We start from the raw sequence: 54,760 nt of genomic DNA, 5'->3' as shown, positions 1-54,760 counted from the left end.
CGGTTTGGAAGCCGGATCTGAATCGCGAGATCTTCGATCAAGACGCGATCTTTCTGACTCTGTACGGGGGCGCCGACCGGCTGCAGCTCTACGATCTGGCGCGCGCGTTGAAAGACAAATTGCAGCTTCATCCCAGGGTGAAGTCCGTCGATGAAGTGAGCTCTCCCGGCGAGCAATTGAGCATCTTGCTGGATTACAAGAAGATCGGCCGGCAGGGCGTGTCGATCGCCAACTTCCTGAACCAGCTCAAAGGCGGCAACGCGAACGTCCCGTCCGGCTACGTCCGGCTCGGCGATCGGAAAGTGAGCGTCGTCACCAACTCATTCTACAAGTCCGCCGAGGAGCTCCGCAAATTCCCGGTCGTCTTGAAATCCGGCGAGACGCATCTGCTGTCGGAGGTGGCGAGCGTCTCGAGGACGACTGCTCTCCCGGTCAGGGAAAGCATGCTCTTCAACGGGCGCGAAGCCCTGGGGATCGGGGTCGTGCCTCAGAAGAAAGTGAACCTTCAGGCCTTCGGCGAGGATATCCGAAAGATAGTCGACGAGTTCAAGAACACCGAGGCGTTCAAAAAGAGCGGCGCAAAGATAGAGGAGGTCAGCTTTCAGCCTCGCTACGTGGAAGAACGGATTCATGAGATCGGACTCGATCTGCTGAAGGCGATCCTGCTGGTCGGCGGAACGCTGATGCTCATGCTCGGCGTTCGCGTCGGCTCGCTCGTCGCGATCCAGGTCCCGCTCGTCACGGCCATTGCCTTCGGCATCTTCTCCCAGTTGGGCGGCATCATCCATCAGATCTCCATCGCGGCGTTCATCCTGGCGATCGGCCTCCTGGTCGACAATGTCGTGGTGATCGTGGACGGGATCCAATCGAAGCTGGACCAGGGACTGGATCCCGTCGAGGCCGGCGAGAGGACCCGCAAGGAGTATCTCATCCCTCTGCTCGCCGGAACGCTGACGACCATCGCCGCCTTCCTCCCGATGCTGATCGCCGAGGGGAGCGTCGCCGATTTCACGCGGGACATCGGGGTGGTCTCCGCGCTCGGCCTGGGCGGGAGCTATCTTTTCTGCATCTTCATCACGCCCTTGCTCGCGGCGAAGATGCTCAAGAGGGGGAAAGCCCGCGAGTGGAGCTTCGTCGTTCCGCTCGGAGAATGGCTTGGGCGGCTGGTTCATTCCCATCCGCGGCTCATTTCCATCATCGCGCTCGCCGCCGTGTCGATCGCCATGCTCGGCTTCGGCTTCGTGAAGAAGCAGTTCTTCCCGAACGCGGATCGCGATCTGGTGATCATGGATGTGCAGCTCCCGGAGGGAACACACTATCAGACGACAAAGGAGATAACCCAGCGCCTCGACGAAGCGATCCGCAAGGATAAACGGGTCGTTTCGGTCGCCAGCGTCATCGGACGCGGCGTTCCACCCTTTTATTACAACCTTCCTCGCGAGCCCAACGCGCCCCACGTCGCCCAGATGATCGTGAGAACGCTCGACGCCAAGAGCGCGATCGCGTTCAAAAAAGAGAAGCAAGACGAACTGTCGGCCTTGGTTCCCTTCGGAACGCTGATCGCGCGGGAATTGAGCCAGGGGCCTCCGGTGAAAGCGCCTATCGAAGTCCGCGTATTCTCGGACGACCCTCTCAAGCTGCAGGAAGCGGCGCAAAACGTCTTCGCCGTGGTGCGCGAGGCGAAAGGGATCGCGAAAGTCCGATCCACGCTGGGCGTCGGCGCTCTCGACTATAAACTCGACGTCAACGACAGCGCCGCAGGCCTCTACGGCCTCACCAGGGCCGAAGTCTCAGCCGTCATCCTTTCACGGACCGCCGGAGTGCCGGCGACGACCTTTCGCGGCGGAACGGATCCGTACGCGATGACCTTGATCTCCAAGCAGAACGAGAACTCCACGTTTTCCGAGCTGGAGGAGAGCTATCTCGGCTCGACGCGGACCGACGATATCACGGTCAAGACGCTCGTTCACAGCGGTTTTCAGTTCGGCCCGTCCGTCCTGGAGCGCATGAATCGAACGCCCGTCGTCTACATCTATGGCGAGCTGGCGGACGGATATTCCGAGAACGACGTCGCCGCCGGCACGGCCAAGCAGTTGAAGACGCTCGACCGCGAAGAGGGGGTGCGAATCGAGCTCGGCGGCGCCATGGAGGAATCGAAGGACTCCCAGAAGAAGATCTTCGCCGTCCTCCCCACCGCCATGTTTCTCCTTCTCATCTCTCTTTTGTTCGAGTTCAACTCCTTCAGACGGATAGGGATCATCCTCCTCACGATCCCTCTGTGCGTGGTCGGAGCGGTGCCGGGCCTGCTCGTCACGGGGAGCACCTTCGGATTCATGACGCTCCTCGGCCTGTTCGCCCTGGCGGGAACCGTGATCCACAACGGCATCTTTCTCCTCGATTACATCGATCACCGGAGAAACGAGGGCGTCCCGCTCGACCAGGCGATCACGGAAGGGATACAGCGCCGGATGCGTCCGATCATCTTGACCGCGGCGGCGACCATCGTCGAGCTGCTGCCGATGACGATGAGCTCCTCCACCCTTTGGCCGCCGTTCGCCTGGGTGATCATCACCGGACTCTCGGTATCGACCCTCATGACCCTTCTCGTCATTCCATCGGTCTATAAACTTTCATTCCAGAAGGAAGCCCGGATATGAGAAAGCCCATCTTTTTACTCGCGCTGCTATTGGGCCACTGCGCCCTTCTCAAGACGCCGGCATACGCGGACGGCTCGGGGGTCTCCATCGCGCAGCTGTTGAACATGGCGGCGCAAGGACCCGAAGTCAAAGCCGCCCGGTCGTCGGCCGAGGAATTCCGAGCCAAAGAGGCGTCGGCGCGGCGGCAGACCTATATCCCCAAGCTGGTCGCTGGATTCGGCTACACGCGTCTGCTCACCGACCAGGCGCTGCGGCTTCCTCCTCTCGGGGGGACTGCGATTCCTCCGATAAAATTGGGGTCGGATTTACTGTCGGGCTCGGTGACATTGCAGCAAGCCTTTTTCGACCCCGCGAACATGCTCTACGACGTCCCGGCCTCCGAGCGCATGACGGCGGCGGCGAGTCTCAAAAGCTCGCGGCAGGTGAAAGAAACGCAGGCCAAGGCCGTCGATTATTATCTTCGCGCTCTAGAGCTCAGGGCGAGACGGCGGGCATTGGAAAAATACGCGGCGAACCTGAAGGACCGCTTGCGCGAGATCCGGCGCATCTATGAGCTCGGAGGAATGGGCGAAGCCGATCTGCTCAAGATCAAGCTCGGGATCGACGACGCGGCTCAAGGAATCCGGGACCTGCAAAAGGGGGAGGATCATCTCGCCGATTCGATCGCGAGCTTGACCGGGGAGAGCGCTCCCATCGTTCCGAACGACCTTCCCGAGGAGCTGCCTCGATCATCCGATTGCTCCGGGGATTCCCAGCCCGTCGACCGCGAGGACATCCGAGCGCTCGACAAGGAGATGGAGGCCCTTGGCCTGTCAAAGAAGGCTCGGAAGGCCGAGTATCTGCCCAAGGTCCATGGGTTCCTGCGGCACGGCTATACGAATCTCGACCTCGTCACGAAGTCCAATTATGACTTGGCCGGCGTTCAGCTCTCATGGTCTTTATTCGACGGCGGAGCAGGCCTGGCCGCAGCACGAGCGGCGGCGGCGCAGCGCCATGCCCTCGAGCAAAAGAGAGCCCTGACTATCTCCTTATCTCACGCCGATCTTTCCGAATCGAGGGCGGCGTTGGATATCAAGAGACAAGAGTACGAGGAGAGGCGACGAAGCATCTCCGAGGCCCGAACGGTCGCCGATTTGGAATTCAAGCGGCTCGGGAGCGGGAAGACGACCATCAACAATCTCATCGACGCGGAAGACATGCTGAAAGATCGCACGGAAAAGGCGAGCCTATCGATGGTCAATTGGTATCAAGCATGGTTCCGCTGTCAGAGCGCGTCGGGAAGCGACTTGGCGGCGCCTTAGAGTTGGATTGAAAATGGATACGCATGAATATAAGACGACCATCGAGGATCGCCATCTCGATCTCTTCGGCCACATCAATAATGCCGCCTACCTGGAGCTTTTTGAAGAAGCCCGCTGGGATTGGATCACGGGCAACGGCTTCGGACGAAAGGAAGTGCTCGAAAGCGGCATAGGGCCGACTTTGCTCGAGGTCAAACTGCGTTTCAAACGCGAGATCCGGGGCAAAGAACGCGTCGTGATCCGCTCAAAGACGCTCGAGTACCGCGGGAAGATCGGCCGCGTGGAGCAGGTCATGATGACGGCGGACGGCAGCGTCTCCTGCGTGGCGGAGTTCGTGATCGCGCTGCTTGACCTCAGGGAGCGGAAGCTGATCCGGCCGACGCCCGAATGGGCCAAAGCCATCGGACTGAGCCGCACGGGATAGGAGATCGAATATGAAACTCAACGGCCGCACCATCCTCATCACCGGCGGCTCCGCCGGTATCGGGCTCGCCTTCGCGCTCAAGTTCATCGAGCTCGGCAATGAGGTCATCGTGACCGGCCGGCGCCGGGCTGTGCTCGACGAGTTGAAGGCGAAGCACCCTAAGCTCCACACGCTTCAGTGCGACGTCTCCGATCCAGCACAGATCGCCGCGCTCGCGGCGCGCGTCAAGGCGGACTTCCCGGGGCTCGACGTTCTGATGAACAACGCCGGGATCATGCTCTACAAGAACCTCAAGATCCCGGCCGCCGATCTCGACGGGCTCATGACGGAGATGAACGTCAACGTGGGCGGCGTGATCCGCACGACGTCCGCTTTCATCGACCTCCTCACGGCGAACAAGGGGACCGTGATCAACGTGTCCTCCGCCCTCGCCTTCGTGCCGCTGCCGAGCGCGCCGATCTACTGCGCCGCCAAGGCGGCGGTCCACTCCTACACTCAGTCCCTTCGGTTCCAGTTAGAGGAAACCGGCGTCGAGGTCATCGAGCTCATGCCTCCGGCCGTGAAGACCGACATGACGGCGGGCCTTTCCGAGGGCGACGTCGCCATGCTCACCACGGACGAACTGGTGAAGCTATCTTTCGCGGCCCTCGAGGCAGGGGCCCTGGAGCTGCGCCCGGGGCAGTCGAACCAGCTGGCCTTCATGCGACGGCTCGCTCCCGATTTCATCAACCGGCAGCTTTGGAAGGCGGCCAAGAAGTCGGTGCCCGCATGAGCTTTTTGAAAGCAGATGCCGACAGCGCACAGGTTAAATTTCCTCCGCCATTGATTGCCTTGCTGAGTATTCTTTTCGGCACTTTACTCGATTGGTTTTGGCCCGCTCCAATAGTTTCCGAGAGCTTGAGATGGCCCTTGGGCGCACTTCTCATTCTAGGCGGAGTCGGCATCTTAGTTTCCTGTTCCCGGCTCTTCAAAAAGGCTCAAACAAATATCGCACCATCGAAGACAACATCCCATATCGTCACGACAGGAATTTATGGTCTTTCCAGGAATCCGATCTATCTTTCTTTTGTTGTCGTTGGAGTTGGAATCGCTTCCGCCGTCAATAGCTTATGGATAGTGCTTATGCAGATTCCTGTGGTGCTTCTGATCAGAAAATTCGTCATTGCGAAAGAAGAGAATTATCTCGAGTCAAAGTTTGGCGACGAATATCGCAACTACAAGCTAAAAGTCCGTAGATGGATATAATCGCCGGGGAATCGGTTCACCGATCTGAACCTACCCGCGATCTGAAAGCGCCGGAGCGAATCCCCGAAAAAGCGAGGCCAGGGCTTGACAATTCAGCCCTGGCCTCTTGACGCGTCAAATCTGGGGTGACCGAGGGGACTTGAACCCCCGACCTCCGCGTTCACAGCGCGGCGCTCTAACCAGCTGAGCTACGGCCACCAGAGGCGACATTATAGCACTGTACGCGGCCGCCCCGGCCTAGGCCCAAGGGCCTAGATGGGCCCAGGCCCCGCGCCCCATGTGCGCCTCTATGGCCGCCGCTATACTTTAGGCATGAAGAGAAACATGACGAAGACGAGCTGGACCGTCCTCACCATCGCGTTGGCCGCTCTTCTGTGCACCCCTCCGGCGAACGCGAAAACCAAGAAGGCCCCCAAGTCGAAGGCCAACCCCGAGGCCCAGCGCCTGATGTCCGCGGGCCTCGCGAACCTGGAAGCCGGCGAGACCTCCGCCGCGATCTCGACGTTCAACAAGGCCGTGCGCAAGGAAGGCTCGGTCTCGACCTACTTCCTGCTCGGCTGGGCCCACTACCAGCGCGGCTTCAAGCTCGGCTCGACCGAGGCCGCCGACCGCGACGACGCCCAGTCCGCGATCGACGCCTACGCGATGGCCCTGAGCCTCGACGCGTCGCTGAAGGAGCTGCCCGACGCCTCCCGCCTGTACTTCTCGATGGCCCTGTGCTACGAGGCCGTGCAGTCCTACGACAAGGCGCTCGACGCCTACAAGATGGCCTTCCGGGCCGCCCCGAGCAAGGTCCTGATTCCCATGAACGCCGCGCGCCTCAGACTGAAGATGGGCGACACCGCCAAGGCGGTCTCCAACATCGACCTGGCGATGACCAAGGCCATGAAGAACGGCCAGGCCAAGACTTTGCGCGAGGCCGTCCGCCGCGACCCCGCCTTCGCCCCGCTGATCGCCGACGGCGCCTCCCGCAAGGCCCTCGGCATCGGATCCGACGAGGACGGCACGATGGTCGCGGACATCGGCGCCCGCGGCGAGGAGATGCGCGACGCCGTCCGCGACACCGCTCCCAAACCCGCCGCCCCGGCGCAGGACGCCGAGGTCCTCGAGAAGATCGCCCAGGGCAACGTCGAGTTCAAGTTCCGCCGCTACCTGTCCGCGGTCTCCGCGTACAACGAGGCCCTGTCCCTCGACCAAGAGCGCCTCACCCTGGGCGCGCCGCAGATCGCGGGCGTTTATGAAAGAATCGGGACGGCCTACAACAAGCTCGGCCAGTCCGACGTCGCCATCCGCTCCCTGCAGAAGGCCCTGCAGCAGAACCCGATGAACCCGTCGGCGCACTACCAGATCGCCATGGCCTACGCGATGTCCGGCAAGACCGCCGTCGCGCTGCGCGCCCTCGACGAGTCCTTCAAGTCCTGCGCCGGCCCCAACGACCTGCGCCGCTTCGTGATGCAGGCCAAGACCGACACCGAGCTCGAGGCGGTGCGCGACCTCCCGGCCTTCCGCTCCACCGTCGCCAAGTACTCCGACCGCGTCGCCCTGCGCTAAGACATAACGGAGGGGACATGACTTTCGTCTGCCTCGTGCTGTCGGCGGTGATGCCGGCCTCGGCCGGAGAGCTCGAATACGCGTCCGCGTCCGCGTCCGCGATCGTCGAGAAAGCCCGCGGGGCGTGGTTCCGCAAGGTCGTCTCGCCCGAGGGCGCCGCGTTCGAGGGCCTCGAGGCCTGGGGCGTCCTGCCCAAGCCCGTCTTCGACCCCGCGCGCGAGCACCGCGCCGCCCCCGGAGAGGAGTCCTATAAATCCGGCCCGCTCGACCGCCCCGACGTCTACCTCGGCCTGCACGCCGAAGGGGCCGAGGTCGACGCCGGCCTGATCTGGGACCACGTCTACGGCGCGGACGGCCGCGACACCGGCGAGTTCGCCTACCGCGTGTACTGGCGCACGAGCAAGGGCGGCTGGCAGAACCCCGCCGTCGGCGCCCCCGACGACCTCTACCTGCGCCCCGGCGACCGCTTCGCCCTGACCTTGCGCGCCCTGCCCGACGGCTCCGCCCGGCTCTCCGTGCGCCGCGCCGGGCGGAACGGCGCCGCCGCCGGCTACCAGTTCCCGGTCCCCGGCCTGCTCGCTGCGGACGGCTCGCTGAAGCCCCTTTCCTTTAAGAGAGTCCATTCGATCGACCAGTTCCGCCTCGAGGGAGGACTGCGGCACGGCAACGAGGGACGCCCCGCGCTCGCGACGCGCACGACCTTGAACGGCGGCCGGTGGGAGGGCGCCCATCTCCTGAGGTCCGACGGCGCCCGCGCCGCCATGTCGGGAAGCCTCGCGACCGTCGCCCGGGGCGTCGACGCCTCGGGCCGCTACGGCGCGGTGTTCCCCGGCGCCGGAGTGGGCAAAAGCGGCGCCGAAGAGATGCGCATCCTGCCTCCTCGCTCTTAAGTTGCTATAATGACTTGTGGCTTACTCGAAGCGAGACGCGCCCAATTGCGATTGGTGCCCCTTTAAGAAGAACTGTTTCTACGAGCTCCTCGGCACGAAGGAGTCGAAGAAGGCCTGGCGGGAGATCCGCCTCGCGCACCCGCACAAGCGCGGCGAGGTGGTCTTCCACGAAGGCGCGATGCCCCAGGGCGTCTATGTCGTCTGCACGGGCAAGGTGAAGGTCTACAAGTCGAGCCGCACCGGCCAGCAGCTCACCACCCGCGTCGAGTCGCCCGGCGACCTGTTAGGCCATGTGACCTTGCTCTCCGACGAGGGCGCCTACACCGCAACCGGCGAGGCCCTCGAGCCCAGCATCGTGTCGATGATCGACAAGACCACCTTCTACAACTTCCTCGCCAAGTATCCGCCCGCCTCCCACGCCCTGCTCAAGGAGCTCGCCAAGGACGTGCGCCGGGGCGAGAACAAGGCGCGCGACATCGCCTTCAAGCCCGCGCGCGGCCGCCTGGCCGACACCTTGATCCGCATGATGGCGCCCAAGAAGCCCTACCCGATCGTCGCCGGCATCAAGCGCCGCGATCTCGCCGAGATGGCGGGCCTCACCATCGAGACCACGGTGCGCCTGCTCAAGGACTTCGAGGAGCGCGACGTCCTGCGCAAGAAGGAGAAGGATCTCCTGATCCTCTCCGAAGAGCGCCTCCGCGCGCTCGCCGGTTCTGCGTCCTAAGGCTCAGAGTTCCTCTGGGCCCGCGGCCCAGCCGATCTAGGACCTTTGACCTAGATCAATTGATAAACATCAAGCTTCCAGGTTGTCCCATCTCATCGGAAGTTACAATCATGCGCGTTATACTGTATGCATGATCAACCTGATTCTGACGCTCTCGCTCTCGACCTTCAACCCCGCCCCGGCGACCCAGACGGCCCAGTTCCGGCCCTGCGTGTGGCCCAACGTGTGCCGGGTCGCTCCCGCGACCCAAACCGCTCCGGCTCCCGTGACCGTCGCCCAGTTCCGGCCCTGCGTGTGGCCGAACGTGTGCAAGACCGAGACCGCCCCGGTGGTCGAAGTCGCCCAGTTCACCACCTGCGTGTACCCGCGCAAGTGCGGCAAGAAAGCCTGAGACTTTAAAGCCGACCTCGAACCGGCGCCGTGAGAAGACCCCGACCCCTCGGGGTCTTCTTCTTTTTATGACGCCGTTTGAACGGATCGTGTCGGCCCGATTGCGGGCACATTAATGACGAGCATCAAAAGACGGCATTGACCGTCCTCCTAGGGGGTTTTTCGGGGGCGGAGTACACTGTCTCCATGATCAACCTCATCCTGACGCTCTCGCTGTTCAACGCCGCTCCCGCGCCGAAGACGGCTCAGTTCCGTCCCTGCGTGTGGCCCAACACCTGCCGGGTCGCTCCCGCGCCCCAAACCGCCCCGGCCCCGGTCGTCGCCCAGTTCTCGACCTGCGTCTGGCCCAAGACCTGCGGGAAGAAGAAAGCCGCTCCGAGCCTCATCGCTCTGTAAGCCGACCTCGAACCGGCGCGACGTACGGGAGCCTCCGACCCCTCGGAGGCTCCCCTTCTTTGGCCGGCCGCGAGGAGGGAGGAACTCGCACCGGTGCGAGTTCCGGCGGCAATTCAGCGATTGCGTATCGGTTCATTTCACCTCCGGCGCGGAACTAAAATGGAGGGAAACGCAATTCCTGCTCCCCGCGGAAGGGCCCGAACCATTGAGCGCGATCAAGTGAGCGGGATCAAGTTCCAAAATTGACAGGCGTCCTCCAGGCCGGCGCGAGGCAAGAGTTACTCTGTCTTCAGAAGGAAGGAGGACACGAAAATGATGACTTTGATTCTAGCGACGTTCCTGACGGCGACGCCGGCCCCTCAGGCCACCGCCCAGTTCCGCCCTTGCGTGTGGCCGAACACGTGCAAGTCCGCCCCGGCCCCCGTCGTGGCCCAGTTCCAGCCCTGCGTGTGGCCCAAGACTTGCAAGAGCGTCCCGGCCCCCGTGATCGCGTCCGGCCCGGTGACGACGTGCGTGTGGCCGAACAAGTGCGGCTGAGCGGATCGCCAGCGAAGCGTGAGCCCCGACCTCATGGTCGGGGCTTTTTATTTCTTACGAGGAGCGCGGGCTCGTATCAGGTGTTGAAGAGGCGGTCGCCGGCATCGCCGAGGCCGGGGACGATGTAGCCCTTCGCGTTGAGGACGGAGTCCACCACCGCGGTGTACACCGGGACGTCGGGGTGGTCCTTGTGGATGCGGGCCACGCCGCGCCGGGAGGAGAGCAAGGTGAGCAGGGCGATGTTCTTCGCGCCGTGCGCCTTGAGGATGCGGATCGACTCGGAGGCGGAGCCGCCGGTGGCGAGCATCGGGTCGCACAGCACGACGAAGTGCCCCGAGATGTTCTTGGGCAGGCGGACGTAGTACTGGACGGGCTCGAGCGTCTTCTCGTCGCGGTAGAGGCCGATGTGGCCGATGGACGCCTTCGGCGCCAGCTCCAGCAGGCCCGGCGTCATGCCCAGGCCCGCGCGCAGGACCGCGACGAAGGTCAGCGGCTGGTCGAGGATCAGGGCCGGCGCGGTCTGAAGCGGCGTACGGACCGTCGTCTTGCGCGTGCGCACGCCCTTGAGCACCTCGCAGCCGATCAGCATGGCCACCTCGGCCATCAGGCGGCGGAAATCCTCGGGCTTGGTGTTCCTGTCGCGCAGGCGCGAGAGCTTGTCCTGGACGAGCGGATGATCGCTGACGAAAAGCTTCGGCATGGTTCCTCCGGTTACCGGATGACTTCGAGCACGACGGATTTCGGGCGGACGGCCTTGGGGGAGATCTTGAGGGCCTCGCGATACTCGCGCTCGCCCAGGTCGAGCTTGTTCCCGTCGGCGGCGTGGAGGACGGCGAGCGCCTCGCCCTTCGCGACGCGGTCGCCGACCTTCTTGAGCAGCTCGAGGCCGGCGCCGTAGTCGAGCTCCTGCTCCTTGAACGCGCGGCCCGCGCCCAGGAGGACGGCGGCGTGGCCGACCTTGCGCGCGTCGAGGGCGGCCACGAAGCCCGCCTTGGCGGCGAGCACCGGACGGGAGAGCTTGGCCTTCGGCAGGAGGGAGAGGTCGTCGATCACGGCGACGCTGCCGCCCTGGGCCTTCACGCAGTCGCGGAACAGGCGCAGGCCCGAGCCGTCGGCGATCTTCGAGCGCATGAGCGACGAGCCTTCGCTCGCGGACTTCGACAAGCCCGAGAGCTTGAGCATCCAGCCGCCGAGGGCGAGCAGGCACTCCAGGTAATCCGCGGCGGCCTCGTCGCCGCGGAGGATCTCCACGGCCTGGCGGACCTCGAGGGCGTTGCCGACGAAGCGTCCGAGGGGCTGCTCCATCGCGGTGAGCACGGCGACGGTCGGGATGCCGAGGCCCTTGGCGGTCTTGACCAGAGCCTTGGCGAGAGACCGGGCCGAGGCCGCGTCCGGGAAAATGGCGCCGGAGCCGACCTTCACGTCGAGCACCAAAGCGTCGAGCTCCTCGGCGGCCTTCTTGGGGAGGATGCTCGCCACGATCAGCGGGCGCGCGGGGACGGTGGCCGTCGCGTCGCGCAGCGCGTACAAGGTGCGGTCGGCGGGGGCGAGCGTGCCGGTCTGGCCGAACAGGCTGAAGCCGTGCTTGGCCACCTGGGCGCGGATCTCGGGAAGGTCGAGGCGGACGCGGAAGCCCTCGATGGACTCGAGCTTGTCGAGCGTCCCGCCGGTGTGGCCGAGGCCGCGTCCCGACATCATCGGGACGGCCAGGCCGCAGGCGGCCGCGAGGGGGGCGAGCGCCAGGGACACGCCGTCGCCGACGCCGCCGGTGGAGTGCTTGTCGGCCTTGGGCCGTTTGATCGCGCCGAGGCCGAGGGTCTCGCCGGAATCGGCCATCGCGCGGGTCAGCATGACCGTCTCCTTCTCGTCCATCCCCCGGCACAGCACCGCCATCAGCCACGCCGACAGCTGGTAATCGGGGACGAGCCCTTTCGCCGCGCCGCGGGCGACGAAGGCGAGCTCGCCGGGCGTGTGCCTCCCACCGTCGCGCTTCTTGGCGATGATGTCGAGGAACAGCATGGGCGCTACACGACCTTGATCAGGTCGGACAAGACGCCGCGCAGGGCGTCGGACACGCGGGCGCCGAGCGCCAGCACGTCGCCGTGGTTCTGGATCGCGCCGGGCAGGCCCGCCGCCATGTTCGACGTCCACACGAGCGCGGAGGTCGTCAGGCCCATCTGCCGCGCGGGGACCACCTCGGGCACGACCGACATCCCGACCACGTCGCCGCCGAGCGCGCGGAACGCCTTGATCTCGGCCGGCGTCTCGTAGGAAGGGCCGCCGACGGCGACGTACACGCCCTCGTGCACCGCCGCCTTGCGCTTGCGGCAGGCGGCCAGGATCGTCTTGTTGAGCTTGGCGTCGTAGGCCTGGGTCATGTCGGGGAACATCGTCCCGAACTCTTCCTCGTGGAACGCGCGAAGCGGGTTGCGGCCCATCAGGTTGATGTGGTCGGTGATGACGGTGAAGTGGCCGGGCTTGACCTTCTCGCGCATCGAGCCGACGGCCGCGGTCACGATCAAGGTCTTGAGGCCCAGGTACTCGAGGGCGCGGATGGGGAGCGCGATGTCCTCCATCGCGTGGCCCTCGTAGTAATGGAAGCGGCCCTGCATGACGACGACCGAGCGCCCGGCGGAGCGGCCCAGGATGAGCTTGCCCTCGTGGCCGGGGACCGTGGTGCGCGGGAAGCCCGGGATCTCGCGGTAGGGGATGGTCAAGGTCTTCTCGAGCGGAGGGACGGCCTTCGCCAGGCCAGAGCCGAGGACGAAGCCGACGTCGGGCGTGAAGCCGGGGGCCCGCTTCTTGATGAACGCCGCCGCCTTGCGGATCGCGCCGATGTAAAGATTGATCTTCATGCCGGCATTTTACCACATAGACGGCGCGCCGGGTTTTTGTAGAATAAATCCATGCCCACCTCGACCGCCGCCCCGACGGACCTGAAGTCCCTGACGAAGCACCTTCGCCACGACATCATCCGCATGATCGAGGCCGCCGGCAACGGACACCCCGGCGGCTCGCTGTCGATCATCGACATCTTGACCGTGCTGTACTGGAAGTTCCTCAAGCACGACCCGAAGCAGCCCGCCTGGGAGGGCCGCGACCGCTTCATCCTCTCGAAGGGGCACGCGTGCCCGGCGCTGTACGCGGTGATGGCGCACCGCGGCTATTTCCCGACCGCCGACCTGCTCAACCTGCGCAAGCTCGGCAGCCCGCTGCAGGGCCACCCGGACCGCCTGCGCATGCCCGGCATCGAGTTCTCGACGGGCTCGCTCGGCCAGGGCCTCTCCGTCGGCGTCGGCATGGCGCTCGCCGCCAAGGCCGACAAGAAGGACTGGAAGACCGTGGTCGTCCTCGGCGACGGCGAGATGCAGGAAGGCCAGTGCTGGGAGGCCTTCATGTCCGCGCCCAAGTTCAAGCTCGACAACCTCATCGCGATCGTGGACTTCAACAACGGCCAGATCGACGGCCCGGTCAAGGAGGTCATGGACATCGACCCCCTGACCGACAAGCTGCGCGCGTTCAACTGGGAGGTCCAGGCGATAGATGGTCATGATTTGGCGGCCATCGAAAATGCCCTTGCGCGTGCCTGGGCCGCCAAAGACGGCAAGCCCCAGGTCATCGTCGCCGACACGGTCAAGGGCAAGGGCGTCTCCTTCATGGAGCACAACATCGCCTGGCACGGGAACGCCCCGAAGAAGGAAGACGCCGACAAGGCTTGCATGGAGATCAAGAATGGCCGCTAAAGCGACGCGCGAATCCTTCGGCGAGACCATCCTCGAACTCGCCGCGACCAACGAGAACCTCGTCGTCCTGGACGCCGACCTCTCCAAGTCCACGATGACCCAGCCCTTCATGAAGAAGTACCCGCACCGGCACTTCGAGCTGGGCATCGCCGAGCAGAACATGATCGGCGTGGCCGCGGGCCTGGCGCTCTCCGGGAAGATCCCGGTCCTGACGAGCTTCGCCTGCTTCCTGATCGGCCGTGTCGAGTCCATCCGCGTCAGCGCCGCCTACAACCAGACCAACATGAAGCTCGTCGGCACGCACGCCGGCATCGGCATCGGCGAGGACGGCACCTCCCAGATGGGCCTCGAGGACGTGGCCGCGATGCGCGCGCTCCCGAACATGACCATACTCCAGCCGGCGGACCACGCGGAGACCCGGCAGGCCGTGCGCTGGATGATCGAGCACAAGGGGCCGGTGTACATCCGCCTCACCCGCCAGAAGATGCCCGACGTCCACGGCCCGGACTACAAGTGGCAGCCCAACAAGATCGATGTGGTGTACGAGCCGGTCAAGAAACCGGCGAAGTATCAGGCGACCATCATCGCCTCGGGCGGCCCCGTACCGCACGCGGTCGAGGCGGCCAAGCTCCTCGAGGCCAAGGGCTTCGCGGTGCGCGTCGCCAACGCGTCCACGCTCCTTCCCTTCGACGGCGAGACCGTCGCCCGGCTCGCCGCGGACTCCCAGCGCATCGTCGCGGTCGAGGACCACAACGTCCACGGCGGCCTCGGCTCCGCGGTGTGCGAGGCGATCGCCGAGCGGGGGATCTCCTGCCCGGTCGTCCGAGTCGGCCTGCGCTCCTTCGGCGAGTCCGCCACGCCCGAGCAGCTGTACGAGAAGTACGGCCTGACGGCGCCGAGCATCGCCGAGGCCTGCCTCAAGAACCCCGCGTGAGGCTCGCGGCGGGATCGCTGGCGCTGGCCGCGTTCGCGGCTCTCGCCGCGGCTCCGCCGCCGCCGCTCGCCTCGCGCCCGGCCGAGAAGGACTGCGCGTGGCGGCTGTTCTCGTCGCCCGAGCTCGGCCTCGAGGTCCCGGTCCAGCGCTGCGACTTCGGGTTCCGCGTCATCGACTTCGGCGCGGGCAAGACCTCCCTCTATCAGTCGATGGCCGACACGGGCAAGAAGGAGGACGTCTTCCCGGTCGTCTCGATGTTCGAGAAGAAGGCCGACGAGGGCCCCGACGAGGCGATCCGCCGCGTCGCCTTCAAGAAGCTCTCCCGCTACCAGCGCAGGCACTGCTCCGTCGTGGCCAAGCACGTCCCGCACCTCGTCCTGAGCAAGGCCGCCTTCACGATCTCGCCCGACGAGGAGTACGCCGCGAAGGCCGCGGCGAAGGCCGGCGCCGACGTCCCGCCGCCGCCGTGCGGCGACCTGGGCGAGTCGGCCGACAGCCTGACCTACTTCGAGTTCCACGCCCTGGAGAACCCGCGCCGCTTCGCCTTCGTCTGGGCCGGCCAGGACACGCCGCTCTTCGACGAGACCCGCCTCAAGTTCCTGCCATGATCGGCGCCCGGGATCGCGCCGTCCTCGACGCGCTCCTGCCCCCGGGCGGGCCCGAGGGTCTTCCCGGGGCGTTCGAGGCGGGCTTCGAGGATTTCGAATCCGGCTTCTCGAAGGACGCGCCGCTGCCGATGCGCCTCGGCTGGCGCGCCGCCCTCTTCGCCGCGGCCTGGCTCTCGCCGCTCCTCATCGGCCGCCTGCCGCCGCTCGACCGCTTGCCGCCGGAGGCGCGCGAGGACGCGCTGTGCGCGATGGGGAAGAGCCGGTTCTACCTGATCCGCCAGGTCTTCCTCCTGCTCAAGGCCGTGACGAGCTTCGGCTACGGCGGGACCAAGGAAGTGCGCCGCGCGGTGGGCTACGATGCGGGCTGACGGCGCGACGCTCGCCGCCTTCGACGAGGCGTTCGATTACGTCGTCGTGGGCTCCGGCGCCGCCGGCGCCACCGCGGCGCGCGCGCTCGCCGGAACGGGACGCTCGGTATGCGTGCTCGAGGAGGGCCCCGCGATCGACCCGAAGTCGTTCGGCGACGACTCCTGGGGCGCGTTCAAGACGATGTTCCGGGGCATGAACGGCCAGGTCGCGCGCGGCCGGGCCTTCATCCCGGTCATCCAGGGCCGCGTGCTCGGCGGCAGCACGGTGATCAACTCCGCGATCGCCTGGCGCGTGCCCGATGACGTGTTCGCCGAATGGGCGGCCCTCGGCCTCGGCGACGCGCTCCCGGCCAAGGAGCTCCACCGTTATTGGGACGAGATCGAGAAGGACCTCGACGCGGCGCCCACGCCCGAGGCGGCGTGGGGGGGCTTCAACCGCCTCATGCGCGACGGCGCGAGGAAGCTCGGCGTCCGCGCCGACCCGACGAGGCGCTACGCCTCGGGCTGCAAGGCCACGGGGCAATGCCTCACCGGCTGCCCGAGCGGGGCCAAGCGCAGCATGCTGACGACCTATCTCCCGCAGGCCGAGGCGAAGGGGGCGGTGATCGTCACCGGCGCCGAGGCCCGGCGCGTTCTGATCGAGGACGGGCGGGCGCTCGGCGTCGAGGGACGGCTCTCCGCTCCCGGGCGTCCCGCGTTCCGGGCCATGGCGCGGCGCGCCGTCGTCGTCGCGGCGTCGGCGATCCAGTCGCCGCTGCTGCTCGAGCGCAGCGGCGTGCGCTCCGCCCATCTCGGGGAGCATTTCATGGCGCACCCGGGCACGCCGCTGACCGGCCTGTTCGACGCGCCCGCGAGCCTGTGGCGCGGCGCGACCCAGGGCTTCGACTCCGTGCACCACCGCCGCGACTGGCGCGTCAAGATCGAGACGATCGGCCTGCCGCCGGAGATCGTCTTCGCGCGCCTGCCGGGAGCGGGGCGGCGCTGGAAGGAGAAGATGGCTCTGGCCAAGCGAACGGCGATCTTCGCCGTGCAGACGCGCGCCTGGGCCGAGGGCTCGGTGCGCGAGGGCCCGTTCGGCGCCGACATCCGCTACGACCTCGGCCGCCGGGACATGATGCAGATCCGCCGCGGCCTGCGCTTCGCCGCGGAGCTCCTGTTCGCCGCGGGCGCGCGCGAGGTGTGGCCCGGCATATACGGACTGCCGGAGGCCCTCAAGCCCGGCGACGAGAAGCTCCTCGACGCGGGGCCCGACGATCCGCGCTGCTACTCCTGGATCCTCTCGCACCTGTTCGGCACCGCGCGCATGGCCGCCCGCGCCGGGGGGGGCGCGGTGGGGACCGATTTCGCCGTCCACGGCGTCCCCAACCTCGTCGTCGCCGACTCCTCGGTGTTCCCGACCAACCTCGGAGTCAATCCCCAGCACGCGATCATGGCCGTCGCGCGCCTGTGCGCCGAGCGCCTGGCGGAGAGGACCTGATGGAGCACCGCCCGCTGTTCGCGCGCATGAGGGACATGAGCGCCGCCGAGCTCGGCGCGCTGATGGCGGCCGGACGCGCGCCTTCCCGGGAGAGCCTCGCCGGCTGGGAGTTCCGCGGCTGGAACCACCCGCGCGTCCTGGCCCTGCTCGGCATACGCAAGTTCGTGAAGGGCTTTTTCATGAACGCCCAGGACCAGCTCGAGGGCTACAACCGTCCGCCGCGCCAGGACGGCTTCGACGCGGAGTGGACGGGCGCGGGCGCGCCGTTCGGCTTCTACCGCGTGGGCCCGCCCGTCGCGCCCGACCTGCGCCTCCCGGCCTCCTTGCTCCTCGACTACGGCTCGAGCCCGCGCAACGCCTTCTGGAAGCCGGAGCGCTTCCTGCGCGACTACCTCGTCCAGCCCGACCCGGGCGAGCCCGACGTGCTCCTCGGCCTGGCGACCTTGGCGCTCGGCCCGGCGCGCCCCGCAACGAACTACTTCCTGCTCGAGCGTCTGCGCAAAGGCGAATGGCGGCCCTGACCGTCCTCCTGCTCGCCGCGTCGCTGGCGGGCGCGGCGGAGGCGCCGCCCAAGGCGATCAAGGTCCTGACCTTCAACGCGGCGGGCATCCCGCTCGTGCATCCGGGGGTGGCGCGGCGGATGAAGGCCGCGGGACGGGAGATCGCGGCGGGCGGCTACGACGTCGTCGGTCTCCAGGAGCTGTGGCGCGACGGCGACAGCGCGGCGCTGGCGCGCGAGGCGGGCCTGCCTCACGCCGCGCGCTTTCCTCGCCGGGTCGCCTTCCGCTCCGGCCTGACCATCCTGTCGCGCTGGCCCATCCTGGCCGCGGAGGAGCGCGCGTTCGGCACGGTGCGGCCGTCCCTGCGCCACCTGTTCCAGGGGGAGACCGTGCCGAGCAAGGGCTTCCTGTTCGCGCGCGTCGCGACGCCGTGGGGCGAGCTCGACTTCTACGCCGCGCACACCTTGGCCGATTACCGCGAGACCCGGTATCGCATGCTCCGCATGACCGAGCTCTTCGAGCTCGCCGAGGGCGTCGTCGAGCTGTCGCAGGACCGCCCGTTCGTGATCCTCGGCGACCTGAACTCGGGCCACGGCGACCGGGAGTTCGACCTGTTCCTCGACCTGCTCGGCCTGGACGACCCGTGCGCGCCCGCGGGAAAGGAGGCCTGCGGCGACCCCAGACGGCCCAAGCGCATCGACCACGTCCTGCTCCCGACGGGGCGCCTCGACGCGAAGGCGCGGCTCGTCTTCGATCCCGCGCTGTCGGATCACTTCGGCTTCGCCGCCGACCTGCCGCGCGGCCTCATGGCCCTGCGCGCCCGGCCCGACCCGGAGCGGCGGAGGGCGGCCCTGCGCGCCGTCGATGAGGAGACGAGCGCCGCGATCGCGCGCCTGGAGACCGAGGGACGGAGGGCGGCCTGGATCCCGCTGTACGGCGCGTTCCTGACGGCGCGCTACGCGCGCCAGGCGGGGCGGCTCAAGGCCCTCCGCGAGCGCGCGGCCTCGGCGCCCTAGTCCGCGGCGACGACGCGCGTCTCGGCCATCAGGTCGTGCCAGCCGCGGCGCTATCACAGGCTGGAACGATAGGGCTTGCCCAGGGCGGACAGCACGGCTTCGGCGGCGCGGATGCCCCGGTCCTGGGCCTCCTCGAAGATCGAGAGGCCCGACAGGTCGGAGTGGGCGAAATGGATCGGGCCGATCGGCTTGGCCGCCGCGGCGCGCTCGGGGCCCCAGATGAAGCCGGGCCGCGGCAGGATCATGCCGTGGCCCCAGACCCACCCGTCGAGCCGCGTCACGCGCTCGCGCAGGCCCGGCAGCGCGCGCTCCAGGTCGCTCAGGCACAGCTCCCGCCACTCGGCGAGGCTCCTCTTGAACGCGGCGGCGCGCTGGGCGTCGGGGTCGCCCACGAGCGGCAGGTAGTAGGTCCAGACCTGGCGGCGGCGGTCCTGGGAGAAGCTCTGATGGGTCGCGTCGACGTAGCCGAGGCCTTTCCCGCCGTAGATCATGTTGTCCCACGCGGGAGAGACGCCGAGGCCGGCCGGCGGGTCCTGCACGGTGAGGTTCGCGATGAACCAAGGCGCGTAGGCGAAGCCCGAAGGCGACCGGTCCTCGCGCAGCGGCGCGACGATGCGGCGCGCGGCGAAGCGGGGGGCGCAGACGATCGCGCGCTTGGCGAGGATGCGCCGGGTGGAGCCCGACGCGGCGTCGAGGTAATCCACGCGCACGCCGTCGCCGTCCGGCGCGACGTCGTAGGCCAGCGCCCCGCCGCGCACGCGCGGGCCGAGCGCCTCGGCCAGCTTGCGCGCGAGGAAGCCCAGGCCCTCCGGCCAGACGAGGAACCGGTCGTCCTCGCCCTCGCCGCGCGCGGCGTAGTAATGAAGGCCGGCCCAGGCGGAGACCTCCGACGGCGAGCCGCCGTAGTCGTCGCGGCAGGCGTAGTCGACGTACCAGCGCAGGCCCGGAGAGCGGAAGCCCCGCCGCTCCAGCCACTCGGCCATCGTGATCCGGTCGAGCGCGAGCAGGTCCGGGTCGCGGGAGCTGTTCTCCATCGGGATCGCGAAGGCGGGCCGGCCGTCGCGGCCGACGCGCCGCCGCAGCGCGGCGATCTCGGCGTGGAAGCGGTCCCGCTCGGCCAGGTCCGCCGCCGTCGCGCCGAGGCGCGGATACAGCCCTTCCTGCCAGCGCCCGTGGAGGAAGAGCCGCTCCTCGGGGGCGTGGCACAGGACGCTCTCGTCGTACGCCGGCTTGCCGTCGCCCTCGCCGGTGATGACCTTGAGCTCGCGCAGCAGCTCCCTCGCCGCGCGCGCGCGCGGACCGGGGACGGGAAGGTAGTGCGCGCCCCACGGATAGCGGCTGACCTCGTTCTCGCCCCACGCCGCGTTGCCGCCGGCGCGCCGCTCGAGGTCGAGGACCACGAAGCCGCCCTCGCCCGAGCGGAGGAGCTTCCAGCCCGCCGACAGCCCGGCCGTCCCGCCGCCGACGATCACGACGGGCACGCGCTCCGTCGTGGAGGGCGGCGCGAAGCCGCCCGCGCGCAGCTTATGGCCTAGCGCGTGGTCCGGGCCGAGCAGCTCGCCCGGGATCCCGCGCTCGACCCCGCAGGCGCCGAGCGCCGCCGCGGCGAGCGCCCCGCCGATGAACTCCCGGCGAGTGAGGCCGGTCATCCGCCGTGGCTGATGCGGGCCCATTCGCGCTCGTAATGCTGGACGAGCACCTGCGTGTCGAGGCGGTTCGGCTCGGCCGGGACGCGGGCCATGTCGGCGGGGAAATCGAACATGCCGCGGACGATGCCGGGCGTCAGGAAGCGCAGGCCGGCGGGGAACTTCTCCGGGATCCGGTACGGCGCGGTCGCGCCGATGACGAAGCCCCACTCGCCGAACGACGGGACGTAGGCGTGATAGGGGCGCGTCGCGAAGCCCGCCGCCTCCATCGTCGTCACGACGGTCCAATAGGTCTGCCGCGCGAACAGCGGCGAGGTGGACTGCACGGTGACGATCCCTCCCGGCGCCAGGCGCCGGCTCAACAGGCGGTAGAAGGCGGTCGTGTACAGCTTGCCGACGGCGTAGTTCGAAGGGTCCGGGAAGTCGACGATGACGACGTCGAACCGGAGGTCGTTCTTCTCGAGCCAGCGGTAGGCGTCCGCGTTGACGACCGTGGTGCGCGCGTCGGACAGCGCGCGGCCGTTGAGGGCGGACAGCGCGGGGTGCGCGGTGAACAGCTTGGTCATCACCGGATCGAGGTCCACCAGGGTCAGCGAGCCGACGCGCTCGTCGCGCAGGACCTCGCGGGCGGCGAGGCCGTCGCCGCCGCCGAGGATCAGCACGCGGCGCGGAGCGGCGTGGGAGGACAGCGCGGGATGCACGAGCGCCTCGTGGTAGCGGTACTCGTCCATCGTACTGAACTGGAGGTTGCCGTTGAGGAACAGGCGCCAGTCCTCCTTCCAGCGCGTGAGCACGATCTTCTGGTAGGGGGAGGCCTTGCTGAAGATCACCTCGTCGGCGTACATGTCGCCCTCGGCGCGCGAGGCGATCTCGCCCGAGAAGGCGAGCCCGCAGGTCAGGGCGACGGCCGCCGCCGCGCACGCCGCGCTCAGGCCCGCGCGGCTCGGGATCGCGTCGCGCAGGAGGTACAAGGTCGCGGCCGCGACGCCGACGTTCAGCAGGCCGAAGAGGAGCGCGGTGTTCAGCAGGCCGAGCCTCGGCACCAGCAGCAGGGGGAACAGCACGGAGGCGAACAGCGCGCCGATGTAGTCCATCGTCAGGACCTGCGACACCAGGTCCTTGAAGTCCAGCCGGTCCTTCAGGATGCGCATCATCAGCGGGATCTCGAGCCCGACCAAGGTCCCGACGACGAAGACGACGAGGTACAGCAGCACGCGGAAGCTCGCCGCGTGCGCGAAGGCCAGGAACAGGAAGGTCGAGGAGAAGCCGCCGACGAGCCCCACGAGCAGCTCGACCTGCACGAACCGCGCGGCCAGTCCCTTGCCGACGAAGCGCGACAGCCACGAGCCCACGCCCATCGCGAACAGGTACGCCCCGATGACGGTCGAGAACTGCAGGACCGTGTCGCCGAGAAGATAGCTCGCGAGCGAGCCCGCCACGAGCTCGTAGATGAGCCCGCAGGTGGCGACCATGAAGACCGAGGCGTACAGCGCGAGGTTCACGGCGTCAGCCGATCATGGAGGCCGCGATGATCAGGCCCATCGCGATCGAGAGCCCGGCCATGACGGTCGCCAGCGCCCGGTTCTGCTTGACCACGATCTCCTGCCACAGGTCGTACGGCGTGAGCTTGTCGAAGATCACGAACCAGCCGAAGAAGACCGCCGCGCCGAGACCCGAGTAGATCACCGCGCCGGCGAGGTGCTGCACGTCCAGTATGCTCTTCATCACTTGCCTCCGAAGTATCGACGATAGCCGGAATAATGGGCCCGGTAGGAGCCGGGGTTGTCGCGGACGGATTTCGGCACGCCCGTCAGCCGCTCGACGGGCGTCATCCACCACCCGGTCCAGAGCGCCCAGGAGCAGGCGGCGGCGACGGCGAGCGCGTACCAGCGGTACCAGCGGCTCATTCGTCGTCCTCCTCGTCGTCCGAGGACGTGCGCGGGTGGTCGCTTTCCATCCAGCGCGTGTTCTCGAACGAGTCGTGGCGCATGCCCGCCCACACCGCGGGCAGGACGAGCAGCGCCAGCGCGATCAGCGGCAGGCGCTTGAGGGGCACGTCGCGCCTCACGGAGACCCGCAGGCTCAACTGCGGCGCGTCCGTCTCCGGCTCGACGCGCAGGTAGTAGCGTCCCGGCGGGACGCGCGGCACGTAGAAGGTCTCGCGGGGGCCGCCCTCGCTCCAGGACTCGCCGTCGTCGGAGCCGTGGTAATAAGAGAGCTCGCGTCCGAAGTCGAGGGCCTGGTCGGTGTCGGCGTCGATCAGCGCCATGCTCACGTACGACCAATGCTGATCGAGGTTCGTGTCCACCGTGATCTCGAGGTTAGAGGTACGGCCCGCCGCCTCGAACACCTCGCCGACGCGCGACCGCTCGGCGTCGGCGGCCGAGAAGTCGAAGCCGCCCTCGTACACCTTGACCTTGGACGCGGTCGCCTCGACGAGGACGAAGACGCCGACGCACAGCGCCGCGGCGAGGCCGAAGATCCGCCAGACCGAGGGCATCTCCCCGGCCCACGGGTTCGGCTGGGCGGGGGCGACGCCGATCTTTGCCGGCGGAGCGCCCGGCATGGAGAACGCGGCCCACACCTCCTCGGGCTCGACGTACTCGCCGGCGGTCCACACCGACTCCGTCGCGGTGACCTCCTGGGACAGGAGGTAGGGCGGGGCGATGAAGTCGCGAGAGCGCGCGGCGTCGCCCACCTTGGCGACCCACGGGAACTCGCCGAGCACGGCGGTGGTCACCGGGATGCTGGACTGGAAGTGCCGGTACAGGCGGCCGTCGAGCTCGACGGTGGGGGAGCGCTCGGCGTCGCGGTTCTGCGCGCCCTCCATCTCCGGCGGCACCGGGACCTTCCCTTCCTTGACCTTGACCTCGGGCAGCGGCGGGACCGGAACGGCCGCCGGCGCGGCGGCGGCGGCAGGCCCGGCCGCGGGCCGCGGAGGCTCGGCGCCCTTCTTGCCCGCGATGTTCTCGACGCCCGACAGCTTGCGCAGGATCATGATCTCGCCGGCGTCGAACCAGAGCGCGGCGCACGCGAGGCAGCGGTCCACCTCGATCTGGCCGTCGTAGGCGTCGGCGGTCTCCATCGGCCGCCGGCAGCGCGGGCAATCGAAGCGCGCGGGCCGCGGGCCGATCAGCCTCAGCGGCACGGCGATGTCGTCCGCCTCGTACAGCACGCCCGAGCAGCCCGTGCAGGCGCGCGCGACGACGCCGGAGGCGATCTCGACCGCCTCGAGCGGAGCCTGGCACTTCGGGCACTTCATGTCCTCAGCCACCGGGGCTTTCCTTCGGCTTGGTCTCGACGGTCTTCAGCAGGAGCCAGTGCCCGTTCGACTCCGTCATCCAGCGGAAGCCCTTGTACGGGTTCCAGAGCAGGTACTCGTCCCAGGAGTAGATCACGCCCGAATAGCGCACGGCCCGACGCTGGAAGCCGATGACCTCGAGCTGGTCGCCGCGCAGAGTGCCGCGCGTGCCGAGGGGGATCTTCGGCGTGACCCCGAGCTTGGAGCGGTACTTCGCGAGCACCTGATGGCGGGGATCCTTCGCGTCGAGCACGGCCGCGCAGTGCGGGCAGGCGAGGCTCTCGCTGACTCCCTCGGCGCGCAAGGTCAGCGGACCGCCGCAGGCGGGGCAGTCGAAGCGCGCGCTCATGACCAGCCCTCGATCTGCTTGAGCCCGGTGAAGGAGAGGGCCTCGAAGCTCTGGTATTCCCCGGCGAACGCGACGGCCGGCGATTCCGAGTAGTCGAGCGTGCCGAACGCGCCGTCCTCGCCGATCAGATCGGCGGAGGGGGCGGTCTCACCCAGCGGCGGCTTGAAGGGCAGCTCGCCCTGGGCGGCGAGGTACTTGGCCTCGACGATCTCGCGGACCTGGTAGGCCTTTCCTTGGATCTCGACCCGCGCGTCCACCGCGAGGTCCGCGAGCGCGGGGACGGCGGCTTCGGCTTCGAAGCTCACCGCGTAGGTGCCCTGCGCCTCCCCGAGCCAGCCCTGGCGGCCGTCGGCGAACATCAGGCACCACTCGTTCCAGAAGCCGCGGGGCGTCTGGAGCTGCATCCGGCCGACGACCTCGAACGCGGCGCCGCGGTAGCTCCCGCGGGAGCCGACCAGGACCGGGGAGCCGTCGGGCTGCAGCTGGGCGGATTCGCCGAGCTTCTCGAGGTCGAGGTCCTTGCGCTGGACGAGGCTGCGGCAGAACGGGCACACCGCCAGGAGGCTGATCGAGGCGCGGAAGGGGACCATCGCGCCGCAGGCGGGGCACTTGCGCTCGATCATCGGGTTACAGGGATTATCGCGCTTGGGACTCCCTCGGTCAAGCCGAGAATCTTCTCGCGCAGGCCCGGATTCGAGCCGTCGAAGCGCCACAGCCAGGCGTCGAGGAGGTAGTGCGTCGCCTGGGGCAGCGCGAGCAGGGGGATGAGCAGCGCCGCGAGCGCGCCGGACGGCGCCCAGTCCGCCGCCGCGCCGAAGTAGACCTCCGCGTGCTCCTTCCACACGAGGACGTCCCACACGCCCTCCTCGGCGTAGCCGACGGCCAGGAGCAGTCCGACGAAGAGGAAAAGATACGCCGGCTTGTGCCAGGTCTCGCGCCAGCTCCCGTCCTTCCACGACCGGTTCCCGTACAGCCAGACCAAGGCGTAATAAGGAACGCCGTGGGAGACGACGTTCGTGATCGTGAAGCCGAAGTCGGAGTTCGTCGCGACGATGCCGACGTACCAGGCGACGGCGGTGGACGCGATCACGGCGACCTTTCCGGGATGGACCTCGAGGCCGACCTTGCGCCGCGCGAGCTGGCGGCCGAAGAAGGCGCCGAGCACCGCGGCGTACAGCCCGCCCGCCCACGGGCCCGCGAGCCGGTTCAGGCTCACGAAGTCGCCCTGCACGAACCACCAGAACTTCCGCGCGGGGTCGGCGTGCCAATACACGAGCGGATAGAGCATGGTCGCGTAGATCGCCGCGGCCTCCAGCCGCGCCTCCCAGGGCTCCTTGCGTCCCTCGAGGCGCGAGTACGCGCGCATGAAGCCGTACTGCTGCCGCACGAAGTGGTAGACGGCCAGGTAAGCGAGCGCGCGCCAGAAGGCCAACGCCGACAGCCGGTACAGAAGAGCCCCGCCGAGCCAGCAGGCCAGCGGCAGGAGCACGTACAGCGCGCGCCGGCGGGGGAACTCGACCGGATCGAGGTAGGTGCGGTACAAGGTCGCGTACACGTGTCCCACGTCGATGAAGACGACGAAGACGAGCCAGCCCCAGGCCGGGGTCTCGGCCGCGCGCAGCGCGGGGATCAGCAGCACGGCGAGCGCGGCCAGCAGCGGCGGCCCCGCGAACCAGCCGAGGTCGAAGGCGGGGGAGTGCAGCCACTTCCGCGTTTGGTCCACGACGCGATTATATCGGATTCAGCCCGGAAGGAACTCGCGCCGGCGCGAGTCGTCTTCGACTGTTTCCGGAAACAGCCGAAGCCTTGCGCCCCAAGGCGCGGCAGGCTATCCTTCGAGAGAATGTCATGGCGTGAGCACATCGAGCCCGACTGGTTCCACGAGGCGCCGTTCTACCTCGCGGCCGTCATCGCGCACGGCGCCTTGCTGACCTTCAACCCCGTCATCGAGTGGGGCGGGCTCAAGGCGCCGGAAAAGGCCGTCCCCATCGAATTCGTCGCCGACATACCGCTGCCGCCCATCGTCCAGCCGGTGATGGCCCCCGAGCTGAGCCCGGGCGGCGACGGCTCCAACCTGCCGCCGAAGCACGGACCGGGCGAGTTCGAGCGCGAGAAGGTCCAGCGCGGCGCGGTCGACCCGCCGCCCAAGCCCAAGCCGGTGAAGAAGCCGGCCGCGGTCAAGTCCAAGGTGAACAAGCCCGGCACGACCGTGCACAAAGCGAAGGCCGCGCCCAAACCCCGCCCGCTGGCCGGGCCCAAGGCGGACGCGCAGGCCGTGAGGTTCGCGCGCGAGGCGCAGGCCGAATCGAAGCGCCTGCGCGCCGAGCGCGACCGCGCCGCCCGCGCCGTGGAGGCGGAGAAGGCGGCCGCCGCGAAGGCCGCCGCCATCGAGCTCGCGGCCGAGAAGAGGCGCATCGCCGCCGAGAGGGCGGCGGAGGCCAAGGCGGAGCGAGACCGCTTCGCGGCCCAGCAGGCCGCCGAGCGCGAGCGCCGCGCCGCGATCGCCCGCGCCGAGGCCGAGCGCCGCGCGGAGGCCGCGAGGCAGGCCGCCGAGGCGCGCGCCGCCGCGCTCGCCGAGCGGAGGCGGCTCGCCGCCGAGGCCAAGGCGGCCAAGGCCGCCAAGCGCGCCGAGCTCTCATCGGCGCTCGCGACGATGGCCGACCCCGACGAAGCGTTGTCGGCTGACGCCTCCAACGTTAATAGTGGCCGCGGCTCGGCCCGCAAGGGCCGCCCCGCCGCGGGAGGCCCCGTCGCGGGCAAGGGCGGGGACGGCGGCGCCTTCGGCGAGTCCGACTCCGGCGAGGGCGGGGGAAAAGGCGGGGGCGAGGCCGAGCTCGCCGGCGCGCGCAAGGCCGGCGCGGCCGCGGCCCTGGCCGAGTCCACCGACCCCGGAGACAAAGCCGGCAGCGGCGGCGCCGACCTCCTCGACTCCAAGGCGCGCGGCGGCGGCGTCGGCCCCGAGGGCGGAGGCGTGTCCTTCTCGGTCGACGGCCCGGTCGGCGACCGCCGCATCCTCGCGCGCGTGGCGCCCACGAGCCCGGACTGGGTCGCGACCCGCAACCTCGACCTGACCGTCACCGTCCGCTTCCAGGTCCTGCCCGACGGCTCGGTGAAGCCCGGCGCCGTGATCTCGAAGACCTCGGGCTTCCCCGACATCGACACGCGCGCCCTCAAGGCCCTCGCCCGCTGGCGCTTCCAGCCCGTCGCCGCCAAGTCCGGCGCCGCCGAGGTCTGGGGCCGCGTCACCTTCCGCTTCACCTCCTGATCGGTGACAGGCATTCCGTTTTTTTCTGTTTTCGCTTACCCGAAGGGCCCATGATTCAAGTCAATGCGCGGCGTTGACCTCCCTCCTCGTCGGGGGCCGCCGGTCCGGGCTACCATGTCGCCATGCACTTCAAAACCCTCGCTCTCGTCCTCGGACTCGCGGCTTCGGCCCACGCTCAGGTCGTCTACAAGCTGCCCACCACGCTCGGCAACATCGCCCCGGTGGTCCTCCCCAGCCGCCCGGTCGTCCCCATGATCCTGCCCTCGGTCGACGCGGTCATCGCGCTCCCGACCATCAAGCCCGAGGCGATCCCCGTGATTGTGACCGTCATCACGCCGGCCTCCTTGCCCGTGTACCCCGCGCCCGCGATCGGGCCCGCGCGCCTGCCCGGCGTGCCCTCGCCCCTGCCCCTGCCGACGCCCGCCGCTTTGGCCTCCGCGCGGCGTCCCGCGCCCAGCGCCGTCGAAGAGCCCTTCATCCTGAACTGGAGCCTGCTCGATGACAAGGGCGACGAGCCCGCGGCCGCCTTGGTGCCCAACGACCCCGGCCCGCAGCCCCTGTCGCCCGCCGGGGCGGTCAACCAGCTCCTCAACGAGATCAAGCCCGGCCAGCTGTTCGACGGACGCAAGCCGTCCCAGCGCGAGCTCGAGCTGCCTTTTAATCGCTACTTCTAACGAGCGAACGTCCCGGCTCCCGGCGCCATCGCCCGCCTCGCAACAGGCGGGCGATTGACTTTTACAGGGGGGGCCCCTACACTTCACCTCATGAGGCGCTCCGCGAGCGTCGTCTTCGCCTTTTGCCTGGCCGCCTCGGCGGCGCGGGCCGCTTCTCCTAAATATAAGCCGACCGACGACGCGCCCTCGCGCGACGGCTGGAACTCGATGAACATGGAGGCCCAGGCCGTCATGGGCGAGCTCCAGCTCCAGGGCGGCGACGTGCGCGGGGCTCAGAAGACCTTCCAGAAGTCCCTCGACCTCGGCACCAAGGTCCGCGGCCCGAAAGGGGAGATCGCCGCGCAAAGCCATTACCGCAGCGCCGAGATCTCGCTGTCCAAGGGCGAGTACGGCGAGGCGCGGCGCAACCTCGAGATCCTCATCCAGCGCTATCCCGACACGGAGTGGGCGCAGAAGGGCCGCAACCTGCTGACCGCGCTCCCCGACAATAACGCCTCGGCCCCGGCGGAGGCCGACGAGCCCTACGTCCCGGCCATGGCCTCCTCCTCCGCCGAGGAGGCGCTGGGGAGATTGCGCGCCGCGATCGACGAGGGCCGCGCCGAGGCAGCCCTCGCCGAGGCCTACGACTTCCACCGCCGCTACCCGTCGCGCCCCGAGAACCCCGAGGTCGACCTCGCCGCGGGCGCCCTGCACCTGCGCCGCGGCGAGGCCGCGAGGGCCGTGCGCTTCCTGAAGCCGCTGGGCGCGGGCTCGAACCCCGCCCTGAAGTACAAGGCCCTGCATCTCATCGGCGCGGCGCTGGCCTCGCTCGGGCTCGACGAGGCGACGCTCAAGATGATCCCGGAGGCCGACGCGGCCGCCGTCTCCGACCGCTGGCTCGCGCTCGCCCAGGTCTGGCGCGCCGCCGCCGAGGACCGCATGGGGCGCAAGGAAGACGCCGCCGAGCATTACCGCGCGGTGTCCGCCTCGGGGCAGGACTCGCCGGTGAAGGCGTACGCGCTCGCCGCGATCGCCGCGGACTGGGACCGCAAGGGCCGGACCGACCGCGCGCGAGACGCGCTCAAGCGCGCCGGCGACGAGGCCGCGAAGTGGGGCCTCGTCGAGCTGCGCGAGTCGACGGCCCTGTCGGAGGCGAACCTGCTGCTGAGGTCCAAGAAGCTCGGCGAAGCCGAGCGGGCTTATCAGAATTTCACCGGGAGCTTCCCCGACAGCCCGCTGCGCGCGCAGGCGCTGTACCAGCGCGGCCTGTGCCTCAAGAAGCTCGAGCGCCCGGAGGAGGCCGCCGAGGTGTTCGAGGACCTCGCCTCGCGCCACCCCGGCTCGGCCTACGCCGCCGACGCGCACCTTCAGCTCGGCCAGCTCTACACGGACCTCGGGCGGTCCAAGAAGGCGCTCGGCCATTACCAGAAGATGGGCCGCGCCTCCGAGGCCCAGGACGCCGACCGCGAGGCGCTGCTGCTGATGGCGCAGGTCCACTACAACAAGAAGCGCTGGGCCGAGGCGATCCCGCTGTACAAGAGATATCTCGAGGGCGCGCAGCCCGGGCCGAAGACGAAGGCGGTCGAGGGCCTGCTCCTCGTCGCCACCTGGCAGAACGACAAGGAAGACCCGGATCTGCCCGGCCTCGTCGCGCGGTATCCGAACCATCAGCTGGCGTCCCAGATCAGATGGGATCTCGCGGCGAAGGCCTATAAGAAAGAAGATTGGGACTCGGCGGAACAGCTTTTTCGGCGCCACATAGAAGATAATCCGCACGCCGCGAACATCGGCGACGCGCGCTACTACCGCGCCGAGTCCCTGCGCCAGCTCCACCGCACCGAGGACGCCGCGGGCGCGTACCGCAAGTTCATGGCCGTGCACCCCAAGCACCCGCGCGCGCAGGACGCCGCGATGGCCCTGGGCGCGATGCTCTACGAGGAGGGCGACGCCGCGGGCGCGGCGGCCGCCTACGCCAAGGTCGGGGGGACCGGCGCCGAGGCCGCCGACGCCGCCTACAACCGCGCGCTCGCGCTCGCCAAGGCCGGCAAGGAGCGCGACACCGAGAAGGCCTGGGTCGGCTTCACGACGAAGTTCCCGAGGCACGAGAAGGCGTCCTGGGCCTGGGCGCAGATCGCGAAGCTGCGCGAGGACCGCGGCGACCTGTCCGGCGCCGCCGACGCCTACGCCCGCGCGACGGGGACCAACGAGCGCATGAAAGCCCTGTACGCGCTCGGCCGTCTCCAGGAGCGGCGCAAGAGGATCAAGGAAGCCAAGAACGCCTACGAGCGCCTGCGCGCCCTCTCGCCCAAGGACGACGCCGCGCGATTGTCAGGGCTCCTTCGCTTGGGGCTGATGCTCGAGCTCGAGGACAAGCCCCAGTCCGCCGCGCCGCTCTACGCCGAGGTGATCAAGCGCGCCGAGCGCGGCTCCCAGACCTTCGAAACCGCCCGCAAGCGCCTCCAGTCCCTCTCCAGCGACAAATCCCTTGTGAGGTAGTCGGTGTCAGGCTCGCAAATTCGTTGAATTCCCGGGCACTCCGGATTTTGACGAATTTGCGAGCCTGACACCGTTTACAGGGTGTAGTCGACGCCTTTCCGGAGCTTGATCTCGATGGCGCCGTCGAGGTCGTCGCCGGTGACCTTGAGGGCGCCGAGCTGCTCGGCCTTGGCGCGGGCGGAGAAGAGCCTGGACGAGGCGTCGGACAAGGTGTTCTGGGCCTCGTTCATGAGGCCGCCGTTGCGGGAGAACATGGCGAACAGCGCCGCGGTGCCGGCGATGGTGCGGGCGGAGCGGTAGGAGCGGCGCGCGTCCCAGTAGGCCTCGACGGCGCGGGCCTTGTCGGTGAGGGGCTTGAAATTCGAGCTGTCGCAGGGGCAGGAGGGCTTGGGCTTCTCGACGGGCGCCGGCTGGGGCGCCGCGTTCACTTGGGCGCGCAGGGGGAGGGCGGAGGCCGCTGTCAGGAGCGCGACGGCGAGGGCGGTGATCTTCATGGCCATAGGATAGCCCGCCGGGCGCCTTGCGTCGGGGGCCGTCGGGCCTACGCGGGGCCCCGCGGAAGGCCTATTCCTTAACAGGACCGGGCTTGTCAGGTCCGCGCCCCTCCGCTATACTTGCGACCATGAGCGGAATGACCTTTGTGGAGATGCTGAAGATCAGCATCGCGATGCCGATTTTGCTGGTGCTGTCTTTGGCGATCTTCGCGCAGGCCCTGGAGCGGATCTACTCTTACTGGTTCGCTCAAAAGATGCCGACCGCGATGTGGGAGCGGGTGCGCGACCGCCTCGAGGCGGGGGACAAGGCCGGAGCCATCGCCATCGCCCGCCGCGACACGACCTTGATGGGCGAGGCCATCGCCCGCCTGATCGCGCTCGAGACGTCGAACACGGAGAAGCTCGTCGAGGCGTTCCAGCTCTACCGCCAGCGCCTGAGCCTGGGGCTCAACCGCCGCGTCGGCCTGTTCGGCACGGCGAGCTTCATCTCGCCGCTGATCGGGCTGATGGGCACGGTGCTCGGCATCATGCGCGCCTTCCACGACCTGTCCGCCGCCGGGGCGGGCGGGCCCGCCGTCGTCGCGGCCGGCATCTCCGAGGCGCTCGTCGCCACGGCCTTCGGCATCGGCCTGGCCGTCGTCGCGGCCCTGTTCTACAACTACTTCACGCTCACGGCGCGCCACCGCCTGAACACCGCCGACCTGTGGGTCCTGGAGATGGCGCAGCTGCTGGAGGACCATGGCGGGAAGCCCGTTTCATAAGGACGACGAGGCGGCGCCAATCTCCGACGTCAACGTCGTGCCCCTGGCCGACGTCTCGCTCGTGCTCCTGATCATCCTGCTCGTGCTCTCGCCGATGGCGGCCCAGTCCATGCTCAAGGTGCAGGCCGCCGCCGCGAAGGCCGAGGCCGCCCTGCCGACCCAGGTCGAGCTGCTGACCATGCGCGAGCCCGAGGCCGTCGTCGTGCTCGGCGTCACCGCGCTCGGCTTCGTGATGGACGGCCGGCTCATGGCCACCGGCTCCGAGCTCACCGAGTTCCTCAAGCTCAAGCTCTCCGTGCGCACCGACCGCAAGGTGTTCGTCTCGCCGGAGCTCGAGGTCGCGCACGGCCAGGTCATCGCCGCCCTCGAGGCGGTGCAGGCCGCGGGGGGCACGGTCGCCCTCGTGCAGGTCGTCGACCCGGAGGCGCGCTGATGGCCAAGTACGCGCTGCTGCGGATGCGGGCCAACTCGCCGGAGCCCGAGCCCGTCACCGAGGTGAACATCATCCCGGTCATCGACATCAGCCTCGTGCTGCTCGTCATTTTGTTCGTGACCGCGCCGCTGCTCGCCTATCCGACGCTCCCCGTCGCTCTGCCGCCCGCTTCGGCGCTGCCCAACCAGGAGCTCACCATCGCTTTGACGTATGCCGTTGATGGTACGTTGTCCGTCCGCGCCGCCGGCTCCTCCTGGGACACCGTCGCCGCCGACCTGCGCCGCGAGGTGGACAAGAAGAACGGCTCGATCGTCCTGATCCGCGCGGACAAGTCCGTGCCCTACCGGACCGTCCAGCGCCTGATCGGCGTCGCCAAGTCCGCGGGAGCCGCGCAGATCGCGCTGGCGACGGAGCCGGCGAAGAGATGAGCGCCGCGCTCCTGCTGCTGATCGCGCTTCCCGCCTGGAGCGCCCCGTCCAAGTCGGAGCTCTCGCAGGACATGACGATCAAGGCCCGGGCTTCGGGCTCGGCGGGAGTCCAGGTGTCGCCGCCGACCGCGTCCAAGCCCGTCATCGACGAGGTCCTGCGCTCGCTGTCGCTCGGACGCGGCGCCTCGGCCCCGGCGGCCGCGCGCATCCGCGCCGGCGGCGACGTGGCGCGCTTCCAGCGCCCCTTCCCCGAGCCGCCGTTCCTGGCGCTGTCGCCGGCCAACATCGTCGCGGTGTACGACGAGTGGAGCTTCGAGGTCCTCGACAACGAGGGGGACATCGTCTGGAAGTCCGACGGCGTGGGCATGCTCAACGAGAAGATCGACTGGGACGGGGGCGGGCCCGACGGGCGACTGGCCGTCGTCGCCGGGCGCGCGTACCATTACCGCTTCACGGGGCGGCGGGCGGGGCGGGCGTTCGTCGTCGAGAGCGACCCAGTGCCGCTCAAGTCGTTCACGCGCCGCGAGTACGCGGGCGAGACGCGCCTCGAGGCCGACGCCGCGCTCCTCTTCGAGGACGGCAAGGCCGACTTCACGAAGGAGTCCGGCGCCTGGATCGACGCCTTCGCCAGCCGCCTGCGCCTGGGCGAGCCGCGCGCCGACGGCGACTACAAGCTCGAGCTCGCCGCGAAGGACGTCCGCGGCAAGGTCACGCAGGCCCGCGCGAAGGCGCTCCGCCGCCGCCTGGCCAAGGCGCTGCTGGTGGCGCCCGAGCGCGTCGTCGTCGGCCTGATGCCCGCGACGCGCGGCGAGGCCGTGTCGGCCTTCCTGCCGCCCTCCAAGGGCCCCGCTCTGCGCGTCGAGTAGCTACCGCCGCGCGCCGTAAGGCATGGGCGAGTTCCAGGGCGCGAACACGGGAAGCAGCAGCATCGCCGGCACGCCCGCCGCGATCGTGAGGAGGAAGAACGTCGGCCAGCCCGTCGCCTCCGCGATCTTGCCCGCGGGGGCCACCAGCACGTCGCGGCTGAAGGCCATCAGGCTCGTCATCAGCGCGTACTGCGTCGCCGAGAAGCGCGGGCTGCACAGGCTCATGAAGAAGGCCCCGAAGCCCGCGACGACGAGCCCGGCGCAGAAGTTCTCCACGATGATGACGGCCACCATGACGGGGTAGCGCGGGTCGAGGGAGAGGATGTAATAGCCGATGTTGCTGGCGAGCTGCAGCACGCCGAACACCCACAGGCAGCGGTTGATGCCGAGGCGGCTGATCGCCCCGCCGCCGCACAGCGCGCCGACGATGGTCGCGAGCAAGCCGACCCCGCCCTGGATCGCGCCCACGTCGGTCTGGGAGAAGCCGGACTTGAGGAGGAAGGGCGTGGCCATGTTCCCGGCCATGGAGTCGGCGAGGCGGTAGAGGGTGATGAAGACGAGGATGACGGCGGCGCGCCAGGCGGAGCGGGCGAAGAAGTCGCGGAAGGGCTCGACGATCGCCTCGGTCATCGTCTCCGGGAGCCTGTCCACGGGCGGAGGCTCGGGGGACCAGACCGTCGCCGCCAGGCCGAGGAGCATCAGGCCCGCCATCACGAGGTACACCGCGTTCCAGGTCATGCGGTCGGCGAGGATCAGGGCCGCCGAGCCGGTGATGAGCAAAGCCGCGCGGTAGCCGACGACGTAGATCGCCGTGCCGGCGCCCATCTCGCGGGTCTCCAGCACGTCGACGCGGTACGCGTCGATGGCGATGTCCTGCGTCGCGGAGAGGAAGGCGACGCCGAGCGCGGTGAACGCGAACGCGAGGACGGCCGTGCGCGGGTCGCCGAAGGCGAGCGCGGCGATGGCCAGCGCCAGGGCGGCCTGCGAGATCGCCAGCCAGCCGCGGCGGCGGCCGAGGAAGGGGGGGCAGTAGCGGTCCACGAACGGCGACCACAGGAACTTCGTCGAATAGGGGAGGCCGACGAGGCTGAACAGGCCGATCGTGGTCAGGTCCACCTTCTCCGCGGTCATCCAGGCCTGCAAAGTCCTGCTCGTCAGGAACAAAGGCAGCCCGCCGGCGAAGCCGAGGAGGCCGATGGCGGCCATCTTGCGCGAGGCGAAGACGCGAAGCCCGTCGAGCCGGTCCATGACGCAGTATATAACTGAATTTGGTAAAATAGGAAAATAATGTCCCACAAAAGCTCCTCTCACTCGATCACCCTCATCCCCGGAGACGGCATCGGCCCCGAAGTCGTCGCCGCCGTCCAGGCCGTCCTCGCCGCCGCCGAAGTGCCCATCACCTGGGAGGTCCGCCACGCCGGCGCCCGGGTCTTCAAGAACGGCGTCGCCTCCGGCGTGCTCCCCGACACCGTCGAGTCCATCCGCCGCACGCGCTGCGCCCTCAAGGGCCCGCTCGAGACGCCGGTCGGCTTCGGCGAGAAGAGCGCCAACGTGACGCTCCGCAAGTTCTTCGAGACCTACGGCAACATCCGGCCGGTGCGCGAGCTGCCCGGCATCCGCACGCCCTACTCGGGCCGCGGCATCGATTTCGTGGTCGTGAGAGAGAATGTCGAGGATCTCTACGCGGGAATCGAGTACATGCAGACCCCCGGGGTCGCGCAGGGCCTGAAGATCATCACGCGGAAAGGCTCGGAAAAAATAATCCGTCTGGCGTTCGAATTGGCCAGGGCCGAACACCGCAAGAAGGTCACGTGCGCGACCAAGGCGAACATCCTCAAGTTCACCGAAGGCCTGTTCAAGCGCGTGTTCGAGGACGTTTCAAAAGACTATCCGGAAATACACGCCGAGCACCAGATCGTCGACAACTGCGCCCATCAGCTCGTCATGCGCCCCGAGCAGTTCGACGTGCTCGTGATGACGAACATGAACGGCGACATCCTCTCCGACCTGGCCTCGGCCCTGATCGGTGGCCTCGGCTTCGCCCCGTCGGCGAATCTGGGTGATGGAGCTTCTATTTTCGAGGCGGTCCACGGCTCCGCGCCGCAGATCGCGGGCAAGGACATGGCCAACCCCACGGCGCTCCTGCACAGCTCGGTGCTGATGCTGCGCCACCTCGGAGAGATGAAGGCCGCCGACGACGTCGAGAACGCTTTGCTGGTCACGCTCGAGGACGGGAAAGTGTTGACCGCCGACATGGCCGGCGGCGGCCGCGAGCCCGCCGGCACGAAGGCGTTCACCGCCGAGGTGATCAGGAACCTCGGCTCCGCGCCCAAGTCGTTCCCGCGCCGCGAGTACCAGCGCATCAAGATGCCCAAGGTCACCCGTGACGCCGTCATGGTGACCGCCAAGGACACGCGGCCCATGGGCGTCGACATCTTCGTGGCGACCGCGATCGAGCCGGCCGTGCTCGGCCCCTCGATCGAGAAGGTCCTGACCGGCCTGCCCGTGCGCCTCGCCCAGATCTCGAGCCGCGGCACGAAGGTCTACCCGAACACCCACGACATCGAGTCCGACCCCGTGGACTGCGCGCGGCTCCGGTTCAAGGTCTCGACGCACGGCGAGACCTTGGACGACAAGGACATCGCCGAACTGCTCCAGCGCGTGGGCACCCAGGTCCTCTGGGTCCACGTCGAGAAGCTGTTCAAGTACGACGACCAGCCCGCCTTCACTAAGGACCAGGGCGAGGACTGACGGCGGCGACGAATGGACCAACCACAAAGACACAAAGTCACGAAGATAACCGGATAGAAAGTTAACGGCAAAGGCCGCATGCCGTTAACTCCTCATCCGTTTCCGTTCTTCGTGACTTTGTGTCTTTGTGGTTCTTCCGTTAAAATTTAGGCTGATTCTTAATATATTTTTTGTGACCCCCTTGTGACGACGGGGGGAGGGCCATGGCCAATCCGTTGCGTAAGAAAGGCCGTGACCACTAAATCCCAGAAGCGCGCGTCCCCGCCGGTCCCCTCTCACGCGAACGGCTTCGTTCCGAGCCAGTCCGCGAAAGCCGACACCTCCCACCACCCGGGCCGCACCGGGATCGATCTGCTGCACGACCCGCTGTACAACAAGGGGACGGCGTTCACCTACAAGGAGCGACAGAAGCTCGGCCTGCTCGGCCTCCTCCCGCCCCGAGTCTCCACGCTGAAGGGACAGGCGACGCGCGTCATCGCCAACGTGCGCAAGCGCGTCACCGACCTCGAGAAGTACGTCGACATGCTCTCGCTGCTCGACCGCAACGAGACCTTGTACTACCGCGTCGTCACCGACAACATCGAGGAGATCATGCCGCTGATCTACACCCCGACCGTCGGCAAGGGCTGCCAGCTGTACGCCCACCTCTTCCGGCGCTCGCGCGGGCTGTTCATCACGAAGTACGAGAAGGGCCGCATCAAAGAGGTGCTGCGCAACTGGCCGCGCCAGGACGTGCGCGTCATCGTCGTCACCGACGGCCAGCGCATCCTCGGCCTCGGCGACCTCGGCGCCAGCGGCATGGGCATCCCCGTCGGGAAGCTCGCCCTGTACACGGCCTGCGGCGGCATCCCGCCCGGCCAGACCCTTCCGATCACGCTCGACGTCGGCACGAACAACCCGGCCTTGCTCGCCGATCCGCTGTACCTGGGCCTGCCCGAGAAGCGCATCGAGGGCAAGGAGTACGACGACCTCGTGCACGAGTTCGTGATGGCCGTTCAGGAGGTCTTCCCGAAGGCCCTGCTGCAGTTCGAGGACTTCGCCAACCACAACGCGTTCCGCCTGCTCGAGAAGTACCGCGACGAGATCTGCACCTTCAACGACGACATCCAGGGGACCGCGTCGGTCACCTTGGCGGGCCTGTATTCGTCGCTGCGCATCACCGGGCGCAAGCTCACCGACGAGAAGATCCTGTTCCACGGCGCCGGAGAGGCGGCCATCGGCATCGGCGACCTCGTCGTCGGCGCGATGATGGCCGAGGGCCTCAGCAAGAAGGAGGCGATGGCGCGCTGCTGGTTCATGGACTCGAAGTCCCTCGTCGACTCCAGCCGCGCCGACCTGCAGCACCACAAGCTGCCGTACGCCCACAAGCACGACTTCGGGCCGGTGCCGACTTTGCTCGACGCGGTCAAGGCGGTCAAGCCCACGGCGCTCATCGGCGTCTCGGGCCAGGCCCAGCAGTTCACGAAGGAGATCATCGAGGAGATGGCGAAGCTCAACAAGCGCCCGCTGATCTTCGCGCTCTCCAACCCGACCGCCAACGCGGAGTGCTCGGCGGAGCAGGCGTACGGCTTCTCCGACGGCCGGGCGATCTTCTGCAGCGGCAGCCCCTTCCCCACGTACGTCTACAAGGGGCAGACCTTCGTCCCCGGCCAGGGCAACAACGCGTACATCTTCCCCGGCGTCGGCCTGGGCGTGGTGGCGGTCGGCTCCAAGCGCGTCACCGACGAGATGTTCGCCGAGGCGGCGCGCGCGCTGGCGAAGCTCGTCACCGAGGAGGACCTCAAGCAGGGGGCCCTGTTCCCGCCTCTGACCAAGATCCGCGAGATCTCGGCCCGCATCGCCGAGGCCGTCGCCGAGGTGTGCTACGAGCGCGGCCTGGCGACCATGCCGCGCCCGAAGGACCTGCGCAAGACCATCCTCGATATGCAGTATCAGCCCGAATACAAGGAATACGTCTGAATGGAGAAAAACATGAGCACTGTCGGCACCCCTCAACGACCCCTGTGCGTCGCCGTCATCGGCGCCGGTCCCTCCGGCTTCTACGCCGCCGAGGCGCTCCTCAAAGCCCCCGGCCTGACGGTCCGCGTGGACCTCTATGACCGCCTGCCCACCCCGTTCGGGCTGGTGCGCGGAGGCGTGGCCCCGGACCATCAGAAGATCAAGTCCGTGACCGCCGTCTACGAGAAGGTCGCGATGGACCCGCGCCTGCGCTTCTTCGGAGGCGTGCGCCTGGGGACCGACGTCAAGATCGAGGACCTGCGCGCGCGCTACGACCAGATCGTCTACGCGGTCGGCTGCGAGAGCGACCGGAAGATGGGCATACCGGGCGAGGAGCTGGGCGGCTCCTTCTCGGCGACGGAGTTCGTGGGCTGGTACAACGGCCATCCGGACCACCGCCACCGGACCTTCGACCTGTCCTGCGAGGACGTCGCGGTCGTCGGCATCGGCAACGTCGCGATGGACGTGACCCGGCTGCTGGCCTGCGATCCCGAGAGGCTCGCCAAGACCGACATCGCGGACTACGCGCTCGAGGCCCTGCGCAAGAGCAAGGTCAAGACCGTGTGGCTGCTCGGACGCCGCGGGCCCGCGGAAGCCGCGTACTCGCCCGTCGAGATCGAGGAGTTCGGCAAGCTCGAGGGCTGCGACCTCGTCATCAAGCCCGAGGAGGCGGTCGTCACCGAGGTCTCCCGGCTCGACACCGCCGACGCCAACGACAAGAAGAAGGTCGCCTACGTCCAGGAGCACGCCAAGAAGGGCGAGGGCGCGCAGGCCCGCAAGATCCGCCTGCGCTACTGCGTCTCTCCCGTCGAGCTCATCGGCGAGGACGGCAGGATCAAGGCCGTCAAGCTAGAGAAGAACAAGCTCGTCGACGACGGCAAGGGCGGCGCCAAGTGCGTGGGGATCAAGGAGTACGAGACGATCCCCGCCGGCCTGATCCTGCGCTCCGTCGGCTACCGCGGCATCCCGATCCCCGGGGTGGCGTTCGACGAGAAGTCGGGCCACATCCCGCACGCGGACGGCCGGGTCGTCGTCGCCGGCGCCCACCTGCCGGGGGAGTACGTCGTGGGCTGGGCCAAGCGGGGCCCGTCGGGCCTCATCGGGACCAACCGCGCGGACTCGGTGCTGACCGTGCAGTCGATGCTCGCGGACCTGAAGGACGGCAAGCTGCCCTCCGGGCCCGTCGACGTCGCGCCGGAATCCGCGGTCAAGCTGCTGTCGTCCCGCGGCGTGTCGGTCGTCAATTACCAGCAGTGGAAGAAGATCGACGAGCTGGAGCGCAGCCGCGGCGCCGCGCAGGGCAAGATCCGGGAGAAGTTCACCAAGATCGAGGACATGGTCGCGGCGCTGAGCGTCGCCGCCTGACGGCGAACGAACGGATGAACCACTAAGACACCAATACACGAAGAACGGAAAAGGAAGGGTAACGGCATCGGCGTGCCGTTACCCTTCTTCTTTTCTTTGTGTCTTGGTGTCTTAGTGGTTCATCCGTTCGTCGCCGTTACGGCTCGGACCGGACCTGCTCGACGAGCTCGCGCACGCCGGCGTAGTTCGCCGCGGCGTCGGGGCCGGCGGCGTCGGTCTCGAGCACCTTCACGGTCTTGCGGAAGTGCTCGAGGACGGGGGCGGTCTCCTCGCGGTAGATCTCCATGCGGCGCTGAAACACCTCGGGGCTGTCGTCCATGCGGCCGCGGGCCGCGATGCGGCGCTGGAGCTCGGCCTCGGGCGTCTTGAGGTTGACCAGCGCGTCGATCGTGCCGCCTTCCTTCATCCAGGACTCGATGACGCCGATCTCCTCGGGGCGGCGGGGGAAGCCGTCGAGGACGAAGCCGGAGGCCTGCACGTCGGGGCGGGAGAGGCGCTCCAGGACCACGCCGCGCACGAGCGCCGAGTCCACGAGCTCTCCCTTGGACATCTCGGCGGCGAGCGCCGGGTCGGAGGCGGCCTTCGCGCGGAGCAGCTCGCCGACGGAGATATGGATCATGCCGTAGTCGCGGGCCAGCATCTTCCCATAAGTGGTCTTGCCCGAGCCGGGGGGCCCCGTGATGAGGATGCGCAGCGCCCGGGAGCTCCGGTCGGCCAGCAGGGAGGAGCGGACGCCCTCGAGGAAGCGGGCGGTCAGCGCCGGATCCTCGCCCTTCGCGGTCCACTCGGCCGCCAGGACGTCGCCGTAGGTGTCGGCGAGCCTTCCGATCTCCTCGGCGCCGATCAGGTTGACGACGAAGTCGGCGCGCCGCTTGAGCGGGAGGATGAACTCCTTCTCGTCCTGGAGGATCACGGGCCATCGTTTGAGATTCGTTTCTGCGGAAATACCGCGCTCCAGGCGGTCGCGGCGCAGGCGGCGGGCGAGGCGGATGACGGCGGGAGCGTCGAGATAGACGTTGAGGGTCGCAGCACCCTCCGCGGCCTTGATGAGCTTGTCGTGCGAGGCGTAGATCGAGTCCACGACGAGGACCTCGTCGGCCCCGAGCGTCAGGTACTCGCCGCTGTCGAAGCGCGTGGTCTGCGTCGCCATGTCGTTGAGCGGCAGCTCGACCTTGCCGCCCGCGAGCAAGGTCCGGATGTCGTCCGCCACGCGGTCGAGATACAGGGAGTCGGGACGGTCGAAGTCGGGCTGGCCGTCGGGGCCCATGGGGACCTCGGCCTTGGGCTTGAAGTAGCGGTCCACGGGGAAGACCTTGACGCGCTCGCCGAGCGTCGTCTTCAGGCCCTCGGCCAAGGTGGACTTGCCGGCGGCGGTCGGGGCCTCCAGGAACACGACGCTGCGGCCGGGAAGGCCGCGGGCCGCCTCGAGGGCGCGCGCCATGGCCTTGCCGCCGTCGGTCGCGGCGTGGCGCGACAAGCCGGCGGGCAGGAGGGGGGCGATCAGCGCCTTCGCCTTGGCCTTGAGCGCGGCGGGGCCGGCCGCCGCCTTTCCGGGCGTCAGGCGGTCGACGAGGCGGACCAGCGGGCCGATCAGCGAGTTGGCCGCCTTCGGCGCGTAGATCTGGGAGAGGACGATGGCCGCGGTGAGGATGCCGATGGCGGCGTTGACGGCCCAGCGGACGTCGCCGCCCATCACGGCCGCGTAGAGGTGCAGGAGGCTGCCCGCGACGACCAGGGCCGGGTACATCGGCGCGATGCCTTGGGGCGCGCGGCCTTCCCGCGCGAAGATCTTGACGTTCCGGCGGATCTGGGGCCAGTTCAGCACCCACAGCAGGCCCATCGCCGCGGTGAACGAGGCGGTCAGCCAGGCCGACAGGGGCATGAAGATCGCGCCCGCGATCAGGGGCAAAGGCGCCAGCACCGCCAGCGCGGTGAGCGCCGTGGCCTTGAGCTCCTTGCGGTCGCGCTTGTGCCAGTTTATCTGGCCGACGACGACGCCGCTCTCGACGACGCCGGCGACGTTGGCGAGGTTCCACCAGAGGCTCGCGCCCGAGCCGATGGACACGACGGACAGCAAGGCGGCGGCGGCGAACCAGATCAGGGGGCTGGCGATGGCGAGGTCCTTGACCCCGTCCTTGCCGCCCTTGAAGTTCTTCCAGATCTGCGGGATGCCGATGACGCTGAGCGCCGCGCTGCCCGCCGCGGCGACGACGCCCACGTTCGCGGCGAGGAGGGGGCCGAGGGCGGCGACGACGGCCACGCCCGCGAAGGCCGCGGCGCGGACGAGCGGCCGGTGCCAGAAGGGCTTCGCCGAGGCGGGGGTCTTGGCCGCGGGCGTCTCGACGGGAAGCGGCGCGTCGTTCTTCGCGGCGGCGACGGGCGCGAAGCGGAAGACGGCGCGGCGCGCGGTCGCGGCGGGGGCGCGGACGGGATCGGCGAGGGTTCCCCTGCCTCCTTCGATCAGCGCCTCGGGGTACAGGGCGGCGAAGGATTCGGCGCCGGCCCGGCTCGAGTCCTCGACGGGGGCGTCGCGGCGGACGGTCGCCATCACGCCGTCCCGAGGGGCGGCGCTCAGGGCGGCGGCCTGGAGAGCGGGGGCGGCGGAACGGGCGAGAGCGGAGGCCGAGGCCCGGGCGGCCGCGGGCCGCGCCGCCTGGAGCGCCGGGGCGGATCGCATGGCCGAGGGGGTCAGCGCGGCGGGAGCCAAAGCGGCGGACGGGGTCAGGACCGGGACGGGAGTGAGGCCGGGGACGAAGGAGGCGGAAAGCGACGCCTGAGGGAGAGCGTGGGTCTGGCCGACCGGAGAGAAGGCGCCGACGGCGGAGGCGGGAATGGCGGGGACCCCGCCGGCGTGGGCCTGGGCGGCGGAGGCGTTGACGACCTGAGCTAAGGCCTCGTAGGCGCCCCACGAGAAGGACCACGCGACTTGAAGCGTCGCCAGGAGGACTGCCAGGAGCTTCTTGCGCGTCGTCATTCTATATGAGGATAACGGCCGAGCGGAGGGCGAGTCAGGGCCCTAGGACCCGAGGTCTCCTGGGCCCAAGGAACTACCGGCACAGAGGTCCGAGCGGGCTTCCAGGATGATTGCGCTTGATTTCCCGCGCCATGCAACTTTTTCGGGGGCTCGATCGTATGAAGGTATGGATGACCGAACCGTGCTCGAACTTCTTAAGAGGATCGCCGCCGCCCCCGACGTGATGGAAGAGGTGGCTGCGGCGGCGAAAGCCGCCGGCGCCTGGCGTACCTGGACCTTCGACCGCCAGGGCTGGTTCATCAGGAAATATCACCGGCTCACGCAGGCCAAACTGGCGAAACGATCGGGAGTGAGCCAGCGGCGGATCTCCCGCATCGAAGCGGGAGACGACGTCAAATTGAGCACGCTCAGGGCCCTGTGGCGGCCGCTAGGCTATGAGCCTCTCGTCATCCCTGACGCGCTCGACCTGCCGCGCCAGTCGCGCCCGTTCCGGAAGGGGCGGACGATGTCGTCCAAGACATCATCACTGCCGGCGCGGGAGTGATGATGACCTTGAGGTCATCCTCGGACTAGAGGTCCGAGGAGGCGGGGCGGGAGCGCTCGACGAGCCAGACGACGGCCGTCGAGAGGAAGTACAGGCCGAGCAGGACGCCGCCGAACAGGATGGTCGTCGCGATCAGGTCGCCGGGGGTGAGGAAGGCCGAGGCGGCGAGTATGGCCACCGTGGACTCGCGCCAGTAGCGGATCATCGCGCGCGCGCTCACCAGCCGGAAGCGGGCGAGGAAGTAGAACAGCACCGGCGCCTCGAAGGAGACGCCCGTGCCGACCACGACGCAGAGGAACAGGTTCAGGTACTCGGTGGGCTTCAGGTTGGGGCGCAGGCCGGCCCGGCCGGCCTCGTCGAGGAGGACGTTGGCCAGCACGGGGAAGGCGACGAAATAGGCGAACACGGCGCCCGCGACGAAGCACACGCTCGTCGCGGCCGTGAAGGTCACGGCCATGCGCCGCTCGCGGTCGCGCAGAGCCGGCCGGACGAAGGCCCAGACCTGATAGAAGAGGTAAGGGGAGATGACGAACACCGAGGTCCAGAAGGACAGGCGCATCATCGAGATGAACGGCTCGGCCAGGTCGGTGTAGGTGAAGGGCGCCACGAGAGCCGGCGCGGCGACGCGCAGCGGACGCTGGGCCAGGTCCCAGAGGCGGAAGCGCAGGAAGTAGCCGCAGGCGGTCGCGACGAACAGGGCGATCGCGCTGTTGATCAGGCGGTCGCGGAACTCGCCGACGTGGTCCCACAGCGGGAGCCGTTTCTCCTCCGGGAGGTCGTCCGGGAGGTCCTGCGGCACGAGCTCCACGCTCACCGGCCGCTCCCGTCGAACGCGGCGGGGATGTGCGACGCCGTTCCCGCGTCGAGGGCGACGACGTCGAAGCGGCACGGGCCGGTCCACGCCCGGGCCTGCAGCCACAGCTGCGCCGCCTTGATCAGCTTGCGGCGCTTGGCGCCGCCGACGGAGGCGGCCGCGCCCCCGAAGGACGACGACGCGCGGGCGCGGACCTCGACGAAGACGATCTCGTCCTTGTCCCGCGCCACGAGGTCGATCTCGCCGACCTTCGCGCGGAAGTTGCGCTCGACGACGGTCATGCCCTTGGCGCGCAGCAGCTCCGCCGCCGCGTCCTCCGCCGCCCGGCCCGTCTCGGCGCGGCCGCTCATCGCGGGACCGCCTGCCGCGCGACGGGCTCGTAGGTCAGGCGATGGGCCGCGCACGGCCCCAGCTCGGCGAGGGCGCTCAGATGCGCCTTCGTCCCGTAGCCTTTGTGGGCCGCGAAGCCGTAGCCGGGATGGAGCCGCGCGAGGCGCCGCATCCACCGGTCGCGCACGACCTTCGCGACGACGCTGGCCGCGGCGATGCAGAGAGACTTGGCGTCCCCGTCGACGACCGTGCGCTGCGGCAGGTCGAAGCCGCGGATGGACCGGGGGCCGTCGACGAGCACCAGCACGCTCGCCTCGCCCGTCCGGGCCGCCGCGCGGCGCGCGGCGCGGCCCATCGCGGACAAGGTCGCCGCCAGGATGTTGTCCCGGTCGATCGCCCGGGGATGCGCCCACGCCACCGAGACGGACAGGGCCTGGGAACGAATGACCCCGAAGAGCCGCGATCGGCTCTTCGGGGTCATCTGTTTCGAGTCGCGCGCCCGCCTCAAGGCCGCCGAAGGCACCTTCGGCAGAGACACGGCCGCGACCACCACGGGGCCCGCGAGGGGCCCACGGCCGGCTTCGTCCACGCCGATCAGCGTCGCGGTGCGGCCGCGCGCGCGAGCGTCGTCGTCGAAGGCCCGGCCGTCCAAATTACTTGGCGACGGCGGGGGCGTCCTTGGCCTTCGGGGCCTTGGGCGCTTCGACCTTCTTGGGGGCCTCGGCCTTGGGAGCCTCGGGCTTCGCCGGGGCCGCGGGGGCCTGAACGCCCTCGCGGTCCTCGATGCGGGCCGAGCGGCCGGTCAGGTCGCGGAGATAGTAGAGGCGGGCGCGGCGGACCTTGCCTTCGCGCACGAGCTCGATCTTCTCGATGTGGGGAGACGAGATCAGGAACGTCCGCTCCACGCCCACGCCGAAGGAGATCTTCCGAACGGTGAAGTTCTCGCTCGCGCCGCGGCCGCGGCGCACGATGACCGCGCCCTCGAACACCTGGACGCGCTCGGACTCGCCTTCCTTGACCTTCATGTGCACCTTGACGGTGTCTCCGGGACGGAAATCCGGGACCTTCTTCTTCTCATCCATTGCAGCCATCATACGCTTCTCCTGACGTCTCTTATTTCGCCCGTTCGATCAGATCGGGACGCTTTCGCTTGGTCGCCTTCGCGGCGGCGTCACGACGCCACTGGGCGATCTTCGCGTGGTCTCCGGAGAAAAGGACCTCCGGGACCTCCCGTCCCTTCCAAACGCGGGGACGGGTGTACTGCGGGAAATCGAGCAGGCCGTCCGTGAACGACTCGGAGACGGCCGCGTCTTCCTTCTTGAGCACGCCCGGGACGAGGCGCGCCACGGCGTCGGCGACGAGCATAGACGGCAATTCGCCGCCGGTCAATACGTAATCGCCGACCGATACTTCTTCATGAAACAGCGGCATCAGCCTTTCGTCTATGCCTTCGTAGTGCCCGCAGACGAGAATAAGGTGCTCTTCCCGTGAAAATCTCAACGCCGTTTTGTCGTTGAAAGTCTTTCCTTGCGGGGACAGCAGCACGATCTTCGAATTCTTCGTCTTTATGCTCTTGATCGCCTTTTCCAAGGGTTCAGCCATCATGAGCATGCCCGGCCCGCCCCCGAAGGGACGATCGTCGACCTTGTGATGCTTGTCCGTCGTGAAATCCCGCGGATTCACGCAGCCCCAAGTCACGAGCCCCTTCTCCTGGGCGCGCGCCATCATGCTCGCGTCCATGACGGACGGGAACATGCCGGGGAACAACGTCACGAAGTCGATCCTCATGGGCTAGTCGATGTCCACCTCGGCCCGCACGCCGGCCTTCTGCGCGGCCACGCCCACGAGGGCGCGGATCGCCTTGATGACCTTGCCCTGCTTGCCGATGACCTTGCCCTTGTCGCTTTCGTCGACGATGAGGTTCAGGACGGTGATGTCCCCGTCCTGCTCCTCCTCGACCGACACCGCGTCGGGCTTGTCGGCCAGGCGCTTGACGATGAAGAGCGTCAGGTCCTTCATGAGCATCTTACTTGGCCGCCGCCGCCTTGAACGCCGCCTTGACGAGGGAGCGGACGGTCTCGGACGGCTGGGCGCCGACGCCGATCCAGTACTCGTAGCGCGTCTTGTCGACTTCGACCTTCTTGCCCTGCGTCTCGACGCGGGGGTTGTAGGAGCCGAGCACTTCGATCGGCTTGCCCGTAGCACCCCGAGCCTTCTCGATGGCGACGACGCGGTAGTAGGGCTGGTGCGGCTTGCCTTTGCGCTGCAGTCTGATGACGACCATTTCTTTCTCCGTTTACGGCTGTTGCTGAGGTTTAAAAGCGGCCCGGGCTTTGAGCTCGAGCTCCCGAAAGGCGGCGGCGGGATCCTTGGCGGCGAAGACGGCCGAGCCGGCGACGAGGCTGTCGGCCCCGGCGGCGGCGCACTGCGCGATGTTGACGGCGTTGACTCCGCCGTCGACCTGGATCCAGCAGTTCGAATCGTTCTTGTCGATCGCGGCGCGGAGCGCGGCGACCTTGGGCATCATGTCGGGCATGAATGTCTGCCCGCCGAAGCCGGGCTCGACGGTCATGACCAAGGCGAGGTCGCAGAACTCCAGCGCGGCGACCAGGCCGTCGACCGGGGTCTTGGGCTTCACGGCGAGGCCGGCCTTCACGCCGAGGGCGCGGATCGCCTTCAACGCCGAGGGGCCGTCCTCGACGGCCTCGATATGCGCGGTCAGGATGTCCGTGCCGGCCTCGACGAACCACGGCGCGACCTGGAGGGGGTTCGTCACCATCAGATGGGTGTCGACGTAAAAGCCTTTCCTCTTGGCGAGCTTGACGAAATCGGGCCCGAAGCTCAGATTGGGGACGAAATGACCGTCCATCACGTCGATGGAGAGCCAATGACAGCCCGCGGCCTTCACCTGGTCGAGCTGGTCGCCCAAGCGCGCGAGATCCCCGGCCAGGAGAGAAGGCACGACGGCAACGGTTCTTGTCGCCACTATCACAGGTCCCTTTCCTCGACCAGGATGCCGTTCATGTAGATCTTGACCCGCGCCCCGCCGGTCTCCTGCACGGGGACCTCGATCTTCGTGCCGGGCTTGCGCACGCCGTTGAAGAGCTCGCGCTCGCCGTACTTGTCGACGACGACGACGCGCACCTGGCTCTCGGAGCCGCTCTGGGGGAGCTCGTACTTGAAGGTCTTCGCGGCCACGGTCGGCGCCGCGCCCTTGCGGCCGCTGACGAGGAGGTGGACCTTCGCGTCGGGGGAGAGCACGGTGTCGGCCGCCGGGGTCTGGGTCATCACGGTGCCGTTGGGGAAAAGGGAGGAGGCGTCGGTCTTGATGTCGAGCTTGACGCCGGCGCCGGCGGCCCACGACTGCGCCTCGTCGACGTTCTTGCGCAGGAAGTCCGGCATCAAAGAAACGCCCCCCGGGGGAGCGCCGCCGGAGACCACGAGGTTGACGAGGGCGTCGCGCTCGACGCTGGCCTCGGCCTTCGGGTCCTGGGAGAGGACCAGGCCCTTCTCCTGCTTGAGCGAGTAGGACTCGCTGACCTCGCCGAGGGCGAGCTGGGACTGGCGCAGCATCATCTCGGCGTTGCGCAGGGGCAGGCCGACGACCGCGGGCGCCAGCACGGTCTGGCCGCCCTGGCTGACGATCACCTTGATCGTCTTGCCCTCGCGCACGACGGTGCCCGCGGGAGGATCCTGGCGGAGCACGGAGGAGATCGGCACCGACGCGTCGAACTCGACGCCCGTCTTGCGCAGGCCCAGGTTCAGCGGCGCCAGTTGATCCAGCGCGGCGGCGATCGAGCGGCTCTTCAGGTCGGGGACGGTCTGCGTGCGGCGGGTGTGGATGACGCCCTCGAGGCCCCAGTTCAGGACGAAGTAGGCGAACACGAGGAGAGCCGCCGCGACGGCGGCGACTTCGAGCGTTCTGACTTCGGCGGCTTTCGTGGTCAAATCGTTTTTCCGGATAACGGCAAAAGACCACCAGCGGCCAAACGGAGGCCGTTGGCGAATTCAGCAGCGTTGAGCGGCTTTTTTCCCTCTGGTTGTACTTCGAGGAACCACAGACGGCTGCGGGACGAACATTCTACCAAAATCCCCTTATTTCGTCCAACGGAAAGTACGCGCCCGGGGGCGCCCGTCGCGGGAGGGTCGGACGGCTCCGCCGTACTCGTTTTGAGCACCAGGACCTTGCCGGAGACCAGCTCCAGGGCGGCGCGGGGCCAGGAGCGGAAGCCCCGGACCAGATTATGGATATCCTCGGCTTTCCGGGACAGATCGATGGCCGCGTCCTCGCGCTTTATGAGCGGGGCGGCGCTCGGGACTCCCTCCTGCGGGCGACGAACGACTTTTCCGGCGGCTAGATCGGTCAAAACGGGATCGAGCAGGTCGACGCCGAGGGCCGTCAGGCGGGATAGAAGGGCGGGGGCGTCTTCATCGGGGCCGATCTCCGTCTCGACGACCGACTGGATCGGGCCGGTGTCCATGCCTTCGTCGAGCCAGAACAGCGAAACGCCGGTCCTCTTCTCGCCGCGGACGAGCGACCATTGCACCGGCGCGGCGCCCCGGTATTTCGGCAGCAGCGAGAAATGAGCGTTCAGAAGACCGAGCCGCGTCGACGAGAGCGCGTCGGTCTTCAGGATGCGGCCGTAGGCGACGACCACGCCGAGGTCCGCGCCCAAGGCCTTGAGCTCGGCGGCGACCTCGGACGGCTTCGCGGGCTGGAGGACCTTGAGGCCGAGCTCGAGCGCCGCGGCCTTGACCGGCGTCGGCGCCGTCTGCAGGCCGCGCCCGGCGGGCTTGTCGGGCTGGGACACGACGGCGAGGACCTCGGTCCTGGCGGCGAGAAGCCTCAGGAACGGAACGGCGGTTTCGGGGGTTCCGAAGAAGATCGTTTTCATCGCTGCGCCTTCGCAGGACTATCCCCGCTATCCACAGTCCGGGCGCCAAAAACTGTTGTCAACAACAGTTTTGCGGCCATGATCAATCCCAGCCCGGCTTGGCGGTCTTGATGACGTCGAGGACCTTGAGCCGGTCCTCGAACGGGAGCCGGTCGACGTAGAGCTTGCCGTCCAGATGATCGATCTCGTGCTGGAAGGCGCGCGCGAGCAGGCCCTCGCCCGACAGCTCGCGCGAGACCCCGTGCTCGTCGAGCGCGCGCACGCGGGCGCGGGCGTGGCGGCGCAGCTTATGGTAGACGCCGGGCAGGGACAGGCAGCCCTCCTCGTCGTTGAGCTCGCCTTCGAGGGAGACGAGCTCGGGGTTGATCAGCACGATCCGCTGGGACTTGCCCTCGGGCTTCACGTCGATCACCGCCAGGCGCAGGGACAGCCCGATCTGCGGCGCGGCCAGGCCGACGCCGCGCGCGGCCGCCATCGTCGCCCACATGTCCTTGAGCAAAGCGGGGAGCTCCGGCTTGAGAGCCTCGTAGTCGACGGGGGGGCAGGGAGTCTTCAAGACCCGCTCGCCGTGTTTGGTGATTCGTCGGATGGGCATGGCTCGCGTTTCTTCTATTATAAGTCGACGGCGTGCTCGACGCCGGGGCCGAGTATGCGGAAGCGCACGGGCTGCTTGTCCTTCTGCAGCGAGCCCCAGGTCATTGCCAGGCGCTCGAGCTGGGCGTCGGTGGACAGCTTCGCCGAGACGCCGAAGACGACCTCGGTGGCGCCGACGGCCTGCGCGGCCTGGGTGATCGCGTAGAAGGGCTCGTTGGAGACGACGAGCATCGGAGTGACGGTCTTGCCGTGCTTCTCGGCAGCCTCGATGACGCGAGTGAACAGCTTCTCCTCGTCGTGGTCCATCGACACGGTCTCGTCGACGAGGCTGAGGCCCTTGCGGATGCGCGAGGTGAACACCACGAGGTCGGTCGTCTCCGAGTCGTGCGTCTCCAGGGTCTTGTTGAGGTGATAGAGGTTGCCCGGGTCGCGCACGGCGACGAGCACTCGGTTCGGGCGCTCGATCTCCTCGCGCACGATCGCGAGGTCTCCGGCGCTGCGCAGGTTGAACTTCTCGCGGTGCTCGCCGTGCGCCTTCTCGCGCTTGTTGATCCGCTCGCTGATGATGAACAGGATGAAGAAGAAGGCCGTGAACCCGAAGCCGAAGACCGTCGCGACCTTCTTGGTCAGCAGGTTGACGAGGCCGACCGCGAGGACGAGCAGGAACAGGCCGGCGAGGCCGAGCGGAAGCTCGTGCTTTCCGAGCTTCAGGTTGCCGGGGAACTTCCACTCGCGCCTCGAGCGGTCCTTGAAGCGCAGGACGAGGACGGCGGCGGCGTTGAAGACGAAGCTCCAGATCAGGCCGAAGGCGTACGCCTCGCCGAGCAGGTACACGTCGCCGCTGCACAGGACGATCGTGGCCGCCTGCAGCAGGACGACGAGGTTGATCATCCGGTGCGTCGTGCCGAAGCGCGGGTGCAGATGGCGCAGCGAGTCGGGCATGATTCGGTCCTCGGCGAGCCGGTTGAGGACCCCGTTCGAGCCCATGATCGAGGTGTTCACCGCCCCGGAGAGGATGATGACCCCGACGAGCACGACGAACGCCTGCAGCAGGAGCTGCAGCCAGTGGGGGCCGGCCATCGACATCGCGAGGCCGGACAGGAGGTTGTCGGCGTAGGTGTGCCGGACCTCGTCGGGGATCAGGCCGACGGCGAGGAACGAGATCGTCCCGGTCAGCAGCAGCGCGAAGACGAAGATCGCCGCCGCCGCGCGCTTGAGGTTCTTGAGCTTGGGCGCCTCCATCTCGCGGTAGACCTGGGCGAGGGTCTCGAGGCCGCTCATGCCCAGGAAGGCGTGGCCGAACGCGACGAGCAGGCCGAGGCGGCCGAGCGCGAGATGGCTCGGGAACCAGCCCAGCGACTCGTGGGTGAAGGAGACGTCGAGCCCCGGCCAGCGGAACCCGCGCGACCAGATCGTGTACGCGCCCCAGGCGAAGATGACGACGGCCATGACGGCGACGAGGGACATGATCTTGATCGCCTTGTCGGAGGACTCCTCGATGCCCTTGATGTTCTGGCGCCAGAAATAAGCGACGACGCCGAGCGCGAAGACCACCGAGAAGACCTTCGGGTCCACGGACCAGTGGACGTGCAGGTGCGGGAAGGCCGAGTTGACGAGGCCGGCGAGGTACTGGCCGGCGGAGACCGAGCTGATCGCGCCGGTCAGGATGTAGTCGAACATCAGCGCCGACACCGAGACCTTGGCGAGGCTGCCGCCCATGGACTCGCGCACGACCTTGTACACCCCGCCGCGCACGAACATGCTCGAGCCCTCGACGTAGAGCATCAGCATCGGCGCGGAGCACAGCATGACGCCGAGGATGAACCACGGCGCCGCGGGACCGATCGCGGTCTCGACGATCCCGCCGACGTACCAGGCGGTCGAGGCCAGGTCGCACAGGACGATCGCCGCGGCGCGCCAGAAGGAGATGAACGACAGCATGGCCGTGGTCAGGACGACGACCTCGGTGACGCGCCGCCCGGGGCGGGGCTCAGGCTTCAAGCTTTTTGATCAGCTCGAGGGCCGCGGCGGGACCGGAAGACGCGGTGAGCTGGTCGATGAGGGCCGGCTGGAACAGGGAGGACACGCCGCGCAGGAGCTGCAGGTGCAGCGGGAAGGCGTCCTGCTTGTTCGGCGAGAAGAAGAGGAACATGACGCGGATGGAGAGATCGGGCTGCTTGGGGTCGGGGATCGGCTTTTTAAGGACGGCCATCCCCGCGAGTATGCCCGGTATGCCGTCCATGCGGGCGTGCGGAAGGCTCAGCCCGGTGTCGAGCGTCGTCGAGATGCCCTGCTCGCGCTCCTGGACCTTGGCGAGGAACGAGGCCCAGTCGGCGATGCCGGCCTTGCCGCACACCGCCGCGGCGAGGGATTGGAGGACCGCGGCCTTGTCGTGGCCCTCGGCGGGGAAGAGGATGGCGTCCTCGGCGAGTATGGACGCGACCTTCAAGCCCTTGCCCACGCGCGGGATGGGCGTGGTTTTAGGGCTTTCTGCGGCCGCCTCGGGGGTCTTCTTCTGGAACCAGGCCATGGGGGGGATGCTGGCGTTATTATCGCACAACCCGGGGGGGGTGTCAAATGGCGTAGAATCTGCCTCGTGCCGGCCGCCATCGCCGTTTTCCTTATTCTTTTTCTCGTTCACGCCCGGGGCGTGGGCGGGTATCTGCTGTCCCATCCGTCCTCCATCGACGGGCAGTCCGTCCTGCTATGGGCGACCCGGGCGGTCCTGCCTCTGCTCGCGGCCGCGGCGCTGTGGGCGGCGGGCGCGGGCCTGGGACGAGGCGCGGCAGTACTTCTGCGCGTCCGGCCCAAGGCCTTCGCCGGGAAAGCGGCCGAGGCCGCGCTCGGCCTGGGCCTTCTCGCGCAAGCCGTCTTCCTCCTGACCTGGACCGGGCATCTGACCCCGACCGCGCTGGCCTGGTTGGCGGCGGCGGCGGCGGTCATCGCCGTCCTTTTCCTGCGCCCGGCGCTTCCCGCGGCCGCGCCGCCGCGGACCGCCGCCGAGGGCGCCGCGGCGGGCCTGCTCTCGTACGCCGCCGTCTGCGCCGCGATCACGGCGCTGGCTCCGCCGGTCGAGTGGGACGTCCTGGCTTATCATCTGGCCCTGCCCGAGATCTACCTCAAGGCGGGACGGCTCGTCGACGTGCCCTGGATCATCCACGCCCACTGGCCACGGTTGATGGAGGTGTTCTACGCCCTCCCGCTCGCGGCCGGCTCCGACGGGGCCGCGGCCCTCGTCCACGCGGGAGCCGCCTTCCTGCTCGTCGGCTCCGCCGCCTCGTGCGCCGGGACGGCGCGAGCGGCCTGGACCGTCGCGCTGCTGCTGGCCGGCCAGCCCGCGCTGCTGCGCGTGGCCGGCGCCGCGCACGCCGACGCCGCGGCGGCCCTGTTCGTCTTCGCCGCGGCCTACGCCCTGTCGCGCTGGGAGGAGACCGAGGCGGACGGCTGGCTCGTCGCCGGCGGCCTGCTCGCCGGGCTGGCCGGCTCGTCGAAGCTGCTCGGCGTCGCGGCGCTCGGCGCCTGGGCGGCGGCGCTGCTCTGGAAGACGCGGCGCCCCCGCGAGGCCCTGCTCTGCGCGGCGGCCGCGACGCTGATGATCGGCCCCTGGCTGTGGACGACCTGGCGCGCGACCGGCGACCCGGCCTGGCCTTTCCTCAAGATCGGCCCCGAGGCCGCCGAGCTCGCCGCGCGCTACCTCCGCTCCAACCGCTGGGACTTCCCGCCTCCGGCGTCGCTGCTCGCGCACGACGGGCCGGGGTTCCTCGTCCTGCCGGCGCTCGGCCTCCTCGCGCTGTCGCGCGGCCGCCGCCCCGGCGCGACGGCGGCGGAGCGCTGGCTGTGGACGGCCGCCCCCGCCTACGTCTTCCTGGCCTGGCGGCATAACGAGGCCTGGAGGTTCCTCATGCCGGTCTGGCCGGCGCTCGCGCTGGCGGCGGGACGCTCCGCCGAGGGCGCTTTCGCCGGAGGCCGCGGCCGGCGGGCGGCCGCGGCCGCGCTCGTCCTCGCGGCGGCCTTGCCCGCGGCCGCCCTGACCGCGAACAACGCCCTTTTCGCGGTGCTCGGCGTGCGCTCGGCGGCCTTTCCCGACGCGGACCGGCGCGCGGTGTTCGCCGAGCGCAGCGTCGACGTCGCGGGATTCTACCGCGAGGCGCGCGCCTTCCTGCCCCCGGACGCGAAGGTCCTCCTGTTCCGCGAGGTGCGCGGCTACGGCGCCGGCTTCGACTACCTGTGGGGAGACCCGATGAACCAGGCGATGATCGACTACCGGCGCCTCCCGGATCCCGGCGCGCTGGCCCGGCGCCTCGAGGCCCTCGGCGTCACGCACGTCCTGGATCACCCGGGCTCGCACCTCTACCGGGAGGATCCCGGCTACTACGACGCGCGCACGCTCGCGCTCATGGCCGAGTGCCTGCGGCTCGAGGCGCGCCTGGTGCTCGCGCGGGACGGTCTCGCTCTTCACGAGCTGAGATGAACTTCGCGCGCGAGCGCTCCCGCGCGGCCGCGGCGGGCTCGCCGGACGCCGCGTACATCGCGGCCAGCCGCTCGTGGGCGCCGGCGTCGCGGCTGACGTCGTAGATCAGGATCGCCCGGCCCGCGACGGCGGCGGGCGCGCGCGAGGCGAGCCACCCCCACGCGGGCGGGCCGCTCTCATAGAAGCCCTGGGCCTTCGTCGCCGAGACGGCGAGCCACTCCTGTCCGGCGTCGACGGGCAGCGGCGCGCCGCGCGGGCACGGTCCCGGCGTCGAGAACGCGTCTTGCGCCGCGAGGCCGAGACGGGCCGGGCAGTCCCGGCCGAAGTAGGACAGGATCAGACCGCCGGGATTCTTCGCGACGAACTCGGCGAGCTCGGGCAGGGACTGGCCCCAGTCCACGTTCGAGTCTCCCATGAGCCTGCGCGCGGCCGCGGGGCCGCCGAACGCCTCGTTCGCGTAGGCGAGCGGCTGCGGCAGAGCGGCGGCGGAGGACGCCGCGTGCCAGGCGAGCAGGGCGCCGGCCGCCAGCCGGGGCCGGCCGCCGCGGCGCCACGGCGCGGCGGCGGCGGC

The 54,760-nt window shown here is 68.7% G+C and carries 58 protein-coding genes and 1 tRNA gene (1 of these 59 cut by a window edge); 30 read left to right on the top strand and 29 right to left on the bottom strand.

Going from position 1 to position 54,760, the window contains the following annotated elements; all coding sequences use genetic code 11:
• The 5 genes in view from HYV14_15870 to HYV14_15850 are tightly spaced (at most 13 nt apart) and all read left to right on the top strand, a layout consistent with a single transcriptional unit that may run on beyond the window.
• Positions 1-2,657: the 3' portion of an efflux RND transporter permease subunit gene (locus tag HYV14_15870; GenBank protein MBI2387466.1), read on the top strand. It extends 382 nt beyond the left edge of the window; only the last 2,657 of its 3,039 coding nucleotides appear in the window; the start codon falls outside the window, past its left edge; it ends in the stop codon at positions 2,655-2,657.
• A complete protein-coding gene (locus HYV14_15865; GenBank protein ID MBI2387465.1) occupies positions 2,654-3,958 on the top strand; it encodes a TolC family protein in 1,305 nt (434 codons plus the stop codon). The genes HYV14_15870 and HYV14_15865 overlap by 4 nt, the downstream gene beginning before the upstream one ends.
• Before the next feature lie 13 nt (positions 3,959-3,971).
• Positions 3,972-4,382, top strand: a complete 411-nt coding sequence (locus HYV14_15860) for an acyl-CoA thioesterase (protein MBI2387464.1) — start codon at positions 3,972-3,974, stop codon at positions 4,380-4,382.
• A 10-nt stretch (positions 4,383-4,392) separates the two neighbouring features.
• The gene (locus tag HYV14_15855) at positions 4,393-5,154 is read left to right on the top strand and encodes an SDR family NAD(P)-dependent oxidoreductase (protein MBI2387463.1); all 762 of its coding nucleotides are present in this window, start codon (positions 4,393-4,395) and stop codon (positions 5,152-5,154) included.
• Positions 5,151-5,627 (top strand): isoprenylcysteine carboxylmethyltransferase family protein, encoded by a 477-nt coding sequence (locus tag HYV14_15850; protein MBI2387462.1) that lies wholly within the window; start codon positions 5,151-5,153, stop codon positions 5,625-5,627. The genes HYV14_15855 and HYV14_15850 overlap by 4 nt, the downstream gene beginning before the upstream one ends.
• A 121-nt stretch (positions 5,628-5,748) precedes the next feature.
• Here the strand turns inward: HYV14_15850 and HYV14_15845 are convergent.
• Positions 5,749-5,825: transfer RNA gene (locus HYV14_15845), tRNA-His, on the bottom strand.
• Between the two features lie 114 nt (positions 5,826-5,939).
• On the opposite strand from HYV14_15845, the gene HYV14_15840 reads away from it, so the two are divergent.
• From HYV14_15840 to HYV14_15815, 6 genes are all read left to right on the top strand, one after another.
• Positions 5,940-7,178, top strand: a complete 1,239-nt coding sequence (locus HYV14_15840) for a tetratricopeptide repeat protein (protein ID MBI2387461.1) — start codon at positions 5,940-5,942, stop codon at positions 7,176-7,178.
• A gap of 17 nt (positions 7,179-7,195) precedes the next feature.
• The gene (locus HYV14_15835) at positions 7,196-8,068 is read left to right on the top strand and encodes a hypothetical protein (GenBank protein MBI2387460.1); all 873 of its coding nucleotides are present in this window, start codon (positions 7,196-7,198) and stop codon (positions 8,066-8,068) included.
• A 16-nt stretch (positions 8,069-8,084) separates the two neighbouring features.
• The gene (locus HYV14_15830; protein MBI2387459.1) at positions 8,085-8,792 is read left to right on the top strand and encodes a Crp/Fnr family transcriptional regulator; all 708 of its coding nucleotides are present in this window, start codon (positions 8,085-8,087) and stop codon (positions 8,790-8,792) included.
• A 130-nt stretch (positions 8,793-8,922) separates the two neighbouring features.
• A complete protein-coding gene (locus HYV14_15825; protein MBI2387458.1) occupies positions 8,923-9,183 on the top strand; it encodes a hypothetical protein in 261 nt (86 codons plus the stop codon).
• A gap of 185 nt (positions 9,184-9,368) precedes the next feature.
• Positions 9,369-9,578, top strand: coding sequence for a hypothetical protein (locus HYV14_15820; GenBank protein ID MBI2387457.1), 210 nt, complete (start codon positions 9,369-9,371; stop codon positions 9,576-9,578).
• Between the two features lie 312 nt (positions 9,579-9,890).
• A complete protein-coding gene (locus HYV14_15815) occupies positions 9,891-10,115 on the top strand; it encodes a hypothetical protein (protein MBI2387456.1) in 225 nt (74 codons plus the stop codon).
• A 76-nt stretch (positions 10,116-10,191) separates the two neighbouring features.
• On the opposite strand, the gene upp is transcribed toward HYV14_15815, so the two are convergent.
• From upp to HYV14_15800, 3 genes are read right to left on the bottom strand one after another with little or no spacing between them, the layout of a single operon-like run.
• Positions 10,192-10,815, bottom strand: a complete 624-nt coding sequence (gene upp, locus HYV14_15810; protein ID MBI2387455.1) for a uracil phosphoribosyltransferase — start codon at positions 10,813-10,815, stop codon at positions 10,192-10,194.
• 11 nt (positions 10,816-10,826) lie between these two features.
• Positions 10,827-12,134 (bottom strand): thymidine phosphorylase, encoded by a 1,308-nt coding sequence (locus tag HYV14_15805; protein ID MBI2387454.1) that lies wholly within the window; start codon positions 12,132-12,134, stop codon positions 10,827-10,829.
• Positions 12,135-12,139: 5 nt separating this feature from the next.
• Complete coding sequence (locus HYV14_15800; GenBank protein MBI2387453.1) at positions 12,140-12,970, bottom strand: purine-nucleoside phosphorylase; 831 nt, start codon at positions 12,968-12,970, stop codon at positions 12,140-12,142.
• Positions 12,971-13,021: 51 nt separating this feature from the next.
• On the opposite strand from HYV14_15800, the gene HYV14_15795 reads away from it, so the two are divergent.
• From HYV14_15795 to HYV14_15765, 7 genes are read left to right on the top strand one after another with little or no spacing between them, the layout of a single operon-like run.
• Positions 13,022-13,858 carry a transketolase gene (locus tag HYV14_15795; GenBank protein ID MBI2387452.1) on the top strand — a complete coding sequence of 279 codons (837 nt, stop codon included), beginning with the start codon at positions 13,022-13,024 and terminating at the stop codon, positions 13,856-13,858.
• Positions 13,848-14,792, top strand: a complete 945-nt coding sequence (locus HYV14_15790) for a transketolase family protein (GenBank protein ID MBI2387451.1) — start codon at positions 13,848-13,850, stop codon at positions 14,790-14,792. The genes HYV14_15795 and HYV14_15790 overlap by 11 nt, the downstream gene beginning before the upstream one ends.
• Positions 14,789-15,400, top strand: a complete 612-nt coding sequence (locus tag HYV14_15785; GenBank protein ID MBI2387450.1) for a hypothetical protein — start codon at positions 14,789-14,791, stop codon at positions 15,398-15,400. The genes HYV14_15790 and HYV14_15785 overlap by 4 nt, the downstream gene beginning before the upstream one ends.
• On the top strand, positions 15,397-15,768 hold the full coding sequence (locus tag HYV14_15780) for a hypothetical protein (protein MBI2387449.1): 372 nt from the start codon (positions 15,397-15,399) through the stop codon (positions 15,766-15,768). The genes HYV14_15785 and HYV14_15780 overlap by 4 nt, the downstream gene beginning before the upstream one ends.
• A complete protein-coding gene (locus tag HYV14_15775) occupies positions 15,758-17,245 on the top strand; it encodes a GMC family oxidoreductase (GenBank protein ID MBI2387448.1) in 1,488 nt (495 codons plus the stop codon). The genes HYV14_15780 and HYV14_15775 overlap by 11 nt, the downstream gene beginning before the upstream one ends.
• Positions 17,245-17,766 carry a hypothetical protein gene (locus tag HYV14_15770; protein MBI2387447.1) on the top strand — a complete coding sequence of 174 codons (522 nt, stop codon included), beginning with the start codon at positions 17,245-17,247 and terminating at the stop codon, positions 17,764-17,766. Before HYV14_15775 ends, HYV14_15770 begins: the two co-directional genes overlap by 1 nt.
• Positions 17,754-18,761, top strand: coding sequence for an endonuclease/exonuclease/phosphatase family protein (locus HYV14_15765; protein ID MBI2387446.1), 1,008 nt, complete (start codon positions 17,754-17,756; stop codon positions 18,759-18,761). The genes HYV14_15770 and HYV14_15765 overlap by 13 nt, the downstream gene beginning before the upstream one ends.
• Positions 18,762-18,814: 53 nt before the next feature.
• Here the strand turns inward: HYV14_15765 and HYV14_15760 are convergent, their stop codons facing one another.
• The 8 genes from HYV14_15760 to HYV14_15725 are packed head-to-tail and all read right to left on the bottom strand — an operon-like array spanning position 18,815 to position 25,780.
• The gene (locus HYV14_15760) at positions 18,815-20,410 is read right to left on the bottom strand and encodes an FAD-dependent oxidoreductase (protein MBI2387445.1); all 1,596 of its coding nucleotides are present in this window, start codon (positions 20,408-20,410) and stop codon (positions 18,815-18,817) included.
• The gene (locus HYV14_15755; GenBank protein MBI2387444.1) at positions 20,407-21,909 is read right to left on the bottom strand and encodes a polyamine aminopropyltransferase; all 1,503 of its coding nucleotides are present in this window, start codon (positions 21,907-21,909) and stop codon (positions 20,407-20,409) included. The genes HYV14_15760 and HYV14_15755 overlap by 4 nt, the downstream gene beginning before the upstream one ends.
• 4 nt (positions 21,910-21,913) lie before the next feature.
• Positions 21,914-22,132 (bottom strand): DUF350 domain-containing protein, encoded by a 219-nt coding sequence (locus HYV14_15750; protein ID MBI2387443.1) that lies wholly within the window; start codon positions 22,130-22,132, stop codon positions 21,914-21,916.
• Complete coding sequence (locus HYV14_15745; protein ID MBI2387442.1) at positions 22,132-22,314, bottom strand: hypothetical protein; 183 nt, start codon at positions 22,312-22,314, stop codon at positions 22,132-22,134. Before HYV14_15745 ends, HYV14_15750 begins: the two co-directional genes overlap by 1 nt.
• Positions 22,311-23,681 (bottom strand): DUF4178 domain-containing protein, encoded by a 1,371-nt coding sequence (locus HYV14_15740; protein MBI2387441.1) that lies wholly within the window; start codon positions 23,679-23,681, stop codon positions 22,311-22,313. Before HYV14_15740 ends, HYV14_15745 begins: the two co-directional genes overlap by 4 nt.
• Positions 23,674-24,057, bottom strand: a complete 384-nt coding sequence (locus HYV14_15735; protein ID MBI2387440.1) for a DUF4178 domain-containing protein — start codon at positions 24,055-24,057, stop codon at positions 23,674-23,676. Before HYV14_15735 ends, HYV14_15740 begins: the two co-directional genes overlap by 8 nt.
• Entirely contained in the window at positions 24,054-24,680 is a 627-nt protein-coding gene (locus HYV14_15730; protein MBI2387439.1) for a DUF4178 domain-containing protein, read from the bottom strand. The genes HYV14_15735 and HYV14_15730 overlap by 4 nt, the downstream gene beginning before the upstream one ends.
• Complete coding sequence (locus tag HYV14_15725; protein MBI2387438.1) at positions 24,677-25,780, bottom strand: hypothetical protein; 1,104 nt, start codon at positions 25,778-25,780, stop codon at positions 24,677-24,679. The genes HYV14_15730 and HYV14_15725 overlap by 4 nt, the downstream gene beginning before the upstream one ends.
• Before the next feature lie 120 nt (positions 25,781-25,900).
• Here HYV14_15725 and HYV14_15720 point away from each other — a divergent pair, with 120 nt between their 5' ends.
• From HYV14_15720 to HYV14_15710, 3 genes are all read left to right on the top strand, one after another.
• A complete protein-coding gene (locus HYV14_15720) occupies positions 25,901-27,322 on the top strand; it encodes a TonB family protein (GenBank protein ID MBI2387437.1) in 1,422 nt (473 codons plus the stop codon).
• 122 nt (positions 27,323-27,444) lie between these two features.
• A complete protein-coding gene (locus HYV14_15715; GenBank protein ID MBI2387436.1) occupies positions 27,445-27,996 on the top strand; it encodes a hypothetical protein in 552 nt (183 codons plus the stop codon).
• 90 nt (positions 27,997-28,086) lie between these two features.
• Entirely contained in the window at positions 28,087-30,471 is a 2,385-nt protein-coding gene (locus tag HYV14_15710) for a tetratricopeptide repeat protein (protein ID MBI2387435.1), read from the top strand.
• Between the two features lie 74 nt (positions 30,472-30,545).
• Here HYV14_15710 and HYV14_15705 read toward each other — a convergent pair whose 3' ends face one another.
• Complete coding sequence (locus HYV14_15705) at positions 30,546-30,965, bottom strand: hypothetical protein (GenBank protein ID MBI2387434.1); 420 nt, start codon at positions 30,963-30,965, stop codon at positions 30,546-30,548.
• A gap of 128 nt (positions 30,966-31,093) precedes the next feature.
• Between HYV14_15705 and HYV14_15700 the strand changes: the two genes are divergently transcribed.
• From HYV14_15700 to HYV14_15685, 4 genes are read left to right on the top strand one after another with little or no spacing between them, the layout of a single operon-like run.
• Positions 31,094-31,726 (top strand): MotA/TolQ/ExbB proton channel family protein, encoded by a 633-nt coding sequence (locus HYV14_15700; protein ID MBI2387433.1) that lies wholly within the window; start codon positions 31,094-31,096, stop codon positions 31,724-31,726.
• Positions 31,704-32,159: a biopolymer transporter ExbD gene (locus HYV14_15695; protein ID MBI2387432.1), complete on the top strand. Its 456-nt coding sequence runs from the start codon at positions 31,704-31,706 to the stop codon at positions 32,157-32,159. The genes HYV14_15700 and HYV14_15695 overlap by 23 nt, the downstream gene beginning before the upstream one ends.
• Positions 32,159-32,587: a biopolymer transporter ExbD gene (locus tag HYV14_15690; GenBank protein MBI2387431.1), complete on the top strand. Its 429-nt coding sequence runs from the start codon at positions 32,159-32,161 to the stop codon at positions 32,585-32,587. The genes HYV14_15695 and HYV14_15690 overlap by 1 nt, the downstream gene beginning before the upstream one ends.
• Positions 32,584-33,453, top strand: coding sequence for a hypothetical protein (locus tag HYV14_15685; GenBank protein ID MBI2387430.1), 870 nt, complete (start codon positions 32,584-32,586; stop codon positions 33,451-33,453). Before HYV14_15690 ends, HYV14_15685 begins: the two co-directional genes overlap by 4 nt.
• Here the strand turns inward: HYV14_15685 and HYV14_15680 are convergent, their stop codons facing one another.
• On the bottom strand, positions 33,454-34,701 hold the full coding sequence (locus tag HYV14_15680; GenBank protein ID MBI2387429.1) for an AmpG family muropeptide MFS transporter: 1,248 nt from the start codon (positions 34,699-34,701) through the stop codon (positions 33,454-33,456).
• A gap of 39 nt (positions 34,702-34,740) precedes the next feature.
• Between HYV14_15680 and HYV14_15675 the strand changes: the two genes are divergently transcribed.
• The 3 genes from HYV14_15675 (at position 34,741) to HYV14_15665 (ending at position 39,567) form a co-directional block, all read left to right on the top strand.
• Entirely contained in the window at positions 34,741-36,204 is a 1,464-nt protein-coding gene (locus HYV14_15675) for an NADP-dependent isocitrate dehydrogenase (protein MBI2387428.1), read from the top strand.
• A gap of 231 nt (positions 36,205-36,435) precedes the next feature.
• Positions 36,436-38,163 (top strand): NAD-dependent malic enzyme, encoded by a 1,728-nt coding sequence (locus tag HYV14_15670; GenBank protein MBI2387427.1) that lies wholly within the window; start codon positions 36,436-36,438, stop codon positions 38,161-38,163.
• Positions 38,164-38,175: 12 nt separating this feature from the next.
• Positions 38,176-39,567 (top strand): FAD-dependent oxidoreductase, encoded by a 1,392-nt coding sequence (locus HYV14_15665; GenBank protein ID MBI2387426.1) that lies wholly within the window; start codon positions 38,176-38,178, stop codon positions 39,565-39,567.
• A gap of 136 nt (positions 39,568-39,703) precedes the next feature.
• Here the strand turns inward: HYV14_15665 and HYV14_15660 are convergent, their stop codons facing one another.
• Positions 39,704-42,541 carry a nucleoside monophosphate kinase gene (locus HYV14_15660; protein MBI2387425.1) on the bottom strand — a complete coding sequence of 946 codons (2,838 nt, stop codon included), beginning with the start codon at positions 42,539-42,541 and terminating at the stop codon, positions 39,704-39,706.
• A 223-nt stretch (positions 42,542-42,764) separates the two neighbouring features.
• On the opposite strand from HYV14_15660, the gene HYV14_15655 reads away from it, so the two are divergent.
• Positions 42,765-43,085 (top strand): helix-turn-helix domain-containing protein, encoded by a 321-nt coding sequence (locus HYV14_15655; GenBank protein MBI2387424.1) that lies wholly within the window; start codon positions 42,765-42,767, stop codon positions 43,083-43,085.
• 25 nt (positions 43,086-43,110) lie between these two features.
• On the opposite strand, the gene tatC is transcribed toward HYV14_15655, so the two are convergent.
• The 13 genes from tatC to HYV14_15590 all read right to left on the bottom strand — a co-directional run bounded on the left by tatC (position 43,111) and on the right by HYV14_15590 (position 52,248).
• The gene (gene tatC, locus HYV14_15650; GenBank protein ID MBI2387423.1) at positions 43,111-43,899 is read right to left on the bottom strand and encodes a twin-arginine translocase subunit TatC; all 789 of its coding nucleotides are present in this window, start codon (positions 43,897-43,899) and stop codon (positions 43,111-43,113) included.
• Positions 43,896-44,249 carry a YraN family protein gene (locus HYV14_15645; GenBank protein MBI2387422.1) on the bottom strand — a complete coding sequence of 118 codons (354 nt, stop codon included), beginning with the start codon at positions 44,247-44,249 and terminating at the stop codon, positions 43,896-43,898. The genes tatC and HYV14_15645 overlap by 4 nt, the downstream gene beginning before the upstream one ends.
• Entirely contained in the window at positions 44,246-44,881 is a 636-nt protein-coding gene (locus HYV14_15640) for a ribonuclease HII (protein ID MBI2387421.1), read from the bottom strand. Before HYV14_15640 ends, HYV14_15645 begins: the two co-directional genes overlap by 4 nt.
• A gap of 1 nt (position 44,882) precedes the next feature.
• Positions 44,883-45,323, bottom strand: coding sequence for a 50S ribosomal protein L19 (gene rplS, locus HYV14_15635; protein MBI2387420.1), 441 nt, complete (start codon positions 45,321-45,323; stop codon positions 44,883-44,885).
• 19 nt (positions 45,324-45,342) lie between these two features.
• Entirely contained in the window at positions 45,343-46,017 is a 675-nt protein-coding gene (gene trmD / locus HYV14_15630) for a tRNA (guanosine(37)-N1)-methyltransferase TrmD (protein ID MBI2387419.1), read from the bottom strand.
• A 3-nt stretch (positions 46,018-46,020) separates the two neighbouring features.
• Positions 46,021-46,248: a KH domain-containing protein gene (locus HYV14_15625; GenBank protein MBI2387418.1), complete on the bottom strand. Its 228-nt coding sequence runs from the start codon at positions 46,246-46,248 to the stop codon at positions 46,021-46,023.
• Between the two features lie 7 nt (positions 46,249-46,255).
• On the bottom strand, positions 46,256-46,513 hold the full coding sequence (gene rpsP, locus HYV14_15620; GenBank protein MBI2387417.1) for a 30S ribosomal protein S16: 258 nt from the start codon (positions 46,511-46,513) through the stop codon (positions 46,256-46,258).
• Positions 46,514-46,525: 12 nt separating this feature from the next.
• The gene (gene rpe / locus HYV14_15615) at positions 46,526-47,191 is read right to left on the bottom strand and encodes a ribulose-phosphate 3-epimerase (protein ID MBI2387416.1); all 666 of its coding nucleotides are present in this window, start codon (positions 47,189-47,191) and stop codon (positions 46,526-46,528) included.
• 26 nt (positions 47,192-47,217) lie between these two features.
• On the bottom strand, positions 47,218-48,177 hold the full coding sequence (locus HYV14_15610) for a PASTA domain-containing protein (protein MBI2387415.1): 960 nt from the start codon (positions 48,175-48,177) through the stop codon (positions 47,218-47,220).
• Entirely contained in the window at positions 48,174-49,124 is a 951-nt protein-coding gene (locus HYV14_15605; GenBank protein ID MBI2387414.1) for a methionyl-tRNA formyltransferase, read from the bottom strand. The genes HYV14_15610 and HYV14_15605 overlap by 4 nt, the downstream gene beginning before the upstream one ends.
• An 82-nt stretch (positions 49,125-49,206) precedes the next feature.
• Positions 49,207-49,719: a peptide deformylase gene (gene def, locus HYV14_15600; GenBank protein ID MBI2387413.1), complete on the bottom strand. Its 513-nt coding sequence runs from the start codon at positions 49,717-49,719 to the stop codon at positions 49,207-49,209.
• Between the two features lie 17 nt (positions 49,720-49,736).
• A complete protein-coding gene (locus tag HYV14_15595) occupies positions 49,737-51,719 on the bottom strand; it encodes an APC family permease (protein ID MBI2387412.1) in 1,983 nt (660 codons plus the stop codon).
• Entirely contained in the window at positions 51,709-52,248 is a 540-nt protein-coding gene (locus HYV14_15590; protein ID MBI2387411.1) for a PTS sugar transporter subunit IIA, read from the bottom strand. The genes HYV14_15595 and HYV14_15590 overlap by 11 nt, the downstream gene beginning before the upstream one ends.
• A 66-nt stretch (positions 52,249-52,314) precedes the next feature.
• Here HYV14_15590 and HYV14_15585 point away from each other — a divergent pair, with 66 nt between their 5' ends.
• Positions 52,315-54,189 (top strand): hypothetical protein, encoded by a 1,875-nt coding sequence (locus tag HYV14_15585; GenBank protein MBI2387410.1) that lies wholly within the window; start codon positions 52,315-52,317, stop codon positions 54,187-54,189.
• On the opposite strand, the gene HYV14_15580 is transcribed toward HYV14_15585, so the two are convergent.
• On the bottom strand, positions 54,113-54,760 hold a 648-nt coding region (locus HYV14_15580), incomplete at its 5' end, for a hypothetical protein (GenBank protein MBI2387409.1). The two genes, HYV14_15585 and HYV14_15580, sit on opposite strands and share 77 nt — an antisense overlap.

The sequence above is a fragment of the Elusimicrobiota bacterium genome (assembly GCA_016182905.1).
Taxonomy (GTDB): Bacteria; Elusimicrobiota; Elusimicrobia; order UBA1565; family UBA9628; genus GWA2-66-18.
The sequence above is the reverse complement of the archived record's forward strand: the minus strand, read 5'-3'. Positions and strand labels throughout refer to the sequence as shown.

Excerpts from the sequence above, each read along its gene's own strand:
- upp (MBI2387455.1), bottom strand. The coding sequence starts at position 10,815 with ATGCCGAAGCTTTTCGTCAGCGATCATCCGCTCGTCCAGGACAAGCTC.
- HYV14_15855 (MBI2387463.1), top strand. The coding sequence starts at position 4,393 with ATGAAACTCAACGGCCGCACCATCCTCATCACCGGCGGCTCCGCCGGT.
- HYV14_15590 (MBI2387411.1), bottom strand. The coding sequence starts at position 52,248 with ATGGCCTGGTTCCAGAAGAAGACCCCCGAGGCGGCCGCAGAAAGCCCT.
- HYV14_15860 (MBI2387464.1), top strand. The coding sequence starts at position 3,972 with ATGGATACGCATGAATATAAGACGACCATCGAGGATCGCCATCTCGAT.
- HYV14_15675 (MBI2387428.1), top strand. The coding sequence starts at position 34,741 with ATGTCCCACAAAAGCTCCTCTCACTCGATCACCCTCATCCCCGGAGAC.
- HYV14_15735 (MBI2387440.1), bottom strand. The coding sequence starts at position 24,057 with ATGAGCGCGCGCTTCGACTGCCCCGCCTGCGGCGGTCCGCTGACCTTG.
- HYV14_15835 (MBI2387460.1), top strand. The coding sequence starts at position 7,196 with ATGACTTTCGTCTGCCTCGTGCTGTCGGCGGTGATGCCGGCCTCGGCC.
- HYV14_15760 (MBI2387445.1), bottom strand. The coding sequence starts at position 20,410 with ATGACCGGCCTCACTCGCCGGGAGTTCATCGGCGGGGCGCTCGCCGCG.
- HYV14_15790 (MBI2387451.1), top strand. The coding sequence starts at position 13,848 with ATGGCCGCTAAAGCGACGCGCGAATCCTTCGGCGAGACCATCCTCGAA.
- rpsP (MBI2387417.1), bottom strand. The coding sequence starts at position 46,513 with ATGGTCGTCATCAGACTGCAGCGCAAAGGCAAGCCGCACCAGCCCTAC.
- HYV14_15815 (MBI2387456.1), top strand. The coding sequence starts at position 9,891 with ATGATGACTTTGATTCTAGCGACGTTCCTGACGGCGACGCCGGCCCCT.
- HYV14_15825 (MBI2387458.1), top strand. The coding sequence starts at position 8,923 with ATGATCAACCTGATTCTGACGCTCTCGCTCTCGACCTTCAACCCCGCC.
- rplS (MBI2387420.1), bottom strand. The coding sequence starts at position 45,323 with ATGATGGCTGCAATGGATGAGAAGAAGAAGGTCCCGGATTTCCGTCCC.
- HYV14_15865 (MBI2387465.1), top strand. The coding sequence starts at position 2,654 with ATGAGAAAGCCCATCTTTTTACTCGCGCTGCTATTGGGCCACTGCGCC.
- HYV14_15690 (MBI2387431.1), top strand. The coding sequence starts at position 32,159 with ATGGCCAAGTACGCGCTGCTGCGGATGCGGGCCAACTCGCCGGAGCCC.
- HYV14_15700 (MBI2387433.1), top strand. The coding sequence starts at position 31,094 with ATGAGCGGAATGACCTTTGTGGAGATGCTGAAGATCAGCATCGCGATG.
- HYV14_15605 (MBI2387414.1), bottom strand. The coding sequence starts at position 49,124 with ATGAAAACGATCTTCTTCGGAACCCCCGAAACCGCCGTTCCGTTCCTG.
- HYV14_15775 (MBI2387448.1), top strand. The coding sequence starts at position 15,758 with ATGCGGGCTGACGGCGCGACGCTCGCCGCCTTCGACGAGGCGTTCGAT.
- HYV14_15680 (MBI2387429.1), bottom strand. The coding sequence starts at position 34,701 with ATGGACCGGCTCGACGGGCTTCGCGTCTTCGCCTCGCGCAAGATGGCC.
- HYV14_15625 (MBI2387418.1), bottom strand. The coding sequence starts at position 46,248 with ATGAAGGACCTGACGCTCTTCATCGTCAAGCGCCTGGCCGACAAGCCC.
- HYV14_15800 (MBI2387453.1), bottom strand. The coding sequence starts at position 12,970 with ATGAAGATCAATCTTTACATCGGCGCGATCCGCAAGGCGGCGGCGTTC.
- HYV14_15765 (MBI2387446.1), top strand. The coding sequence starts at position 17,754 with ATGGCGGCCCTGACCGTCCTCCTGCTCGCCGCGTCGCTGGCGGGCGCG.
- HYV14_15770 (MBI2387447.1), top strand. The coding sequence starts at position 17,245 with ATGGAGCACCGCCCGCTGTTCGCGCGCATGAGGGACATGAGCGCCGCC.
- HYV14_15715 (MBI2387436.1), top strand. The coding sequence starts at position 27,445 with ATGCACTTCAAAACCCTCGCTCTCGTCCTCGGACTCGCGGCTTCGGCC.
- HYV14_15660 (MBI2387425.1), bottom strand. The coding sequence starts at position 42,541 with ATGACGACGCGCAAGAAGCTCCTGGCAGTCCTCCTGGCGACGCTTCAA.
- HYV14_15745 (MBI2387442.1), bottom strand. The coding sequence starts at position 22,314 with ATGAGCCGCTGGTACCGCTGGTACGCGCTCGCCGTCGCCGCCGCCTGC.
- HYV14_15850 (MBI2387462.1), top strand. The coding sequence starts at position 5,151 with ATGAGCTTTTTGAAAGCAGATGCCGACAGCGCACAGGTTAAATTTCCT.
- HYV14_15705 (MBI2387434.1), bottom strand. The coding sequence starts at position 30,965 with ATGAAGATCACCGCCCTCGCCGTCGCGCTCCTGACAGCGGCCTCCGCC.
- HYV14_15780 (MBI2387449.1), top strand. The coding sequence starts at position 15,397 with ATGATCGGCGCCCGGGATCGCGCCGTCCTCGACGCGCTCCTGCCCCCG.
- HYV14_15695 (MBI2387432.1), top strand. The coding sequence starts at position 31,704 with ATGGCGGGAAGCCCGTTTCATAAGGACGACGAGGCGGCGCCAATCTCC.
- HYV14_15820 (MBI2387457.1), top strand. The coding sequence starts at position 9,369 with ATGATCAACCTCATCCTGACGCTCTCGCTGTTCAACGCCGCTCCCGCG.
- HYV14_15840 (MBI2387461.1), top strand. The coding sequence starts at position 5,940 with ATGAAGAGAAACATGACGAAGACGAGCTGGACCGTCCTCACCATCGCG.
- HYV14_15665 (MBI2387426.1), top strand. The coding sequence starts at position 38,176 with ATGAGCACTGTCGGCACCCCTCAACGACCCCTGTGCGTCGCCGTCATC.
- HYV14_15805 (MBI2387454.1), bottom strand. The coding sequence starts at position 12,134 with ATGCTGTTCCTCGACATCATCGCCAAGAAGCGCGACGGTGGGAGGCAC.
- trmD (MBI2387419.1), bottom strand. The coding sequence starts at position 46,017 with ATGAGGATCGACTTCGTGACGTTGTTCCCCGGCATGTTCCCGTCCGTC.
- HYV14_15710 (MBI2387435.1), top strand. The coding sequence starts at position 28,087 with ATGAGGCGCTCCGCGAGCGTCGTCTTCGCCTTTTGCCTGGCCGCCTCG.
- def (MBI2387413.1), bottom strand. The coding sequence starts at position 49,719 with ATGCCCATCCGACGAATCACCAAACACGGCGAGCGGGTCTTGAAGACT.
- HYV14_15655 (MBI2387424.1), top strand. The coding sequence starts at position 42,765 with ATGGAAGAGGTGGCTGCGGCGGCGAAAGCCGCCGGCGCCTGGCGTACC.
- HYV14_15795 (MBI2387452.1), top strand. The coding sequence starts at position 13,022 with ATGCCCACCTCGACCGCCGCCCCGACGGACCTGAAGTCCCTGACGAAG.
- HYV14_15685 (MBI2387430.1), top strand. The coding sequence starts at position 32,584 with ATGAGCGCCGCGCTCCTGCTGCTGATCGCGCTTCCCGCCTGGAGCGCC.
- HYV14_15730 (MBI2387439.1), bottom strand. The coding sequence starts at position 24,680 with ATGATCGAGCGCAAGTGCCCCGCCTGCGGCGCGATGGTCCCCTTCCGC.
- HYV14_15645 (MBI2387422.1), bottom strand. The coding sequence starts at position 44,249 with ATGAGCGGCCGCGCCGAGACGGGCCGGGCGGCGGAGGACGCGGCGGCG.
- HYV14_15720 (MBI2387437.1), top strand. The coding sequence starts at position 25,901 with ATGTCATGGCGTGAGCACATCGAGCCCGACTGGTTCCACGAGGCGCCG.
- HYV14_15750 (MBI2387443.1), bottom strand. The coding sequence starts at position 22,132 with ATGAAGAGCATACTGGACGTGCAGCACCTCGCCGGCGCGGTGATCTAC.